The 45,899-nt window shown below is 53.5% G+C and carries 40 protein-coding genes and 1 tRNA gene; 29 read left to right on the plus strand and 12 right to left on the minus strand.

Going from position 1 to position 45,899, the window contains the following annotated elements:
- The 5 genes from BMI79_RS21305 to BMI79_RS21325 all read left to right on the plus strand — a co-directional run.
- Nucleotides 1-3,358 (plus strand): Ig-like domain-containing protein (locus tag BMI79_RS21305; RefSeq protein WP_076944162.1); only part of this gene is annotated, 3,358 nt, incomplete at its 5' end.
- A gap of 300 nt (nt 3,359-3,658) precedes the next feature.
- A complete protein-coding gene (locus tag BMI79_RS21310) occupies nt 3,659-4,588 on the plus strand; it encodes an OmpA family protein (protein ID WP_076944163.1) in 930 nt (309 codons plus the stop codon).
- Between the two features lie 327 nt (nt 4,589-4,915).
- A complete protein-coding gene (locus tag BMI79_RS21315) occupies nt 4,916-7,213 on the plus strand; it encodes a type I secretion system permease/ATPase (RefSeq protein WP_083704512.1) in 2,298 nt (765 codons plus the stop codon).
- Nucleotides 7,213-8,520 carry an HlyD family type I secretion periplasmic adaptor subunit gene (locus BMI79_RS21320; RefSeq protein ID WP_083704513.1) on the plus strand — a complete coding sequence of 436 codons (1,308 nt, stop codon included), beginning with the start codon at nt 7,213-7,215 and terminating at the stop codon, nt 8,518-8,520. Before BMI79_RS21315 ends, BMI79_RS21320 begins: the two co-directional genes overlap by 1 nt.
- Before the next feature lie 4 nt (nt 8,521-8,524).
- The gene (locus tag BMI79_RS21325) at nt 8,525-10,687 is read left to right on the plus strand and encodes a TolC family protein (RefSeq protein WP_241680056.1); all 2,163 of its coding nucleotides are present in this window, start codon (nt 8,525-8,527) and stop codon (nt 10,685-10,687) included.
- A gap of 66 nt (nt 10,688-10,753) precedes the next feature.
- On the opposite strand, the gene BMI79_RS21330 is transcribed toward BMI79_RS21325, so the two are convergent.
- Both BMI79_RS21330 and BMI79_RS21335 read right to left on the minus strand, forming a co-directional pair.
- Complete coding sequence (locus BMI79_RS21330) at nt 10,754-11,527, minus strand: amidohydrolase (protein ID WP_076944165.1); 774 nt, start codon at nt 11,525-11,527, stop codon at nt 10,754-10,756.
- The gene (locus BMI79_RS21335; RefSeq protein ID WP_076944166.1) at nt 11,515-12,675 is read right to left on the minus strand and encodes a pyridoxal phosphate-dependent aminotransferase; all 1,161 of its coding nucleotides are present in this window, start codon (nt 12,673-12,675) and stop codon (nt 11,515-11,517) included. The genes BMI79_RS21330 and BMI79_RS21335 overlap by 13 nt, the downstream gene beginning before the upstream one ends.
- Nucleotides 12,676-12,792: 117 nt before the next feature.
- On the opposite strand from BMI79_RS21335, the gene BMI79_RS21340 reads away from it, so the two are divergent.
- From BMI79_RS21340 to BMI79_RS21350, 3 genes are read left to right on the plus strand one after another with little or no spacing between them, the layout of a single operon-like run.
- Nucleotides 12,793-13,407 carry a methylthioribulose 1-phosphate dehydratase gene (locus BMI79_RS21340; protein WP_076944167.1) on the plus strand — a complete coding sequence of 205 codons (615 nt, stop codon included), beginning with the start codon at nt 12,793-12,795 and terminating at the stop codon, nt 13,405-13,407.
- Nucleotides 13,404-14,093 carry an acireductone synthase gene (mtnC, locus tag BMI79_RS21345; RefSeq protein ID WP_076944168.1) on the plus strand — a complete coding sequence of 230 codons (690 nt, stop codon included), beginning with the start codon at nt 13,404-13,406 and terminating at the stop codon, nt 14,091-14,093. The genes BMI79_RS21340 and mtnC overlap by 4 nt, the downstream gene beginning before the upstream one ends.
- Nucleotides 14,090-14,632: a 1,2-dihydroxy-3-keto-5-methylthiopentene dioxygenase gene (locus tag BMI79_RS21350; protein ID WP_076944169.1), complete on the plus strand. Its 543-nt coding sequence runs from the start codon at nt 14,090-14,092 to the stop codon at nt 14,630-14,632. The genes mtnC and BMI79_RS21350 overlap by 4 nt, the downstream gene beginning before the upstream one ends.
- 60 nt (nt 14,633-14,692) lie before the next feature.
- Here BMI79_RS21350 and BMI79_RS21355 read toward each other — a convergent pair whose 3' ends face one another.
- The 3 genes from BMI79_RS21355 to melA form a co-directional block, all read right to left on the minus strand.
- Complete coding sequence (locus BMI79_RS21355; protein WP_076944170.1) at nt 14,693-14,947, minus strand: SemiSWEET transporter; 255 nt, start codon at nt 14,945-14,947, stop codon at nt 14,693-14,695.
- 2 nt (nt 14,948-14,949) lie between these two features.
- Complete coding sequence (gene melB / locus BMI79_RS21360; RefSeq protein ID WP_076944171.1) at nt 14,950-16,371, minus strand: melibiose:sodium transporter MelB; 1,422 nt, start codon at nt 16,369-16,371, stop codon at nt 14,950-14,952.
- A gap of 83 nt (nt 16,372-16,454) precedes the next feature.
- Nucleotides 16,455-17,804 (minus strand): alpha-glucosidase/alpha-galactosidase, encoded by a 1,350-nt coding sequence (gene melA / locus BMI79_RS21365; RefSeq protein ID WP_076944172.1) that lies wholly within the window; start codon nt 17,802-17,804, stop codon nt 16,455-16,457.
- Nucleotides 17,805-18,071: 267 nt separating this feature from the next.
- On the opposite strand from melA, the gene melR reads away from it, so the two are divergent.
- Entirely contained in the window at nt 18,072-19,004 is a 933-nt protein-coding gene (gene melR / locus BMI79_RS21370; RefSeq protein WP_095996171.1) for a transcriptional regulator MelR, read from the plus strand.
- Here the strand turns inward: melR and mtnA are convergent.
- Nucleotides 19,001-20,029 carry an S-methyl-5-thioribose-1-phosphate isomerase gene (gene mtnA / locus BMI79_RS21375; protein WP_076944174.1) on the minus strand — a complete coding sequence of 343 codons (1,029 nt, stop codon included), beginning with the start codon at nt 20,027-20,029 and terminating at the stop codon, nt 19,001-19,003. The genes melR and mtnA overlap by 4 nt on opposite strands.
- A 128-nt stretch (nt 20,030-20,157) precedes the next feature.
- Here mtnA and mtnK point away from each other — a divergent pair, with 128 nt between their 5' ends.
- On the plus strand, nt 20,158-21,357 hold the full coding sequence (gene mtnK, locus BMI79_RS21380) for an S-methyl-5-thioribose kinase (RefSeq protein ID WP_076944175.1): 1,200 nt from the start codon (nt 20,158-20,160) through the stop codon (nt 21,355-21,357).
- 52 nt (nt 21,358-21,409) lie between these two features.
- Here the strand turns inward: mtnK and fadE are convergent, their stop codons facing one another.
- On the minus strand, nt 21,410-23,866 hold the full coding sequence (gene fadE, locus BMI79_RS21385) for an acyl-CoA dehydrogenase FadE (RefSeq protein ID WP_076944176.1): 2,457 nt from the start codon (nt 23,864-23,866) through the stop codon (nt 21,410-21,412).
- 252 nt (nt 23,867-24,118) lie between these two features.
- On the opposite strand from fadE, the gene lpcA reads away from it, so the two are divergent.
- Together lpcA and BMI79_RS21395 are read left to right on the plus strand one after the other, a co-directional pair.
- Nucleotides 24,119-24,700 carry a D-sedoheptulose 7-phosphate isomerase gene (gene lpcA, locus BMI79_RS21390; RefSeq protein ID WP_076944177.1) on the plus strand — a complete coding sequence of 194 codons (582 nt, stop codon included), beginning with the start codon at nt 24,119-24,121 and terminating at the stop codon, nt 24,698-24,700.
- 91 nt (nt 24,701-24,791) lie between these two features.
- Complete coding sequence (locus tag BMI79_RS21395; protein ID WP_076944178.1) at nt 24,792-25,586, plus strand: class II glutamine amidotransferase; 795 nt, start codon at nt 24,792-24,794, stop codon at nt 25,584-25,586.
- Here BMI79_RS21395 and dpaA read toward each other — a convergent pair.
- Entirely contained in the window at nt 25,530-26,288 is a 759-nt protein-coding gene (gene dpaA, locus BMI79_RS21400; RefSeq protein WP_076944179.1) for a peptidoglycan meso-diaminopimelic acid protein amidase, read from the minus strand. The two genes, BMI79_RS21395 and dpaA, sit on opposite strands and share 57 nt — an antisense overlap.
- Nucleotides 26,289-26,846: 558 nt before the next feature.
- On the opposite strand from dpaA, the gene BMI79_RS21405 reads away from it, so the two are divergent.
- The 9 genes from BMI79_RS21405 to dinB all read left to right on the plus strand — a co-directional run bounded on the left by BMI79_RS21405 (nt 26,847) and on the right by dinB (nt 35,283).
- Complete coding sequence (locus tag BMI79_RS21405; protein ID WP_076944180.1) at nt 26,847-28,196, plus strand: Na(+)-translocating NADH-quinone reductase subunit A; 1,350 nt, start codon at nt 26,847-26,849, stop codon at nt 28,194-28,196.
- 3 nt (nt 28,197-28,199) lie between these two features.
- On the plus strand, nt 28,200-29,441 hold the full coding sequence (locus BMI79_RS21410; RefSeq protein ID WP_076944181.1) for an NADH:ubiquinone reductase (Na(+)-transporting) subunit B: 1,242 nt from the start codon (nt 28,200-28,202) through the stop codon (nt 29,439-29,441).
- The gene (locus BMI79_RS21415; RefSeq protein WP_076944182.1) at nt 29,431-30,225 is read left to right on the plus strand and encodes a Na(+)-translocating NADH-quinone reductase subunit C; all 795 of its coding nucleotides are present in this window, start codon (nt 29,431-29,433) and stop codon (nt 30,223-30,225) included. Before BMI79_RS21410 ends, BMI79_RS21415 begins: the two co-directional genes overlap by 11 nt.
- Nucleotides 30,218-30,847, plus strand: coding sequence for an NADH:ubiquinone reductase (Na(+)-transporting) subunit D (locus BMI79_RS21420; RefSeq protein ID WP_076944183.1), 630 nt, complete (start codon nt 30,218-30,220; stop codon nt 30,845-30,847). Before BMI79_RS21415 ends, BMI79_RS21420 begins: the two co-directional genes overlap by 8 nt.
- A gap of 6 nt (nt 30,848-30,853) precedes the next feature.
- Nucleotides 30,854-31,450: an NADH:ubiquinone reductase (Na(+)-transporting) subunit E gene (gene nqrE / locus BMI79_RS21425; protein WP_076944184.1), complete on the plus strand. Its 597-nt coding sequence runs from the start codon at nt 30,854-30,856 to the stop codon at nt 31,448-31,450.
- Nucleotides 31,451-31,465: 15 nt separating this feature from the next.
- Entirely contained in the window at nt 31,466-32,689 is a 1,224-nt protein-coding gene (nqrF, locus tag BMI79_RS21430) for an NADH:ubiquinone reductase (Na(+)-transporting) subunit F (protein WP_076944185.1), read from the plus strand.
- A 14-nt stretch (nt 32,690-32,703) separates the two neighbouring features.
- Nucleotides 32,704-33,720, plus strand: coding sequence for an FAD:protein FMN transferase (locus tag BMI79_RS21435; RefSeq protein WP_076944186.1), 1,017 nt, complete (start codon nt 32,704-32,706; stop codon nt 33,718-33,720).
- A gap of 7 nt (nt 33,721-33,727) precedes the next feature.
- Nucleotides 33,728-33,955 carry a (Na+)-NQR maturation NqrM gene (gene nqrM, locus BMI79_RS21440; RefSeq protein WP_076944187.1) on the plus strand — a complete coding sequence of 76 codons (228 nt, stop codon included), beginning with the start codon at nt 33,728-33,730 and terminating at the stop codon, nt 33,953-33,955.
- A gap of 269 nt (nt 33,956-34,224) precedes the next feature.
- Nucleotides 34,225-35,283, plus strand: a complete 1,059-nt coding sequence (gene dinB, locus BMI79_RS21445; RefSeq protein ID WP_076944188.1) for a DNA polymerase IV — start codon at nt 34,225-34,227, stop codon at nt 35,281-35,283.
- Nucleotides 35,284-35,332: 49 nt separating this feature from the next.
- On the opposite strand, the gene pepD is transcribed toward dinB, so the two are convergent.
- Nucleotides 35,333-36,793, minus strand: coding sequence for a beta-Ala-His dipeptidase (gene pepD, locus BMI79_RS21450; RefSeq protein WP_076944189.1), 1,461 nt, complete (start codon nt 36,791-36,793; stop codon nt 35,333-35,335).
- A gap of 337 nt (nt 36,794-37,130) precedes the next feature.
- Here pepD and gpt point away from each other — a divergent pair, with 337 nt between their 5' ends.
- The 8 genes from gpt to BMI79_RS21490 all read left to right on the plus strand — a co-directional run bounded on the left by gpt (nt 37,131) and on the right by BMI79_RS21490 (nt 44,084).
- Nucleotides 37,131-37,589, plus strand: coding sequence for a xanthine phosphoribosyltransferase (gpt, locus tag BMI79_RS21455; RefSeq protein WP_076944190.1), 459 nt, complete (start codon nt 37,131-37,133; stop codon nt 37,587-37,589).
- 238 nt (nt 37,590-37,827) lie between these two features.
- On the plus strand, nt 37,828-39,075 hold the full coding sequence (gene frsA / locus BMI79_RS21460) for an esterase FrsA (RefSeq protein WP_076944191.1): 1,248 nt from the start codon (nt 37,828-37,830) through the stop codon (nt 39,073-39,075).
- Nucleotides 39,076-39,139: 64 nt separating this feature from the next.
- Nucleotides 39,140-39,541, plus strand: a complete 402-nt coding sequence (gene crl, locus BMI79_RS21465; protein WP_076944192.1) for a sigma factor-binding protein Crl — start codon at nt 39,140-39,142, stop codon at nt 39,539-39,541.
- A 112-nt stretch (nt 39,542-39,653) separates the two neighbouring features.
- Complete coding sequence (gene proB / locus BMI79_RS21470; RefSeq protein WP_076944193.1) at nt 39,654-40,757, plus strand: glutamate 5-kinase; 1,104 nt, start codon at nt 39,654-39,656, stop codon at nt 40,755-40,757.
- 9 nt (nt 40,758-40,766) lie between these two features.
- Entirely contained in the window at nt 40,767-42,020 is a 1,254-nt protein-coding gene (proA, locus tag BMI79_RS21475) for a glutamate-5-semialdehyde dehydrogenase (RefSeq protein WP_076944194.1), read from the plus strand.
- A gap of 191 nt (nt 42,021-42,211) precedes the next feature.
- Nucleotides 42,212-42,287, plus strand: a tRNA-Thr gene (locus BMI79_RS21480).
- A 154-nt stretch (nt 42,288-42,441) separates the two neighbouring features.
- Nucleotides 42,442-43,620, plus strand: coding sequence for a tyrosine-type recombinase/integrase (locus BMI79_RS21485; protein WP_076944195.1), 1,179 nt, complete (start codon nt 42,442-42,444; stop codon nt 43,618-43,620).
- Nucleotides 43,617-44,084: a hypothetical protein gene (locus BMI79_RS21490; protein ID WP_076944196.1), complete on the plus strand. Its 468-nt coding sequence runs from the start codon at nt 43,617-43,619 to the stop codon at nt 44,082-44,084. The genes BMI79_RS21485 and BMI79_RS21490 overlap by 4 nt, the downstream gene beginning before the upstream one ends.
- Before the next feature lie 59 nt (nt 44,085-44,143).
- Here BMI79_RS21490 and BMI79_RS21495 read toward each other — a convergent pair whose 3' ends face one another.
- The 3 genes from BMI79_RS21495 to BMI79_RS21505 form a co-directional block, all read right to left on the minus strand.
- The gene (locus BMI79_RS21495; protein ID WP_076944197.1) at nt 44,144-44,776 is read right to left on the minus strand and encodes a hypothetical protein; all 633 of its coding nucleotides are present in this window, start codon (nt 44,774-44,776) and stop codon (nt 44,144-44,146) included.
- A 132-nt stretch (nt 44,777-44,908) separates the two neighbouring features.
- A complete protein-coding gene (locus BMI79_RS21500) occupies nt 44,909-45,262 on the minus strand; it encodes a hypothetical protein (protein WP_076944198.1) in 354 nt (117 codons plus the stop codon).
- A gap of 3 nt (nt 45,263-45,265) precedes the next feature.
- On the minus strand, nt 45,266-45,899 hold a 634-nt coding region (locus BMI79_RS21505), incomplete at its 5' end, for a hypothetical protein (protein ID WP_208611218.1).

Consider the following 45,899-nt stretch of genomic DNA (forward strand, 5'->3'; position numbering starts at 1 on the left):
TCCGACGCCAACGCTGTCAGGCCGTGCAGAAGCCAACAGCCTGGTGATGGTCTCCGACCAGAACGGGTTGCTGGGCTCGGCGCAGACCAACGAGTTGGGCCAGTGGCGCTTTACGCCGGCCGATAAACTGGCGGAAGGCGAGCACCGCTTTACGGTGACGGCGGTGGACCAGGCGGGCAACGTCAGCGAGCCGTCGAACACCTTTACCCTGACGCTGGACTTTACGGCTCCGGATGCCAGCCTGGTGGCGATCACCGGCGTGGATGACCAATTTGGTGAGCGGAAGGGGAACGTGGTTGCCGGTGGCACTACCGACGACAACCGTCCGACCCTCAGCGGGACGGGCGCCGAAGCCGGCAACACCATTACGGTGTACAACGGCTCGACCGCGATCGGCACGGCCATCGTCCAGGCGGACGGCACCTGGTCACTGAAACCGACCCTGCCACTGGCCGACGGCCTGGTGACGTTGACGGCGAAGGAGACCGATGCGGTGGGCAACACCACGGCACCGTCACCGGCGTACAGTTTCACCATTGACCAGTCTTTACCGAATCAGAAGATAGTGATCTCAGGGATCAGCGATGATACGGGGAAATCGGGTTCTGACTTTGTCACAAGCGACAACACCTTGACGATAAGAGGGACGCTGGATGCAAAATTGAGCGCAGGGCAGGTTGCCCAGATCTCTATGGATGGCGGTAAGACCTGGTCTGCTGTTACCGTGGCTGCGGACAATACTTGGAGCTATGTGGATAGCCGAGTTCTGGCCGACGGTACCCATACTTATATGGCACGGGTGCTGAGTGCTTCTGGTGTTGCGGGCAGCAATACCCAGCAGGTTGTCACGGTAGATACCCAGGCCCCGGTCGGCAAACTGGTACTGGATCTGGTTACCACCAGTGACAACGGTGTCAGCACGTCAGATAACATCACCAGTATCACTACCCCGACCATTCAGGGTTCGGTGACCGGGATAGGGGCAAAGGATCTGGCGGATATACAGTCAGGCAAAGTGACCGTGATGTTGTTCAATGATGTCAATAATGATGGCGTTTACGGCGCAGGTGACACCCTGCTTGGCAAGGATATCCCTGTTACCGTCAATGGCGCGACAGGCAGCTTTACCTATACCCTGCCGATGCTGAAAAATGGCACCTATAACCTGAAAGCGGTGTTGGTGGATGAGGCAGGCAATCAGTCCAAGGCTGGATTACTTGACGACAATGCCAGTGCACGCCTGGTGGTAGACAATACCGTATCAACACAGGTAATAGGTACACAGGCTAATGACGTGTTGGGTTATGCGTTGACCGGTATCGGGGACTTTAATGGTGATGGCATTGAAGACTTTATGGTGTCAGCGCCGCACCTTATGGTGGGATCGATAGCAGTCAGCCAGTCGAGTATGTACATCGTCTATGGTACACCGCAAGGTCTGCCGCAACTCCCGAGTCTGGATGCACTCACGGCAGAGCAGGGTATTCGGATGGATAACCCTAAACTCTCGCTGGGTGACTTTAGTAATCAGGGGATGGTGGTAACGAAAATCGGCGATCTCAACGGTGATGGCTACGATGATGTTATCGTTTCTTCCAACCTGGCTGATAGTACATTCGTCCTGTTTGGGGGCGCAGATGGCATGGGTACGATTGATTTGGATGCTATCAAAACGGGCTCAACCAGCCGTGGTTTCCTGATTAATGGAGCAGGTGGTGCTTGGTCAGGGGTAGCTGCCTCCGGTGGTGATTACAACGGTGATGGTTATGCCGATATCGTGTTCGGTGGCTCTGATGGCAACAAGGTCTACGTTCTGTATGGTCATGCAGGCAATGCGGGTAGCGCCTCATGGTCTAATTTGACAATGACGGCAACGGGGTTAACTAACGCTGAAACCAAGGTAGCGCTGTCGGCGGATAAGTTTACCTATATTAACTCATCCAATGCCGCGAGCAGCCTGGGAGATCGCCACCAGTCAGTGGGGGATGTTAACGGTGATGGTTATGAGGATTTCATCATTACCTATCCACGCGTGTCGGTGGACGGATACTCTGAAGCGGGTATAGCGTACCTGGTCTTCGGTGATGTGCAGGGGTATGGCAGCAACCTGGATATTTACAAGGACTATGCCAAGGTGGGGATCCGACTGACCTCTACAGAAAACAACGAGGAATTGGGGGATGTTGCCCTGGATTGGGGCGGTGCTTCACATGGTGGTATGCCATATGGAACCTCCAACACCATCGCGAGCCTGGGGGATATCAACGGTGATGGGATTGGTGATTTTATCATCGGTTCACCGCTGTGGGGAGATAAAGCAGACGGTGGTCTTGCACCAGGACGTGCCTATGTCCTGTACGGCAAGAACGGAGCCTGGAGCGATCTGAGCCTGAAGAATCTGGACGGTAGCAATGGTTTCTACCTGACCTCTTCGAACAGTGGCACCGATGCGCTGTTGGGGCAGTCGGTGCGTAGCGCCGGTGATGTCAACGGCGATGGTATCGATGATTTCCTGATTGGTGCACCGGATGCCGACAGCAATGGTAAAACTAACAATGGTGCGGTTTATCTGGTCTATGGTCAGGAAGGGGGCGGTTTTGCCACTAACACTGATTTGGACGCGCTGGTAACAGCAGGCCAAGCCAAGAAGTGGGTCGGAGCTAACACGAACGATTACATGGGCACCAATATCGGCTCAGGTGACTGGAATGGCGATGGTATTCAAGACATTGCGATCCCGTCATGGGGCAGTGATCAAGGCGCCAATAACGGTGGTAAATTCGATGTTTACTACGGCAGTGTAGATAATCTGACCCAGGCCTTCACGGTGGGGGATGACGTGTTGGTTGGGCTGACTGGTCAGGTGGATCGTATCAGTGGTGGCCTTGGTAATGACCGGATCAGCAATATCGGCACGGGTGATGTTGCCTACGGTGGTGGTGGAAATGATACTGTTTCTATCGTTGGTACCGACTTTGTGCGGGTTGATGGCGGGTTGGGGATTGATACCCTCGAACTGGGTGGGCAGAACATGCACCTTAACCTGGCTGAAATGGGCCAGAAAGTGCAAGGTTTTGAACACTTTGAATTGGGTAATGGTAACAATTCCATCAGCTTACGACTCAGCGATCTGATTGACTCCGGTGAACGGGATCTGCTGGTTAACGATAGTAAGGTGCAACTGCAGATCACCGGTGATAACGGCCTGGTGGAGCTCAGTTCTGGGGCGACAGCGTCAGAAAGCTGGACTCACCAGGGGGCCACGACGTTGAATGGTGTGGCTTACAATATCTACAGTAATGTGGGTAATACCGGTGAGCTGTTTATCGAGCAGACGCTTAATGTGACTATCATGTAACCGTGACTTGATGCTTATAGCGTTCTGGAAACGTTATTGCAGAATAACCAAGTCATTGTTTAACCGGTAACAGAGCCCACGGTTTAAATACCGTGGGCTATTTCCCCACCGTGCCGTACCCCGGTGTTAACTGTTGGGTGAAAAATCGGAAAGCAGATGGGTGTTGCAATTCTGCATAGCAAAAACAGATAAGCCGTTAATGAGCGTTAGCTTGGTGACCATTACTTATCTTTGTGAAGAGGAAACGGTGACAAGACGTTTATTAATGGATGAATACGGTGTTTTTGGAGTTAGTTAATAATGAAAGTTGTTCGTCATGGATGTAAACCAGCAAATATTTCGTTGATTGCTTTGGTGATTGGGGCGTTTTCTTTTACCGCAATCGCGGAGCAGCAATACGAGCGCTCGGGGGCAGGAGTATCTTATGTTTCTGACTCATCCAGCGCTGATATCGGCCATGCTTCTGTCAACTATCGGCCAGTTGCTGATGTCGTTTCAGAACTGGCGCAAGTGGTGTTTTATTACCCACAGGGGGAACTGCCTGCCGCTATTTATGTGGATCGTGAACTGCAGTCGGCACTGAAGCCCGGTGAGTTTAGCGTATTTTGCGTTGCGCCAGGGACACATACTGTTGAGTCCTACTTCAACGATCAGCCAGGGTATCAGGGGAAACAAAAGCCGAGTCATCAGTTGGCGATGAAGGCGGGTGAAACTTATTTTCTGCAGGTTAATCCTGGTTCGAAAGGCACTACGACGGCATTGGCCGATCGTGCTATAGCCGAACCTTTGCTGAAACCTTTGAGCAAGCAGACACGCATTGTCAACCGCGCTTCACAAGTGAAGCCGTGTGAATACGTCATGGGTGCTAACGTTGCATCGATTCAGGAAAGTGTACTGTTCCAGTTTGGTCAGAGCGGCGCTAAGGCAATATTGCCTGAGTCTCAGGCTAAGCTGCGTACTGTGATTGACTTCGTCAAGCAGGGCTCTGGTACTGCGGAGATTGAACTGTACGGGTACACGGATGCGGTTGGCCACACTGAGTCTAATCAGCGTCTTTCTGAGGCGAGAGCTCAGACAGTACGCAACGTATTGATTCAGGGCGGGGTTGAACCTTCGAGCATTATGGCTACTGAAGGAAAGGGCGTTGCGCAGAATGCCGAAGGGTGTGTTGCAGGCCGGACGGCGGGTTGCAATATCAATAGCCGACGTGTTGATATCGTAGTCAGATAAAAATAGCTAAGCCGCATATAGAGTAGGTAACGTAAGATGGGCTACGGCATGTGGGTGGCCCATCTTATTTTTCGTAAAATTTAGTCAAAGCATCTTAACTTCTCCAACTATCTTTAAACTATCTGTTGAAATGTTTGAGTTTAAAAACCATGAGTGCTCGATTTAGTCGTCGATACGATGAGATTTCTCGGTATTTAACTGTTTTTACAAATGTTTATTCTAGTGGCAAGTCAGGGTTTTCTGGCGAGGTTTTATCTCCTTTGCTACGCTTTATTATAATTAACCTAACCAATAAGCGTAGGTTCTCAATGAAATCAGAGAATAGCTATGAGTGAGCAAATAACTCCTCCGCCAGTATTAGAGCCCACCGACTTTGATAATATTGAAGATCATGGCAAAGATTCATTGCTGTGGGCCGTTGAATGGTTATGCCAATATCATAATAAACTGGCCAGCAAAGAGGTTTTATACGCAGGATTACCGCGTAGCGAAAAATTGACACCGGAACTGGCCCTGCGGATGCTGGAACAGGTGGGTATTTCTGGGGGATGGATAAAACGAGATCTGGCCAAAGTTTCTTCTTATCTTTTTCCTCTGGTATTGGCTTGCAATGATGGGAGCTATTGCGTCGTTACTTCACGCACGGGTAAACGTGGCGATCTGAAGTATCAGGTGGTGGTGCCGGAAAGTGGCGGTGCTCTCCAAATGTCGGAAGACGAACTGGGGGCGAATTACAGCGGGTACGCCATGGTGGCGAACCCGAAGCCGAAACTTGACAAGCGAAGCGACGATGAAATCCTGCCGGAAGCGAACCGCGAAGGGCATTGGCTGTTCTCTACCCTGTGGCGTTATCGTCACTACTTTTACAGTGCCGCGATGGCCGCTTTGTTGGCCAATATACTGACGTTGGCCAGTACGTTTTTTACCATGAACGTTTACGATCGCGTGATCCCGACACAGGCTTACGTCACCCTATGGTCACTGGCGATAGGCGTCTTGATTGCGATCGTATTTGAATTCACCTCGCGACAAGTGCGTACCTACCTGCTTGATGTTGCCGGTAAGAAAGCCGATTTGATTCTGGGGGCCAAATTGTTCCGTCAGGTCATGGCCATGCGTATGGAGAGCAAGCCGCAGTCAACCGGCTCTTTTGCAAACCAATTGCGTGATTTTGAAGCGGTGCGTGATTTTGTGACATCAGCGACGCTGTCGACATTGTCAGACTTGCCTTTCTGTATCCTGTTTATGCTGATCATCTACCTGATTGGTGGGCAGTTGGCCATCGTCCCGTTGATTGCCATCCCCATTATTTTGCTGGTTAGCGTGTGCATTCAGTGGCCGCTCAGTCGTTATATGGGCGAAAACATTCGTGAAATTTCCCAGAAACAGGGGTTGTTGATCGAGGCCATTGAAGGGCTTGAGGCGCTGAAAGCAGCACGGGGTGAAGGTGTGATGCAAAAGCGTTGGGATGACTTCAGCGCCTTGGCTGCGGCGTCTTCCATGAAGACTCGATATCTTTCCTCCCTGACGTCTAACTTTGTCTCCTTTATGCAGCAGGTGACCACAGTGGTCATCGTGGTATTTGGTGTGTATCTCATCCATGCTGGTGAGTTGACCATGGGCTCAATGATCGGGGTAGTGATTTTGTCAGGCCGTTCTCTGGGGCCACTGGCTTCCGTCGTGGCGCTGGCTTTGCGTTATCAGCATGCTAAAACCGCGTTGAAGTCGCTGAATCAGTTGATGGAGTTACCGACGGAACGCGATGCCGCGATTAATTATCTGCCGACGCCCAGTTTCACTGGGAATCTGCAATTGAAAAAGGTGGGTTTTGCCTATCCGATACCGGGGTTGATGGTGCCTCCTCCTATCCTGGAAAACATCAATATCAATATTCGGGCCGGTGAACGGGTGGCGATCATTGGCAGCATCGGCAGTGGAAAGTCGACACTGTTACGGGTCATGGGGCGTCTGCTGCAGCCTCGTAGTGGCCAGATTACGATCGATGGTGTTGATGCTACACAGGTCGATCCGGCGGATTGGCGAGCTGCGGTGGGGTATGTCGGCCAGGATTGTCGACTGTTCCATGGAACCTTGCGCTACAACGTGACCATTGGCAACCCGGGAGCCAGCACCGAGGAGTTTTTGCGCGTTGCGCGTATGACGGGCTTGGATCGGATTGCGGCCAGACACCCATTAGGTTACGACATGCCGGTCGGTGAAATGGGTAACGCACTGTCCGGTGGGCAGAAACAGTTGGTTGCGCTGGCACGTTGCCTGTTGCTGCGGCCGAAAGTGCTGCTGATGGATGAGCCCACCAGTTCTATGGATGCGATGACGGAAACCCTGTTTATCCGTCAGTTGCAAAAAGCGATCGAGGGGCAGACGTTGGTGATTGTGACCCATCGCATGTCAGTATTGAATATTTTTGAGCGGTTGATTGTGCTTGATGATGGTCGAGTAATGGCTGATGGTCCTAAAGATCAGGTTATTGCTATGCTTAATGCCAACAGCCAGAAGAAAAGCCAGCAAAGCGCACAGGCTGAAACGGGAAGAGTGGCCCCACCGACCCCGACGTCAGATAACGTCACCGCGAAAATCGCCGAACAGAAAAGGGGAACACAGTAATGAATAAGGACGACCTCAAGGTGTCCCCACCGCAACAGGATCCGGCTAAAAATGGCTTGGCCAGCAAAAGTAAAAGTGCCAGTGATGATCCCGTGAACGGGAAAGTTGAAAACGACGATTTGACGTTTATCAATGACCTGCAAGCGGCGCTGATCTCACAAAAAACGCCGTTCAGTATGATTATGTTGTATACCATAGCGTTAGTTGTCGTTGTGGCTCTGTTGTGGGCGCATTTCGCGCGCGTTGAAGAGATCACGCGCGGTGACGGTAAAATTATCCCAGCCAGCCGTGAGCAGGTGATACAGAGCTTGGAAGGGGGGATCCTTCAAGAACTGAACGTAAGTGAGGGAGATACCGTCGAAAAGGGTCAGGTGTTGCTGAAGATGGATCCGACGCGTGCGGATTCCAGCTATGGTGAATCATTATCGAAAGTCTTGGGCCTCAAGGCATCGATAGCACGGTTGCGCGCTCAGTCTTATGGGACTCCATTGGTATTTCCGCCGGAGGTTATGGCGGTTCCCAGCCTGGTGAATGATGAAACCCAGGCCTACAATGCCCAGTTGAGAACGCTGAACGAGAGCGTGGGGGCGCTGAAGAAAAGCCTGGCTTTGGCTGAAAATGAGGTACAGCTTTCTGAGCCATTAGCCAAGAAAGGGCTGGTTTCCGATGTGGAAATTCTGCGCTTGCGCCGCCAGGCGAATGAGTTCCAACTGCAGATTGCCGAACGTACCAACCGTTTCCGCTCTGATGCCAACAGCGAACTGAACAAGTTGGAATCAGAACTGGCTCAGGCTGAGGAAATCTTGCGTGGTCGCGAAGACGTAATGCAACGTACCACCATTGTGGCCCCGGTGCGCGGAACGGTAAACAACATCCGTACTACCACACGCGGGGGCGTTATCCAGCAAGGCGCTGAGATTATGACGATCATTCCGCTGGAGGATAACTTGCTGGTTGAAGCGCAAATTAAACCGGCTGATGTGGCATTTATTCATCCTGGTTTGCCCGCCACGGTTAAGATCACCGCCTATGACTATGCTATTTATGGTGGTTTGAGTGGCGTGGTGGAGCATATCAGCTCCGATACTTTGGTTGATGAAGAGAAAGCGCGATCCGGCCGTGGCGATTCGACTTACTATCGCGTCTATATACGGACTAATCAGGCAGCATTGCACGTCAAGGACAAAACATTCCCTATTATCCCTGGGATGGTGGCGAATGTTGAGATTCGGACAGGCGAGAAAACCATCCTGTCTTACTTGCTGAAACCTGTATTAAAAGCACGAGAAGCATTCCGGGAGAGATAAGAGAATGGCATATAAACAAAATGAATTCCGTTGGCTAAAAGTGGCAGCGGCGTTGGCCGTGTCTTTGCCATTTGCTCCTTTGGCAGAAGAGATGAATCAATTGGAGCTGGATTCACCATCGCCAGCAGCGACGCAGCAGGCAGCAGATGCCGAGAGCGATGCCCCTGATTTTCTGAAAAGTCTCGCTGCTCTTGATACTTCCAATGGTGCAGTGCGAGAGTCATCGGCTCCTGTTCAGCAAGAACGTCCACAGGCCGCCGCATCTCCTTCCAGTCAGTCACAAACGTCAAGTGAGGCTCCCGATTTATTAAAAAGCCTTGTTGCCATAGGTAACAACCATGCCGCACCCGTACAGGAAAAGCCTGTTCAGGCAGCGGTGCCAGCGGTGAATAACGCCAACTCGGTGTTTACCCAGAACAATGAACCGTCTGAAACGCCACGGATATCTTCTCCAGTAGAACCCAAGGAACTGGTGCCACCGCCAATCCCCGCACCAGCAACACAAGCACCGTTATTTACCCAGCGCAGTGAGCCGTCTGAAACGCCAAGGATGTCTCCTCCGGTAGAACCGAAGGAACTGGTGCCACCACCGGTTCCCGCATCGGCAACACGAGCACCGGTGTTTACTCAGCGAAGTGAACCGACGGCGAGTGACCGTAACATGGGATCTGCAACGGCGCAGACGCTGTCACCGCCGCCTGAAGTGAAGGCAACATCTGCTCCGGTGCTGGTAAAAAGACCTTCCCGTGATACGGATAGTTCTGCGCCTGCACCAACAGAGCGTCAATCAGCATCAATGTGGAAGAGTAATCAGGAAGGCTTCCCAACGACGCAACAATCTTTCCAGCCCGATCCGGCTTACGATAAGGTGCGTTGGAATGGCGATATCAGCGGTGAAGGTGATACCAATACCAAAGAAGAGGTGTCCGCCAAAGCGTTCTATGCGGGAACCAATGACACATCGCGCGGCTTTCTCCGCAAGATGGTGACATTGGCGTTGAGCCATAGCCCGGAAGTTCGCTCTTCAGAAGCGGATGTGTTGGCCGCGGGCTATTATGTTGATCAAACCAAAGGGCAGCGTTGGCCACAGGTGCAATTAGGCCTTTCCACCCCATTAAGTGCTCAAAGCAACAGCGGTGGGAGCAACCGTAATAACAGTAGCATCAGTGATACCAGTGGTTCGGTTTCTATCACCACACCGATTTATGATTGGGGCAGGATCGGCAGCCAGATCGATAGTGCAGAAGAGGGGGTAACGGCGGCGGTTAATGCACAGGGGTATACTAAGGAACAGCTTGCCTACAGCACAATCTCTGAACTGATGAATCTTGGCCGCTATCAGGAAAGCCGAAAAGTAGCTCGTTCCTATGTTGAACGTATGCAGCAATTGACTAATATGCTGGCGCAAATCGCTGAGGCAGACCAAGGGCGTGCCAGCGAGTTTACTCAGGCGAAAGCCAAACTCCTCTCTGCGCGTGCCAGTCTGGATGATATCGAACATCAGGTTAGCAGTAGCCGTATCAAATTAGTACGCCTGTTGGGTGTCGAGCCGAATCTACCCGAGAATATTTCCTGGCAAGGGGCAATGATGCCTGCGTCCATGGCCTTGGCCGCCTTGAATAAAAACCCGAACCTGCTGAAGTTGCAGGCGCAGGCGAAGGCTGCGACCTACGAGGCTGAAAGCGTTGCCGCATCAGGTATGCCGCAGTTGAATTGGGTGGTTTCAAAAGATACGAGGAAGGACGTCAACGGTGATGAAACAGGCTGGTATACCGGCTTGAACGTCCAGTGGAATGCGTTCAGCGGTGGCTCACAGAAGGCCGCACAGATGTCGGCCTTAGCCAAGGCTAATGGGGCTCAGCAACAATATGAAGTGGCCTACCGTGATTTGGAATATCAGATTAACAGTATGATCCAGACACGTGATTCATCGTTTACGCGCGCCAATGACTTTGACCGCCTCTCGGTGGAAACAGAGCGAGTCAAAAATATGTTTTATGATCAATGGTATAACCTCGGTACGCGTACGCTGCTGGACGTGCTGACGGCAGAGAACGACCACTTCAATAATCAGCTGTCTGCTATCAATAACCGCTACGATGGATATATCTCTAACATCAACGTTATTTCCAGTGCGGCCATGTTGCTGAAATGGGTAGGGGATTAAGAGCTATCCCAATAGGCTATTTTAAAAGGGGCGCAGCAGTTTGGCTCTGCTGCGCCTCGCTTATCGTCAGTGGGTGAGTAGGAAACCATCAGCATCGCGCCAGGCCGGGAAAGTGTTACGATAGGCTTGCAGCGTCTCCAATAATAACTCCGCATCCAGCCGGGTGGCTTCACCGGGCTCCGCGCTGGCCAGCTTTTCCCCCTGCGGGCTGATGACTAGGCTGTCACCGCTGTAACTCAGGCCATTGCCGTCTTCACCCACGCGGTTGCAACCCGCAACATACACCTGATTTTCAATCGCACGAGCCGCCAGCAGCGTTTGCCAGTGAAGGCTGCGCGGCGCAGGCCAGTTGGCGACGTACAGCGCCAGATCGTAATCTTGCTGATAGCGGGACCAAACCGGGAAGCGCAGGTCGTAACAGATTTGCGGCAGAATGCGCCACCCGCGCCATTCAAATACTTCGCGCCGGGTTCCGGCCTGATAATGCAGATGTTCACCCGCCATACGGAATAAATGACGTTTATCGTAGCAATGCACCTTGCCGCCGGGCTCAACCAGCAGGAAACGGTTCACCACCCCTTCTGCGGTTTTCAGCGCTACGCTGCCGCCGATCAGCGCATTGGTTTTGGCTGCCCAGGCGTGCAGCCAGTCGATCACCTGCTGCTCAGGCAATGCGCTCTCACCGGCATCCATGGCGAAACCGGTGGTAAACATTTCAGGCAGCACAATCAGATCGCGGCCGCTAACGGCACCGAGCAAAGCATCGAACTGGCGCAGGTTGGCTTGGCCATTGCGCCAGACCAGAGGTTGCTGCAATAGGGTAATCTTCAAAGTCGACATAACCGCTCCGCGGCTGCGTCCAGCGTGGCATCCTGTTTAGCGAAGCACAGCCGGATCAATTTATAAGGAAAAGGGTCGGCACAGAAGACGGAAAGGGGGATCGCCGCCACGCCTGCGTGCTCGGTTAACCAATGGCAGAAGGCCACATCATCCAGATCGGAAATAGCGCTGTAATCAGCCAGCAGGAAGTAGGTGCCGGCGCAGGGCAGAATTTCCAGTCTGCTGCTCGCCAAAGCCTGCACAAAACGATCGCGTTTGGCAAGGTAGAACGCGGGCAACTGCTGCCAATGTGCGGGTTCGGTACGCAGCATGTCGGCCAGCGCTAATTGCGCCGGAGTATTAACCGAGAAGGTCAGATACTGGTGAACCTTGCGTACCTCGGCACTCAGCGCAGCAGGAGCCACGCAGTACCCCACTTTCCAGCCGGTCATATGGAAGGTTTTACCAAAGGAGGAAACGGCGATCGCCCGCTGGCGTAACTGCGGGTGCGCCAGCACGCTGGCATGGCCGCCTGTGGCAAAGCAGATGTGTTCGTAAACTTCGTCACTCAGCACGTAGATTTCACGTTCTGCAATTGCGGCCCACAGTTGCTGCATATCTTCTGCGTGCCAGGCGGTGGCGGAAGGGTTGTGTGGAGTATTGATGATCACCAGCCGGGTGCGCGGTGAAAGCAAAGCCGCAAACTGTTGCCAATCGGCCTTGAACGTGGGCGGTTGCAGGGCGATACGCTTCAGTTCACCACCGCAGAGCTGCACCGCCGGGGCATAGCTGTCGTAGCTGGGATCAAAGCAGATCACCTCATCACCGGGGCGCACCAGCGCGCTGATGGCGGCGAACAGGGCCTCTGTTGCGCCGGCGGTGATGGTCACTTCGCTGGTGGCGTCGGGCTGCCAGCCATAAAGCTGTGCGGTTTTTTCTGCAATCGCTTCACGCAGTGGGGCAACGCCGGTCATCGGCGCATATTGGTTAGCCCCTTGGCTGACGTGCCAGCTCAGGCGCTGTTTCAGGTAATCTGGGCCATCAAAATCCGGGAATCCTTGCGATAGGTTGATCGCCTGGTGCTGCTGCGCCAGCGCGCTCATTTGAGTAAAAATGGTGGTACCGAGAGCCGGTAACTTGCTTTCGGGGATCGGGGCTGAAGTGTTCATCTCAGGCTAATACTCCTGGGGCTTATGTTGCCAACAATATAACACGGTGTTAACCTTTAGCAATCAAGACGTTTAGATGGCCATATTCCTTTCGCTACCTTGCAGGAAACTAAGTGAATGACGGAAAACCCGCAACTTCATGCGTTATTGGCTGCTTGCCACTGGATTGGTGACAAGGGTTGGTGCCCGGCGACCGGTGGCAATATGTCGCTGCGCCTCGATGGTGAACAGTGTTGGATTACGGAGTCCGGCAAAGACAAAGGCAGCCTGAGCGAGCAGGACTTTTTGCTGGTGGAGATTGCCAGCAACCAGGCGGCGAGTGGCCGCATCCCTTCGGCCGAAACCGGCCTGCATACCCTGATCTATCGCTTATATCCGCAGGTGACAGCCGTCCTGCATACCCATTCGGTTAATGCTACCGTGCTGTCGCGCGTGGAGAAGGGCGCGGCGCTGGTGCTGCAAGGCTATGAAATGCAGAAATCCCTCAGTGGCCAGCAAAGCCATCTGAGCAGTGTCACAATCCCGATATTTGACAACGATCAGAACATTTCGGCGTTAGCGGGCCGCGTTGCGGCCTATGCAGAAACTACGCCGTTACCCTACGCTTTCCTGGTGCGCGGGCATGGGCTGTATTGTTGGGGTACACAGGTGGCAGAAGCGCGCCGCCATCTTGAGGGATTGGAATTCCTGTTCCAATGCGAACTGCAACGCCGCTTACTGGAGGCGCAATGATCCGTGCAATTGTGACCGATATTGAAGGCACCACCAGCGATATCCGTTTTGTGCATCAGGTGTTATTCCCCTATGCCCGCGAGCGGTTGGCCGAGTTCATCCGTCATCGTGCCGCCGAAGCGGAAGTGGCCGCGGCGCTGGCAGCGCTGTGCGAAGAGCTTGCTCAGCCGCAGGCGGATCATGAGCAGCTTATTGCGGCGCTTTACCGTTTTATGGATGAAGACCGCAAATCCACCGCGCTAAAAACCCTGCAGGGGATCATCTGGCGCAGCGGCTATCACAACGGGGATTTTCGCGGCCATCTTTACCCGGAGGTCGCCGGGCGGTTGGCAGCCTGGCAACAGCAGGGGGTGAGGCTGTATGTCTATTCCTCCGGTTCGGTGGAGGCGCAACGGTTGCTGTTTGGTTACAGCGAGGTGGGTGACTTACGGCCGCTGTTCAGCGGTTATTTTGATACCCGCGTTGGGGCTAAACGTGAGATCGCGTCTTATCAGAATATTGCGCGTCATATCGCACTGGCACCGGCGGAAATACTGTTCCTTTCCGATATTCATCAGGAGCTTGATGCCGCAAGGGCGGCAGGCTGGCACACTTGTCAGTTGATCCGCGATGCCGCCGATCCACTGAGCCTGCATCCGCAAGTTAACCATTTCGAACAGATTGAACTGAGGGAGTTTGTTTCATGAGTGGATTAACCATTTTCAGTGACGCAGAACCACAACGGGCGCTGTGGCAGAGCAACGACGTGCAGGCTATTCAGCAGCAACTGGCGCAGGTTGGCGTGCGTTTCGAGCGCTGGCAGGCAGATCGCGAGCTGGGGGATAATCCGCAGCCGGATACGGTGATTGCCGCTTACCAGCATGAGATCGACCGGCTGGTGGCAGAAAAAAATTATCAGAGCTGGGATGTGATCAGCATGCGCCCGGATAACCCACAGCGGCAGGAGTTGCGCGGCAAGTTTCTGGCTGAACATACCCACGGCGAAGATGAGGTGCGTTTTTTTGTGGAAGGCCAAGGGCTGTTCTGCCTGCATCTGGAAGGCAAGGTTTTCCAGATCCTGTGCGAGAAAAACGATCTGCTTTCCGTGCCTGCCAACACCCGTCATTGGTTTGATATGGGCTCGGCACCACACTTTACCGCGATCCGTCTATTTGATAACCCACAGGGCTGGATAGCACAGTTTACCGGCGACAAGATTGCCGAGGCGTTTCCGCGTTTGGCCTGATGCTCGCTGCAAAGCAGAACCTTCTCTCCTGCTCGGTGAACAGGAGAGAACGTCGGTGGCTTAACGGTTCTGGTATTTAATCACCAGAATCGGCAGGGCAAACAGCAACGTCAGCAGGTTAGCCAGGCTGACGGCCATATTGCCGATCAGCACGCCATAAATCAGCCATAGCAGTAAACCCACAATAAACATTGCGTACATCAGCAGCGAGATGCCTTGCGTGTTGCGCGTGGCGATCACCTTGATGGCCTGCGGCAGAAAAGAGAGCGTTGTCAGGCAGGCTGCCAGGTAGCCGATAAGCGAAATCCACTCCATAGTTATCCTTTTGCCTCCGCCTCGGGCAACAGGATGTGGCCTGTTTCGCGCGTAGGCCCATCCGGTGCTTGGCGATATTTATCCTGCAGGTGCGTCTGGATCTGGTGCTGGAAATCGCCGTTCAGCTTATAAAGCCTGAAATAAATAAACAGCGTGACGCAGAAGAACAGGGCAGGCAGTGCGATCATGATGAACTGCATCCCGGTAACCGTTTCAGGGGATTGGTGGACGTTGGGCACATAGCCGACAACGCCAAGCACAATGCTGATAAAAAACGCTGACAGGGCCGAACCCGCTTTCACCACCAGCGTTTGTACCGAGTAGGCAATGCTTTCGCAGCGCACGTTAAGCTTGTACTCGCCGTAATCGACGGTGTCGGCCACCATGATCACCTGCAACACCCAGAACAGCGCGGTACCGACGTTGAGTAACACCCCCGCCAGCGAGATCAGCAACAGGTTGTGATAGCCCGCCGTGGCAATGCCAAGTAACACACCGCCGCCAAGAATCGGCATGATTGATGCCCCGGCCCACAGCACGCGGCGTGAAAGCGACTTCACCAGGCGTGGAAACAGGATCAAGGTGATCAGGTTAGCTGCACCGGCGTAAGACATGTAATAAGGGAAGAGCGCCGCATCGCCAATCACGTAAGTGAAGTAGTAAATGGCAAAACCGGTAATGACGTTGGAGGCGATGTTGTAGGCCAGCGCCATGCCGAGCAGGCAGGAAAGCTGATCGTTCTTGTAGATCAGCCCGATCATGGTTCTCAGATTGATACGGTTGCTACCCTCCGCGGTGTTATCCGATGAATACACCTCTTTGACGTTACGCAGGGTGATAAACGTTGATACGACAAAGAACGCGATCAGCACCAGAGTGAACATCTGAAAGCCGAACCCGCGATCGCCACCGCCCACGTAGTTGACAAACGGCAGCGTCACCCCGGCGGTGACAAAGCCCGCCAGGCTGGCGAAGAAGCGTGGGTAGGGCACCAGTTCCTCGCGTTCGCGCTTGTCCAGCGTAATGGTCGGCACCAGCGACCAGAAAGGAATGTCCATTAGGGTATAGGTCATGCCCCAGAGAATATAGGTGACGATGACAAAGAGCAGTTGTGACGTGCCTTCAAAGTGATGGGCGCTGAACAGCAGGAACAGCACGATGGAGTTCGTCAGGGTGCCAATCAGGATCCAGGGTTTGAATTTCCCCCAGCGGGTGCGGGTGTTGTTGACGATCCAGCCCATGATCGGATCGTTGAGCGCATCCCAGATGCGCGCCACCAGGAATAACGTCCCGACGATACCCACCGATAACCCCACAACGTCGGTGTAGTAATACATCAGGTACATGTAAACAATGCCGATGGCGAAGTCTTTACCGAAAGCGCCAAAACCGTAGCTTAACTTTGTGGTTATTGAAACACTCATAGGGTACAGGGTCACCGTTGCCAGCGCCCTCCTGCTGTTTAGGGGAAGTCAGGCGCTTGGCGCCCGACGATCGCAAGGCGGTATCAGTGCAGCCAGGCTGGCAGCCAGTCGCCGTGCGCGGCGATCAGATCGTCAACCAGCGCATAGATCTCCTCAATGCCCAGTACGGCGGCGGTATGCGGATCCATCATGGCCGCATAATAAACGTACTCTTTGTTTTCGCTCAGAATGGCTTCGGTCAGCAGCGTTTGCACGTTGATGTTGGTTTGCATCAGCGCGGCTAAATGCGCAGGCAGCTTGCCCACTTTGGTGGGACGGATGCCGTTGGCATCGACCAGGCAGGCCACTTCCACGCAGCACCCCTGTGGTAGGTTATCGATCAGGCCATCGTTACGCACGTTGCCATAGATGACGTCGGGCTCACCGGTCCACAGTGCGTTCATGATGGCGCTGGCGTATTCGTTGGACTGCTTAATCTCGATGCGATCCGCCGTTTGGTACTCTTCAAGTTCCCGTTGCCAGTTGGCCAGTTGTTCCACGCAGCGTTTCGGATATTCATCTAACGGTACTTTATAGCGTTCGATCAGGTCATCACGGCCCGGCTTGATAAACCATGGTGTATATTCAGCAAAATGCTCGGAGGACTCCGTCACAAAGTAGCCCAGCTTTTTGAACATCTCATAGCGCACAATGTTCTGGCAGCGCGGGTTACCATGGATGTTCGCTTTCGGGGCCTGGCCGCTGGCATAGGCCTCCAGCAGATCTGGATAAATACTGTGGTACTGGCCATCAACCCCCTTCCTCTCCAGCTCAAGGTAGAAAGCCATATGGTTGATCCCGGCGCTGCGGTAGCGTAATTCGCTGGCGTCGATATTCAGATCGCGCGCCAGTTCTTCCGCGGTACCCTGCACGGAGTGGCAGAGCCCGACCTGCTTGATCTGCGGATAGCGGGCATACATTGCCCAGGTATTCATCGCCATCGGGTTGACGTAGTTGAGCATGGTGGCATTCGGGCAGACTTCCGTCATGTCTGCGCAAATTTGCCACAGGTGCGGAATGGTGCGCAGCGCACGCATAATGCCGCCGGGGCCCAGCGTATCGGCGATGGTTTGTTCCAGGCCGTGGCGTTTACACACCTCAAAGTCAGTGACGGTGCAGGGCTCATAACCGCCAATCTGAAAGGCGACAACCACAAAATCGGCCCCGTTGAGGGCGGCTTTCTGCTGAGTATGGCAAGTAATGCGCCCGCTAGCACCGGCAGAATCCATCAGTTTGCGCACCACAATGTGCGACTCTTCCAGGCGGGTTTCATTAATGTCCATCAGCGCGATATGGGCTGATTTAAAGGCCTGGCGATGAAACACGTCGCCAAGGATGTTTTTAACAAAAATGGTCGAGCCAGCGCCGATAAAAGTGATTTTTGGGACTGCCATAAGTGTTCTCCAGTGGCGTGTTGGGATAACGCCATGGTGGCACGACGCGCAGTGGTAACGCTTCCATATTCCCGGGTGAGCATTCCCATAAACTCAGATTCTGCGTACCAGCCTGCCGAATCTGAGTTTATGGGATAAAAAGAGGGAGAAAGCAGAGAATATGGGGGAGTTGAAGCAAGGTTTAGGGCAAGGTGTGGTCTCGATCGCACCCTGTTTTCCTCAGCCGTGCCACTATTCTGATTATTCAGGAACAGGAAGATGATCGCTATGGAAAATGCCGTGGTGCGCGCTTTAGCGCCCGATCCCGATATGTGCAGCAGTACCGACCCTGCGGCGCGCAGCCCTCTGTCGCTCTATTCCGATTATCAGCGCATGGACATTGAACTGCGCGCCCCGCTCGCGATGCCGTCCAGCCACTGGCACGGCCAGGTCGAAGTGAACGTGCCTTTTGACAGTGATGTGGAATATCTGATCAACGATGAGGTGGTGCGGATCAAACAGGGGCATATCACGCTGTTCTGGGCCTGTGTTCCGCATCAGCTGACTCGCCCTGGCGACTGCCAGAGTATGGCGATCCTGAATTTGCCGATGCATCTGTTTCTTTCATGGCCGTTGGATCGGGAACTGATCAATCACGTGACGCACGGTATGGTCGTGAAATCGCTTACAGCCCATCAAATCAGCGCGTTTGAAGTGCAGCGCTGGCAGGCAGAGCTCACCAGTAGAGATGAGCAAATCCGGCAATTGGCGATCGACGAGATCGGCCTGATGCTCAAGCGTTTTAGCCTCTCCGGCTGGCAGCCGATCCTGGTGAATAAAGCCGCGCGCACCCACAAGAACGGTGTTTCCCGGCATGCGCAGTTTTACGTCAGCCAGATGCTGGGATTTATTGCTGACAACTACGATCAGGCGCTGACCATTGACAGCGTAGCCGAGCACGTCAAGCTCAACCCCAACTATGCGATGGGGATTTTCCAGCGCGTGATGCAGCTGACCATGAAGCAGTACATCACGGCGATGCGCATCAACCATGTCAGGGCGCTGCTGAGCGATACCGATAAAACCATTCTGGATATCGCTCTGACGGCGGGGTTTCGCTCAAGCAGCCGGTTTTACAGCACTTTCCACAAGTATGTGGGCATGTCACCACAGAAATACAGAAAACTCAGCCAGCTCCGCAGACAAAGCTTTTTTGTTTAACGTAATGCCTGCTGAAAAACCCCTGCGGCCACCTGCTGCGGGGTGATCACTCCGCAGTCCAACACCCAGCCGCTGATCAGCGCCGCAGGCGTGACGTCGAACGCCGGGTTATACACCGCGGCATCCGCCGGTGCCCATTGGCAGGCGCCAAAACTGCCCGCTACGCCGGTGACTTCTGCGGCAGCACGCTGTTCAATGGGGATCGCCGCACCGTTCGGGCAATGCGGATCGTGAGTGGTGTGCGGTGCGGCCACATAAAACGGAATGCGGTGAAAATGGGCCAGCACCGCCAGGCTGTAGGTGCCGATCTTATTGGCGACATCGCCATTGGCGGCGATGCGGTCAGCCCCGACCCAGACGGCATCGACTTGGCCTGCGGCCATCAGGCTGGCGGCCATTGAGTCGCAAATCAGCTGGTAAGGGATACCAAGCTCGCCTAACTCCCAGGCGGTGAGGCGGCCGCCTTGCAGCAACGGGCGGGTTTCATCCACCCAAACCTGCGCGATCTTGCCCTGTTGGTGGGCACGCAACAGCACACCGATGGCGGTGCCGATGCCAGCGGTTGCCAGCCCGCCGGTATTACAGTGGGTTAACAGGCGGCTGCCCGGTTGTACCCGTTCAGCACCGTGATCGGCAATGCGATCGCACAGCGCCCGATCTTCTTCTACCAAACGCAGCGCTTCTGCGGCCATCGCCGTGGCCCAATCGGGCTGTGCCAGCGCCTGCTTCATGCGATCCAGGTTGTTCATCAGGTTAACTGCCGTGGGCCGCGAGGCGCGCAGAGTCTGTAACGCCTGTTCCAGCTCCGAGGGGGATAAACCACGTTCGGCCAGCAGGGCCAACAGCAGGCTGGCCGACAGGCCAATCAGCGGTGCACCGCGCACCCGTAAGGAGCGGATATGTTCCACCAACTCATCCACGCTGTCGCAGGGCAACCAGCGCTTTTCCTGCGGCAATGCCTGCTGATCGAGGATCCAAAGTCGGTTTTCCTTCAGCTGTAAACTGGTGGTGTTAAGCGCTTGCATTGATGGTTAAATCCTTGTTGTGCGTTTATTGCATCTGTCGCACTATTCTGCCAACATGACTTTCAGATGTATAGATGGCTAAATGTTTTTACGTCTAAAAAGTAAAATCATCGTGAGAGGAGTTGGGGATGTCGCTTTATCGTACGTTTACTGCTGCCGATGCTGTTGCCTATGCCCGCCAATACGGGCAGGTTGCCGATCCACAGAGCCTGGTGAGCGCCGAGGAGATTGGCGACGGCAATCTGAACCTGGTGTTTAAGATCCGCGATCCGCAGGGCGTGAGCCGAGCGATCGTCAAGCAGGCACTGCCCTATGTGCGCTGCGTGGGGGAATCCTGGCCGTTGACGCTGGATCGGGCGCGCATTGAAGCACAAACCTTGCTGGTTCATGGCGCTTTGTGCCCGCGCCACACGGTGCAGGTGCTGCATCACGATCCTGAGTTGGCGGTGATGGTGCAGGAAGATCTCTCTGATCACCATATCTGGCGCAGCGAACTGGTGAAGGGGCGCTATTATCCGCTGGCGGCTGGGCAACTGGCGGAATACCTGGCGCAAACCCTGTTTCATACCTCTGACTTTTACCAGAATGCACAAGAGAAGAAGGCAGAAGTCAGCCGTTTTGCCAACCCGGAGCTGTGCCAGATCACCGAAGATCTGTTTTTCACCGATCCCTATATCGATCACGAACGTAATCAGTTTGATGAGGCACTGCTGCCGCAGGTGCAGGAGCTGCGTAATGATGCAGCCTTGAGGCTGGCGGTAGCTGGCCTCAAGCATCGCTTTCTGAGCAAGGCAGAAGCGTTGCTGCATGGCGATATTCACAGCGGTTCGGTTTTTGTGGCGGAAGGCAGGCTTAAAGCCATCGACGCAGAGTTTGGTTTCTATGGGCCTATAGGGTTTGATCTGGGGACCGCGCTGGGCAATCTGCTGCTGAATTATTGCGGTTTACCGGGGCTGCTTAGCCCACGGGATGCCGCTGCCGGGCGTGAACAGCGCTTGCAGGACGTTCGTGAACTGTGGCTGATCTTCGCCGATCGTTTCCTGACCTTGTGCCATCAGCATACCCGTGATGCTGCCTTGGCGGTGCCGGGCTATGCTGAGCAGTTCCTGGATCAGGTGTGGCAGGATGCGGTGGGATATGCGGGTACCGAACTGATTCGTCGCACGATCGGGCTGGCGCACGTCGCCGATCTGGACAGCATCAGCGAACCTGAAATGCGTGCCGAATGCCATCGCAATGCGCTCAGCCTGGGGCGTACTTTGATCGTCAATGCGGCGCAAATCGAACATATCGACGCATTATTGGCACGTATCCGCCAAAACGGTTAAAAAGAAAAAGGGGCGATTCGCATCGCCCCTGGTGGTTGATTATGGCTGAAGATTATGCCACTTCAGCCTGCTGTTGGCGCTTCTCCTTCGTTACCGGCTTTCCCGCTTTCTGTGCTGCCAGCAGTTCAGGGGCAAAGTCATCAACGTTGATGGAGCGCAGGCGGCTTTCTTCGGCTTTCACCAAGATTTTCGCTTCATCCGCATTAATTTTACCTTCTTCTAACGCGCGTTGTGCCAGGCGATCCAACCGGGTGAACGGCAGGCTTTTACCCATTTGCTTGCAGAGACGTTCATGAATCGGCTCTGCGGCAATCACATCGGCCAGCGCGCTTTCCATCAACCCAACCGGGTTATGTTCACTCGGCGTCAGGTACTGCCCACGCCCCAAGCGGCTGCGGGTTGCGGAAGGTTGTTGGATGATCTTCGCCAGTTGATGATCGAGGCGATCCGAAGGCGCTGAGTGGACGCGGCCGAATGGGAAAACCACCACACGCAGGGCACCGGCGATAAAGCGGTTCGGGAAGTTACGCAGTAAATCATCCAGCGCTTGTTCCGCCTGATTCAGGCTGTCCTGCACGCCCCAATGTACCAGCGGCAGATCTTCTTTCTGACGGCCTTCATCTTCAAAACGTTTCAACGTTGCCGAGGCCAAGTACATCTGGCTGAGTACGTCCCCCAGGCGCGCAGAGATGCGCTCGCGGCGTTTCAGGCTACCGCCCAGCACGCCCATGGAAACGTCAGACAGCAGGGCCAGGTTGGCGCTCAGACGGTTCAACTGCTGATAGTAACGGCGCGTTGAGTCTTTGGTCGGGCTACTGCTGGTGCGGCCATTGGTCAACCCCAGCCACAGGCTGCGCATTTTACTGCTGCCGACGTGGCCCAGATGGCCAAACAGGGCTTTATCGAACGCCTGCAGATCGTTATCCTGCGCCGCCGCCATTTCAGTCAGCACATAAGGATGGCAGCGAATGGCCCCTTGACCGAAGATCATCATGGTTCGGGTCAGAATGTTGGCCCCTTCCACGGTGATGGCGATAGGTGCCCCTTGGTAAGCGCGCGCCAGGAAGTTAGATTCCCCGAGCATGATGCCTTTACCGCCGGTGATATCCATTGCATCAATGATGGCCTGCTGACCACGGTGGGTACAATGGTATTTGACGATGGCAGACAATACCGCCGGTTTCTCGCCCTGCATCAGCGCATAGGTGATCAGCGAAGCGGCAGCATCCATCACATAGGTGTTACCCGCAATGCGTGCCAGTGGTTCTTCGATCCCTTCCATCTTGCCGATAGAGATTTTGAACTGGCGGCGGATGTGGGCATAAGCCCCGGTTGCCAGCGCAATGGATTTCAGGCTGCCGGTGGAATTGGAAGGCAGTGTGATACCGCGCCCGACGGACAGACATTCAACCAGCATACGCCAGCCCTGACCGGCCATTTTTGGCCCGCCGATGATGTAGTCGATCGGGACGAACACGTCGTTACCGCAGGTTGGGCCATTCTGGAACGGCACGTTCAGTGGGAAATGGCGGTTGCCGATTTCTACCCCTGGGGTGTTGGTTGGGATCAACGCGCAGGTAATGCCTGGAGAGGCGTTATCGCTCAGCAGGTGATCCGGGTCATGCAGTTTGAATGCCAAGCCCAGTACGGTGGCGATGGGGGCCAGGGTAATGTAGCGTTTGTTCCAGGTCAGTCGCATACCCAGCACCTGTTTGCCTTGCCATTCGCCCATACAGACGATACCGGTGTCCGGAATCGCTCCGGCGTCGGAGCCCGCTTCCGGGCTGGTCAGTGCGAAACAAGGGATTTCGTCGCCGCGCGCCAGGCCTGGCAGATAGTGATTTTTCTGCTCTTCGGTGCCGTAATGTTGCAGCAACTCTCCTGGGCCGAGGGAGTTAGGCACGCCAACGGTGATCGCCAGAATACCGGAGACGCCGGCCAGCTTCTGCAGCACCAGGGCTTGCGCATACGGAGAAAACTCCAGGCCACCGTACTCTTTCTTGATGATCATGGCGAAGAAGCGATGTTCTTTCAGATAGGCCCACAGTTCTGGCGGCAGGTCGGCCAGTTCATGGGTGATCTGGAAGTCGTTTGCCATGCGGCAGGCTTCTTCAACCGGGCCATCGAGAAATGCCTGCTCTTCTGCCGTCAACTTGGGTTGCGGATAGTTGTGCAGTTTGTTCCAGTCTGGCTGGCCACGGAACAGGTCACCTTCCCACCAGGTGGTTCCTGCCTCAATGGCTTCTTTTTCCGTGGTGGACATTGGTGGCATCACCTTACGGAAGGCGCGCAGAGCGGGGGCGGAAAGCAACGAACGGCGCAGCGAGGTGACGTTCAGCGGCAGCAGAACGATCGCCAGCGGCAGCAGCATCCCATAGCTCCACAGGCCGATAGCGCCCATGGCCACCGTATAGGCCAGCAGCAGCAGGCTGCTGAACGCTAGATTCACTCGGTGATAAAACACCACACCAATGAGTGCGAGTAAAACAACGATGCTAAGAACCATCATAAGAAGCTCCGAAGTAGTAAGAGGTCCGACCTGTTATCTCTATTTGTTGTAGTCCATACCCAGAAATTTATCAATGCATTTACACTTCAATTACAACTTAAGTCACAAACTGGCGGCACCCTTGCGCCAAAAACCTCAGCTATAGCTCAACACATGCGTTGTTTCATTCACAGTACTTCTCGGTGTTTCTGCGATCCGTTACACTGCACAGCGAAAGATTGACGATGCGAAAGCAAAAAAGAGGCGACCTCCATGTACCACGATTTAATTCGCAGTGAACTTAACGAAGCGGCTGATACTCTGGCGAAATTCCTCAGCGATGATGCCAATATTGACGCTATCCAGCGTGCGGCGGTCTTACTGGCCGACGCCTTTAAAGCGGGAGGGAAAGTCATTTCCTGCGGCAACGGGGGGTCTCACTGTGACGCGATGCACTTCGCAGAAGAGCTGACAGGGCGTTATCGTGAAAACCGTCCTGGTTACCCCGCTATTGCGATTTCTGACGTCAGCCACTTGTCCTGCGTCGGCAACGATTTTGGCTACGATTATGTCTTCTCTCGCTATGTGGAAGCGGTTGGTCGTGCAGGTGATGTGCTGTTGGGGATTTCCACCTCCGGTAACTCCGGCAACGTGATCAAGGCTATCGAAGCCGCTCGCGCCAAAGGGATGAAAGTGATCACCCTGACCGGTAAAGACGGCGGTAAAATGGCTGGTTCTGCCGACGTGGAAATCCGCGTTCCGCACTTTGGCTATGCCGACCGTATTCAGGAGATCCATATCAAAGCGATCCATATCCTGATTCAACTGATTGAAAAAGAGATGGTCAAGGATTGATGACGCCAGACCGCCGATGGTGAATGGCAGCAGGGCGCAGCAGGTCGCGCCCATCGCGTAATGAATCAGTGTGGTTAAGGAGTGGCTTTCGATGTGTGAATTGCTCGGGATGAGCGCAAATGTGCCAACCGATATTTGCTTTAGCTTCAGTGGTTTGGTTCAGCGCGGTGGCCGCACCGGGCCACATAAAGATGGTTGGGGCATTACTTTCTATGAAGGTAATGGCTGCCGCACCTTTAAAGATCCACAACCGAGTTTCAATTCACCGATCGCCCGCTTGGTGCAGGAGTACCCGATCAAATCCTGCGCGGTGGTTTCCCATATTCGCCAGGCTAACCGTGGTGAAGTGGCGCTGGAAAACACGCATCCGTTCACGCGTGAACTGTGGGGCCGCAACTGGACCTACGCGCACAATGGCCAGCTCAAGGGCTATCGAAAACTACCTACCGGCAATTTCCGCCCGGTGGGGCAGACCGACAGTGAATATGCTTTTTGCTGGTTGCTGAATCAGTTGGCGCTGAAATACCCACGGACGCCCAGCAATTGGCCAGCGGTGTTCCGCTATATTGCCCAACTTGCCGATCAACTGCGGCAGAAGGGAGTATTCAATATGCTGCTGTCGGATGGGCGTTTTGTGATGGCCTACTGTTCTACCAATCTTTACTGGATCACACGGCGTGCCCCCTTTGGCAAAGCCACCTTGCTCGATCAGGATGTAGAGATTGATTTTCAGCAACAGACCACGCCTGACGACGTGGTGACGGTAATTGCCACTCAGCCGCTGACGGGCAATGAAACCTGGCACAAAATTGCGCCAGGTGAGTTTGCTTTATTTTACTACGGTGAACGGCTTGCTTTGAGAGAGCGGATTAACATCCACCGTTGAAGCATACTGCGCTGGCTGACCACTGCTGTTGACCGGATGGGCCAGCACATATTGGCCATTACTCACGTTGATCATCGGCGGCTGGCGGTTTTTCACGAAGTACTCATAGCCTGGTTTTAACTGGCGCCAGAAGTTTATATTGCTGGAGTTACGGTGGCGTTGCAGGTTCTGTTCGGTCATGCGGAACGGATAAATGCTGATATTCACCTGGGCCTGACCATAGGCAAATGCCGCCTCCACATAGCGATAAATCTCATCCATGTAGGTGTTGGTCATCGCATAGCAACCGACAGATTTGCATTCACCGTGGATCATCAGATAGGCCCCGGAATATCCCTGTGCCTTATCATAATCATTCGGGAAGCCGATGTTGATTGCCCGATAATATTTGCTGTTGGGTTTTAGATTGCGAACATCGACGCTATAAAAACCCTCTGGGCTCTTAAAGTCACCTTCACGGCGTTTGGGGCCTAAACCCCCAGAGAAATTGCAGATAGGAAAGGTATTCACCAAACGGAATTCATTGCCCATTTTGGCATAAAGTTCCAGCTTGCGTTCTTCTTTGAATATCTGGATATAGACGGGTGAACCCAATAATTGCTGTTTAACTACCGGTGCTTCGGGGGCCTGCTCGCTGGCGCTGCAGGCCGTGATCATCGGCATACAAAATAGCATCGCAAAAAACAGCGCGATTCTGCTCATTATTATTCCTGCTTATATTAACTGTTGGCTTGGTGAAAACGTTGCCAACATGCCACTGACTGATGTGATTGCATTAAATGCCACACCAGATTACCAGTGTGGTTTTTTTGTAGCAATACACGAAGTGTATAAAAAAACCACAAACCTCGTTAAAAGTGAATTGACTGGCAGATTTTAACGATGAATGCTTAAAAATAGCGGCTATTTAATTGTGTTTGCTTGACTCAGGTCACTAGATAGCACGGAAAAATGTTACCAAAAATGTTAATATTCACCCCTTATTTTACTATGATCTAGTGGTGAATAGATGGGGTGATTTTGAACAAAATAGAATCCATTCCATCTTCGTGTTAATAACATTTATTTAACACGCCGTATTGCTGTTTGGGCCGTAATTTTGAGATAGAGAAAACGGTTCTGTGTGAAAGTTTCATGTTGGGTACGATCCTGTTGTGCCTATCCTGAGGTTGTTATGGCAATCTCATCATCCTGGCATCGTCCGTGCCAGCCTGCGGGCCGGTAAGACGTGTGGACATTTTTAAACATCGTGTACATCCTATGATCAGAATCAGAAAAGGGTTAGATCTGCCGATATCCGGGATACCGTCTCAGGTGATTCAGGACGGCCCCGTTATCACGCGTGTAGCACTGTTTGGCCAAGACTATGTCGGTATGCGTCCTTCCATGCTGGTGGAGGAAGGCGATCGCGTTAAAAAAGGCCAGGCGCTGTTCGAAGACAAAAAGAATCCTGGCGTTTTCTTCACTGCACCGGCCAGCGGGCGTGTTGCCGCTATCCATCGTGGTGAACGCCGTGTACTGCAAGCGGTGGTGATTGAGATCGAAAACGATGGTGATGAGCAGGTTGAGTTCGCTTATTACCAGTTGGCCGATCTGCCTGCGCTGGAGCGGGAACAGGTTGAAAGCGACCTGTTGGCCAGTGGCCTTTGGGCCGCGTTGCGTACCCGTCCGTTCAGCAAGGCACCGCGTCCAGGCTCTGTACCGCGCGCAATTTTTGTCAGCGCCATGGATACCCAGCCGCTGGCGGCCGATCCGCAGGTGATCATTGCCGAACAGCAGGCGGCATTTAATGCCGGGTTGACGGTGCTGACTCGCCTCACAGAGGGGAAGGTGCATGTTTGCCACGCTGCGGGCTCGCGTATGGTGGAGCAGAGTGGGGCGCAGATCAGCTATAGCGAGTTCGCTGGCCCGCATCCTGCTGGGTTGGTGGGCACCCACATTCACTTTCTGGAGCCGGTTAGCCTGAAAAAAACCGTCTGGCATATCGGCTATCAGGACGTCATCGCCATCGGCACGCTGTTTACCACCGGTAAACTCGACACCCGCCGTATCGTGGCGCTAGCCGGGCCACAGGTGGAGCAACCGACTCTGTTGCGTACCCGTTTAGGGGCCAGCCTGGATGAGTTGACCGCTGGCCGCCTGAAGGTTGGGGAAAACCGTGTGATTTCGGGTTCGGTGCTGAGTGGCACCCGGGCCAGCGGGCCGAGTGCCTGGCTTGGTCGTTTCCACAACCAGGTTTCCGTGCTGCTGGAAGGGCGCGAGAAAGAGCTGTTTGGTTGGATCACACCTGCGCCTGATAAATTCTCCATCACTCGCACCACGCTGGGGCATTTCCTGAAGAATAAGCTGTTCGCTTTTTCGACCACCACCAACGGCGGTGAGCGTGCGATGGTGCCGATCGGCAATTATGAGCGCGTGATGCCGCTGGACATTCTGCCTACCCACTTATTGCGCGATCTGTTGTCTGGCGATACCGACAGCGCTCAGGCGTTGGGCTGTCTGGAGCTGGATGAAGAAGATCTGGCGTTATGCACCTTCGTGTGCCCCGGCAAGTATGAATACGGCCCGGTGCTGCGTGACGTGCTGACCAAGATTGAGCAGGAAGGATAACTCATGGGCCTGAAGAACTTTTTTGACAAGATTGAGCACCACTTCACGCCGGGCGGCAAGCTGGAAAAGTGGTATCCACTGTTTGAAGCGACCGCTACGGTGTTCTACACCCCAGGTACGGTGACGCATGGCGCTTCGCACGTGCGTGATGCTATCGATCTGAAACGCATGATGATCCTGGTGTGGCTGGCGGTATTCCCGGCGATGTTCTGGGGGATGTACAACGTCGGCCAGCAGGCGATTCCTGCATTGCACCATCTTTATAGTGGTGAACAACTGCAACAGGTGCTGGCGGGTGACTGGCATTACCGCCTGGCGCAGTGGCTGGGGGCATCGTTAAACGCCGATGCGGGCTGGATCAGCAAAATGGTGCTCGGTGCGACCTATTTTGTGCCGATCTACGCCGTTGCCTTCCTGGTCGGAGGTTTCTGGGAAGTGCTGTTTGCCATGGTGCGCAAACACGAGATCAACGAAGGTTTCTTCGTAACCTCGATTCTGTTCGCGCTGATCTTACCGCCAACGATACCTTTGTGGCAGGTGGCGTTAGGGATCACCTTTGGTGTGGTGATTGCCAAAGAGATCTTTGGCGGCACTGGGCGTAACTTCCTTAACCCGGCGCTGGCGGGGCGCGCTTTCTTGTTCTTCGCTTATCCTGCGCAGATTTCTGGCGATCTGGTCTGGACTTCCGCCGACGGTTTCTCTGGCGCTACGCCGTTGTCGCAGTGGGGTTCTGGCGGTATGCACAGCTTGAACAACGTTGCCACTGGGCAGCCCATTACCTGGATGGATGCTTTTATCGGCAACATCCCTGGCTCGATCGGTGAAGTGTCCACATTGATGATCCTGATTGGCGGTGCGATCATTCTGTTTGGCCGCGTCGCCTCCTGGCGCATTGTCGCTGGGGTGATGATCGGTATGATAGCCACCGCTTATCTGTTTAACGCCATTGGTTCTGCCACCAATCCACTGTTCGCTATGCCATGGTACTGGCATTTGGTGCTCGGGGGGTTTGCCTTCGGCATGATCTTTATGGCTACCGACCCGGTTTCAGCCTCGTTTACCAACAAGGGGAAATGGTGGTACGGCATTTTGATTGGCGTGATGTGTGTACTGATCCGTGTGGTCAACCCAGCCTATCCGGAAGGCATGATGCTGGCGATCCTGTTCGCCAACCTGTTCGCACCACTGTTCGATTATCTGGTGGTGCAGGCCAACATCAAGCGGAGAAAAGCCCGTGGCGAATGAATCTAAAAATGACAGCATCGGCAAAACGCTGCTGGTAGTGCTGATGCTATGCCTGGTGTGTTCTGTGGTCGTGGCGGGTTCTGCCGTCGGTTTGAAACCCCGACAGCAGGAACAACGGTTGCTGGACAAACAGCGTAACATCCTTGACGTCGCTGGGCTGTTTGCACGTGGCATGTCCAGTGAGCAGGTCAGGGCAACCTTTGACAAACGCGTTGAAACACGCCTGCTGGATCTGAACAGCGGTGAGTTTGTGCCGGGTAAGCACAGCGATTTTGATCTGGCTGCCGCGTTGCGCAGCAATGCCGACAGCATCGCCTTACCGGCCAGTAAAGATCTGGCTGGGATTCGCCGCCGTAGCAATCAGGCAGAAATCTATCTGGTGCGTGATGATGCAGGGGCGATCGGTAAAATCATTCTGCCGGTGTACGGTACTGGGCTGTGGTCGATGATGTATGCCTTTGTGGCAATCGATGCCGACGGCAATACTGTCCGCGGCCTCAGTTTCTACCAGCATGGTGAAACCCCAGGGCTGGGGGGCGAAATCCAAAACCCTAACTGGCGTGCGCAGTGGGTCGGTAGGCAGCTGTTTGATGAAAACGGCAACCCGGCGATCAGCATTGTGAAAGGCGGCGCACGTTCAGGGGATATTCATGCGGTGGATGGTTTGTCCGGTGCGACGCTCACCTCCAATGGTGTGCAGAATATCTTTAATTTCTGGTTGGGCGAGCACGGTTTTGGCCCATTCCTGCAAAGAGTCCGTGAAGGAGCGCTGAAAAATGGCTGATTCCAAAGAGATTAAGCGGGTTCTACTCGGGCCGCTGTTTGATAATAACCCGATTGCCTTGCAGATCCTCGGGGTGTGTTCGGCGTTGGCTGTGACCACTAAGCTGGAAACGGCGGTGGTGATGACCATTGCGGTGACGTTGGTCACTGCGTTTTCCAGCTTCTTTATTTCGCTGATTCGCCATCATATTCCCAACAGCGTGCGCATTATCGTACAGATGACCATTATTGCATCACTGGTGATCGTGGTTGACCAACTGTTGCGTGCCTATGCATTTGAAATTTCGAAACAACTGTCGGTGTTTGTGGGCCTGATTATCACCAACTGTATCGTGATGGGCCGTGCGGAGGCCTACGCGATGAAGTCACCACCGATCGAAAGCTTTATGGATGGCATAGGCAATGGCTTGGGGTACGGCGTGATCCTGATCCTGGTCGGGTTCCTGCGTGAGCTGGTTGGTTCGGGCAATCTGTTCGATATACCGGTGTTAGTGACGGTGCAGAACGGGGGCTGGTATCAGCCAAACGGCCTGTTCCTGCTGGCACCCAGCGCGTTCTTTATCATCGGCCTGATGATTTGGGGGTTACGTACCCTGAAACCAGCCCAAAGAGAAGAGGAGTAACCGCTGATGGAACATTACCTTAACCTGTTTGTTCGCGCGGTGTTTGTCGAGAACATGGCGTTGGCATTCTTCCTCGGCATGTGTACCTTCCTGGCGGTATCAAAGAAGGTGGCGACCTCTTTTGGCCTGGGTATCGCAGTCACCCTGGTGCTCGGCATTTCCGTGCCGGTGAACAACCTGGTCTATAACCTGCTGCTGCGTGATAACGCCTTGATCGAAGGGGTTGACCTGAGTTTCCTCAACTTTATCACCTTTATCGGCGTGATCGCCGCATTGGTGCAGATTCTGGAGATGATCCTCGATCGCTTCTTCCCGGCATTGTACAACGCGCTCGGCATCTTCCTGCCGCTGATCACGGTGAACTGCGCCATCTTTGGTGGCGTGTCGTTTATGGTACAGCGCGATTATAACTTTGCTGAATCCGTGGTGTATGGCTTTAGTTCAGGTATCGGTTGGATGCTGGCCATTGTGGCTTTGGCGGGGATCCGCGAAAAACTGAAGTATGCCAATGTGCCAGCCGGGTTACGCGGTTTGGGCATTACCTTTATTACCACCGGGTTGATGGCATTGGGTTTTATGTCATTTTCCGGCATCCAGTTGTAAAGGCAGGAAGCATTTATGGAAATTATTTTAGGCGTGGTCATGTTTACCGGCATCGTGATGCTGCTGGCGTTAATGATCCTGTTTGCCAAATCCAAGCTGGTGAATACCGGTGATATCGCCGTTGAGGTCAATGGCGATCGGGATAAAAGCTTTACCGCACCGGCGGGGGATAAACTGCTCAATATGCTCTCCAGCCAGGGGATCTTTGTCTCCTCGGCCTGTGGCGGCGGCGGCTCTTGCGGCCAGTGTCGGGTGGTGATCAAAGAGGGCGGCGGCGATATTCTGCCCACTGAGCTTTCCCATATCAGCAAGCGTGAGGCGAAAGAGGGTTGCCGCCTGGCGTGCCAGGTGAATGTGAAGCAGAACCTTAAGATCGAGCTGCCGGAAGAGATCTTTGGCGTGAAGAAATGGGAATGTGAAGTTATCTCTAACGATAATAAAGCGACCTTTATCAAAGAACTGGTGCTGAAGATCCCGGATGGCGAAGATGTGCCGTTCCGTGCCGGGGGCTTTATTCAGATCGAAGCTCCGGCGCACGAAGTGAGCTATGCGGATTTTGACGTTCCGCAGGAGTATCGTGGTGATTGGGACAAGTTCAACCTGTTCCGCTTCCGCTCCGTGGTGAACGAGACAACGGTGCGTGCCTATTCAATGGCCAACTACCCGGATGAAAAGGGCATCATCATGCTCAACGTGCGTATCGCCACGCCGCCACCGAATAACCCTGAAGCGCCGCCGGGGATCATGTCTTCCTATATCTGGTCGCTGAAAGCGGGTGACAAGGTGACGATTTCCGGGCCGTTCGGTGAGTTTTTTGCCAAAGATACTCAGGCCGAAATGGTGTTTATCGGCGGTGGGGCCGGTATGGCACCAATGCGTTCACACATTTTCGATCAGTTAAAGCGCCTTAAATCCAAGCGCAAAATCACCTTCTGGTACGGTGCTCGTTCTCTACGTGAGATGTTCTATGAAGATGATTTCAATCATCTGCAGGAAGAAAATGAAAACTTTACCTGGCATGTGGCGCTTTCCGATCCGCAGCCGGAAGATAATTGGACTGGCTATACCGGCTTTATTCATAATGTCCTGCTGGAAAATTATCTGAAGAACCACCCGGCACCGGAAGACTGTGAGTTTTACATGTGTGGGCCACCGATGATGAACGCGGCGGTGATCAAGATGCTGAAGGATCTCGGCGTTGAAGACGATAACATCATGCTCGATGACTTTGGTGGTTGAACAGGCGGCTGTGAATGAAGTTTTGGATGACAATAGTGGCGCTTGGCGCCACTTTGCTGTTGGCGGGATGTGAGCCAAAGCAGGAAAATCTTGATGGCAAAACGATGGGAACCTATTACTCGATCCGTTTTGTCCCTGGGGAAAATACGCCGGCAGTAGAAACGTTGCGTGCCGAGATCGATAAACGCCTGGAGCAGGTTAACGATCAGATGTCGACCTATCGGCCAGATTCTGAGCTGAGCCGTTTCAACGCCAGCCGCGAAGTGAATAAACCTTTCCCGGTTTCTGCTGCTACGACGGAAGTGGTGCTGGAGGCGCTGCGTATCAACCGGGTTACCGACGGTGCGCTCGATGTTACCGTGGGGCCACTGGTGAATCTGTGGGGCTTTGGCCCTGAGGGCCGCCCGAATAAAGTGCCGACCGTTGCCGAACTGGAGCTGCGCCGTAGTTGGACCGGGAGCGATAAGCTGTCGGTTGAAGGCCATGCGTTGGTGAAAAGCATTCCGGAACTGTATGTCGATCTTTCTTCTATCGCCAAAGGCTATGGTGTGGATGTGATAGCCGAATATCTGCAATCACAGGACGTCAAAAACTATATGGTCGATATCGGTGGCGAAGTGCGAACTCGCGGCCATAACGGTGAGAAGAAGCCGTGGCGTATTGCCATTGAGCGCCCGATAGCGGGTGGGGAACAACAGGCTTATCGGGTGATTGAGCCGGGTGAAATGTCTATTGCCACCTCCGGTGATTATCGTAACTACTTCGAATACGACGGAGTGCGCTATTCTCATACCATCGATCCCTCTACCGGTAAGCCGATCAATCATAACCTGGTGTCGATTACCGTGATCAGCCCACAGTGTATGACCGCCGACGGTCTTTCCACCGGTTTGAACGTCATGGGGCCGGAGCGTGGCATGGCGCTGGCAAACCTGCTGGGGATTCCGGTATTTATGATCGTGAAAACCGCCAATGGTTTTGAAGAACGTTACTCAGAGGCGTTCAAACCCTATCTGAAGAAAAGTGAGTGAGGCGGTTATGCTGACGGTATTCGTTGCATCCTTTGTGCTGTTTCTGCTGGTGGTTATCGGAATGTCGCTTGGTTATCTGCTGCGGCGTAAAACTCTGCAAGGCAGTTGCGGTGGTATCAGCGCATTGGGGATGGAAAAAGTCTGCGATTGCCCTGAGCCTTGCGATGCACGTAAAAAGCGCCTGGCAAAAGAGGCGTTGCGGCGTGAACAACTGGAAAAACGTCGCATCTTATAACCGCTGAATATCAAGGGGTTCGGCACACAGAACCCTCAGACTGCTGACAAACCCCGTTATTAGGGAGAGCGTGCCGAAGGGGTCGTAGCGGCGTAAGCCGCCGGAGCGCCCCTCGGTGCGCTAGGCCCGAGTATCTCGGGTTCAAAAGCGACTTTGTCATCAACCTCGGGGTTCTGTACACAGGACCCTTTTTTTGTCCCTTCTGTTCATTTCCACATTTGAGTTCTTTCTATTTTACTGTATATTTAAACAGTGTTATGGGAGGCGAAATGCGTAAAATCATTCATGTTGATATGGATTGCTTCTTCGCGGCGGTGGAAATGCGCGACGACCCGAGCCTGCGCGATATTCCATTGGCGATTGGGGCCAGTGCCGATCGCCGTGGTGTGATCAGCACCGCCAATTACCCGGCACGCCGTTATGGGGTGCATAGCGCCATGTCTACCGCCATGGCGCTCAAGCTTTGCCCGCACCTGAAGCTGTTACCGGGGCGGATGGCGGCCTATAAAGAAGCCTCGCAGCATATCCGCGCTATTTTTGCCCGCTACACTTCACTGATTGAACCGCTTTCGTTGGATGAAGCCTACCTGGATGTGAGCGACAGCACGCAGTGCAGCGGTTCGGCAACGCTGATCGCCCAAGAGATCCGCCAGGCGATCTCCGATGAGTTGCATCTCACCGCCTCGGCCGGTGTCGCACCAATCAAATTTCTCGCCAAGATTGCCTCGGAATTGAATAAGCCCAACGGGCAATACGTGATTACGCCCGCGCAGGTGCCGGGGTTTTTGCAGCAACTGCCGCTCGGTAAAATTCCTGGCGTGGGTAAAGTCACCGCCAAGCGCCTGGAAGATCTGGGGTTGTTCACCTGTGCCGATGTGCAAAAATACGATTTGGCAGCCTTGCTGAAAAGCTTCGGCAAATTTGGCCGGGTGTTGTGGGAGCGCAGCCAGGGTATTGATGAACGCGAGGTGTCCCCCGATCGCCTGCGTAAGTCGGTGGGCGTTGAGCGCACGCTGGCGCAAGATATTCACCGCTGGGAAGAGTGTGAGACGCTGATTATCGATAAACTCTATCCCGAGCTGGAGATGCGGCTGCGCAAGGTGAAACCGGATCTGCACATCGCCCGGCAAGGGGTGAAGCTGAAGTTTCAGGATTTTCAGCAGACCACCCAAGAGCATATCTGGCCGGTACTGAATAAAGAGGATTTGATCAACGTAGCCCATAAAGTGTGGCAAGAGCGGCGCGATGGGCGCGGGGTGCGCTTGGTTGGGCTGCATGTCACCTTGCTGGATCCGCAGCTTGAGCGGCAACTGGTGCTGACGTGGTAATCACCGGGGAACCGCAAGGGCACAAGATTGCACCCTTGCAGCACGGCGCTTATTTGCGCTCAGGAATCGCTTTCAGCAGTGCGGTCAGCAACTGCCAGTATTGCCCGACGCTGGCAATATGCACCTGTTCATCCGGCGAATGCGGCCCGGTGATGGTTGGCCCAATCGAGACCATATCCATATGTGGATAAGGTTTTTTGAACAAACCGCACTCCAGCCCAGCGTGGATCACCATAATGTTCGGCGTGCTGTTGAACAGTTTCTGGTAAGTTTCACGCACTAACTGCATTACCGGTGAATTAGCATCGGGTTGCCAGCCTGGGTAAGCTCCCTTGGCTTCAGTCTGTGCGTTAGCCAATTGCCCCAGCGCGTTCAGCATCCCCACCACATAATCTTTCCCGCTGTCGATCAGCGAACGGATCAGGCAAATGATCTCCGCTTCTTTTTCGCTGGTGGTCACTACGCCAACGTTCAGCGAGGTTTCTACCACGCCTTTTACCTCATCACTCATGCGGATCACACCGTTAGGCGTGCCGTTCAGCAGGGCGATAAAACGCGCTTGGCAGTTGGCAGTCATAGCCTGCGATGGGCTGGTGACAGGATCCAGCAGAATGGTGATGTTTTTCTCTTTTGCGACCAGCTCGTTTTTCAGGATAGCCAGGTAGTGCTGGGTCAACGCTTTCAGCGCATCGGCTTTCGCTGCTGGCACGGCAACCACCGCCGAGGCTTCACGTGGGATCGCATTACGCAGCGTGCCGCCGTTCAGATCCAGCAGGCGCAGATCCAGTTCTTGCGCATGGGCAAACAGGAAACGCGCCAGCAGTTTGTTGGCATTGCCTAAGCCCTGATGGATTTCTGCGCCTGAGTGGCCGCCCTTCAAGCCTTTGATGGTCAGCTTCAGGGTTTGGTAGCCGGCTGGCAGTGCTTCACGTTGCAGTGGCAGCGTGGTGATAAAATCAATACCGCCAGCGCAACCCATGTAGATTTCGCCTTCCGTTTCGGAGTCGGTGTTGATCAGGATATCGGCCTGCAGCCAGTTGGGCTGTAAGCCAAAAGCGCCATCCATACCGGCTTCTTCGGTCATAGTCAGCAGCACTTCCAGTGGGCCGTGTTCAACGCGATCGTCGGCCAGCACCGCCAGCGCAGAGGCCATGCCAATGCCGTTATCCGCACCCAGCGTGGTGCCGCGGGCTTTCACCCATTCGCCATCAACGTAGGCTTGGATCGGATCTTTGGCGAAGTCGTGGACGGTGTCGTTATTTTTTTGTGGCACCATATCGAGGTGGGCCTGTAGCGCCACCGGCTTGCGGTTTTCCATGCCTTTGGTGGCTGGCTTGCGAAGCAGAATGTTGCCCACCTGATCGCGCTCGGCGTGCAGGTGCTTTTCTTTTGCCCAATCGAGAATGTGTTGCGCCAGCGCTTCTTCGTGGTAGGAAGGGTGGGGAATCGAGCAAATCTTGGCAAAAATATCCCACAGCGGCTGTGGCGAAAGTTGAGACAATTCAGACACTCTAGGTCTCCTGTAACAGCATGCCTTGCAAAGGGGAATGCTGTGCGGTTAGGGTTAGTTGATATCTGTGCTTGGTGGCACGATGCTCTGAGAATATCACTTTATTCCAGGGCGCGCGCGCACCGTATTGGCGGTTTGGCCAGAGCCATACGGCGCTTTACCTGGCCGCAGATGATTTAATCAGCGCTAATCCTCCCGCAGGCAACCAGACAAAATACGGATGAATTCCTCAGTTCAACTGGTATTCAGCGCGGCCAGTCTCTATAATCTCGCGCAACCTTTTTTCCCCTGATTACTCAATAAGCCACATCAACTGCTGGCCGGGACCACACATTCTATGAGCGAAAAATACGTTGTTACTTGGGACATGTTGCAAATGCAGGCGCGCAAACTGGCTCATCGCCTGCTGCCTGCCGATCAATGGAAAGGCATCATTGCCGTCAGCCGCGGTGGCCTGGTTCCAGCCTCTTTGCTGGCGCGTGAACTGAGCATCCGCTACGTGGATACCGTGTGCATTTCCAGCTATGACCATGACAGCCAGCGCGAAATGAAAGTGCTGAAACGTGCCGAAGGTGATGGTGAAGGCTTTATCGTGGTTGACGATCTGGTGGATACCGGCGGCACTGCAAAAGCGATCCGTGAAATGTATCCGAAAGCCCACTTCGTCACCATTTTTGCCAAACCGGCTGGCCGTCCGCTGGTTGACGACTACGTGGTTGATATCCCTCAGGATACCTGGATCGAGCAGCCGTGGGACATGGGCGTTGCCTTTGTGCCACCGATCGGCGGCCGCTGAGTCAAGCCAAAACGCCCGGTTCTGCCGGGCGTTGGTATTTATAAGCCCAGGCAGCCTGATTTCGTCACCTTCTGTAAATTCCCCGCATTCTGCCCGTAGAGCTTTGGTGTCTGTCGCCAGAGTTAGGTACACTGTCTTCAGACATTCCGGCTGTTTTATCCCCGTGGCGGTTTAAGCTGCAGCTTAAAAGCCATTGGGTATCAGCCTTGAAGCAAGATCCTCGGAGGCTGTTGTTACCATGGCACAAGCCAACCTTTCTGAAGTACTGTTCAAACCTTCGTTTAAACATGCCGAAACCTCGACGCTGGTATCGCGCGCTCATCACGTGGTGGGAGCGGATATGCACTCTGCGTTGGAGGGGGATACCGGCAACAACTGGTATCGCATGCTTAACCACCTGCTGTGGACCTGGCGCGGTATTGATCCGCTGGAAATCAGCGAAGTCTTGGCGCGAATTGCCAATTCGAACGCCGAACACAGCGACGAGCACCTGCTGGATACCGTGGTCGGTTACCGCAACGGTAACTGGATTTATGAATGGGTACGCCAGGGCATGAAATGGCAACAGCGGGCCTTGGAACAGGATGACCCGCTGTTGGGCGGGCAGTATTGGCTAAATGCTGCCAATCTCTACAGCATTGCCGGTTATCCGCATCTAAAAGGGGATGAACTGGCTGAGCAGGCGGAGGTGCTGTCCAACCGTGCGTATGAAGAAGCCGCCTTGCTGTTACCCTATCAGCTCAAGGAATTGGAATTCGCCATTGAGGGCGGCAGTGCGATCACCGGTTTCCTGCATATGCCGGAAAGCGGGCAGGCACCGTACCCAACGGTGCTGATGTGCGGCAGCCTGGATACGTTGCAGACCGATTACCACCGCCTGTTCCGCGATTATCTGGCACCGTTGGGCATTGCGATGCTGACCATCGATATGCCTTCCATTGGCTCATCCTATAAATGGAAACTGACGCAGGACTCCAGCTTCCTGCACCAGCAGGTGTTGAAGCAATTGCCCTCGGTGCCATGGATCGATCATCAACGCGTTGCTGCCTTCGGCTTTCGTTTTGGTGCCAATGTGGCAGTACGCTTGGCCTATCTCGAGGCTCACCGGTTGCGTGGCGTGGCGTGCGTGGGGGCTTTGGTGCATAGCCTGCTGTGTGAAGCCCAGTGCCAAGAGCATGTTCCCGATATGTATATGGATGTCTTGGCCAGCCGTATGGGCATGTCTAATGCTTCCGACAGCGTGCTGAAAACCGAGCTGAACCGTTATTCGCTGAAAACCCAGGGGTTGCTTGGCCGCCGTTGCCCAACGCCGATGCTGGCCGCGTACTGGGATAGCGATCCGCTCAGCCCGAAAGCCGAAGCCCAACTGATCGCCTCATCCTCGGTGGATGGCAAGCTGATCGCCATCCCCCGCTCGCCGGTATATGAAAACTTCCACAAGTCATTACTGCAGATTTGTAACTGGTTGAAAGATAAAATGCGTTAACCAGTTGCTAATTTTCAACAGTTTGCTAAAAAGGATGGTCTACCTACATTGAGGAGGTTAAAGAATGACGTTACCAAGTGGCCATCCTAAGAGCCGGTTAATGAAACGCTTTGCCAGCCTGGGGCCTTATCTGCGCGAAAGCAAATGTGAGAATGACCATTTTTTCTTTGATTGTTTAGCGGTTTGCGTCAATATCAAGCCTGCGCCGGAAAAGCGTGAGTTCTGGGGATGGTGGCTTGATCTGCAGGCCGACCAATCTCGCTTTACCTACGCTTATCACTTTGGCTTGTTCAACAAAGATGGGCAATGGAAGGCTGAAAAGATTAAAGATGGTGAAGTACAGGAAAAGTTGGAAACCACACTGCGCGATTTCCATCATCGCCTGGGGGAACTGATGACCAGCCTGGAGTTGGTGCTGGAGCCTGCCGATGATTTTAATGAGAAACCGTTAAAACTTTCCGCCTAGATCATTTTCATTTCATAATTGCGCTGAAATCGCGTTGTGCCTGTTGGCATAACGCGTGTCTCCTGTTACAAAGTTCTTTGCATTCCCTTCTTATTTCAATGGCAGAGATATTATGAGCAGCAGCCAGACATTGGTTGTGAAATTGGGCACCAGCGTGTTGACCGGCGGATCGCTGCGTCTGAACCGTGCCCATATTGTTGAGCTGGTGCGCCAGTGCGCGCAGCAGCATGCCGCGGGCCATCGCATTGTGATTGTTACCTCCGGGGCGATTGCTGCCGGGCGTGAACACCTGGGGTACCCCGAACTGCCCGCCACTATTGCTTCCAAACAGTTATTGGCGGCGGTGGGGCAAAGCCGCCTGATCCAACTGTGGGAACAGCTATTTTCCATTTACGGCATTCATATTGGGCAGATGCTGCTGACGCGAGCCGATCTGGAAGATCGCGAACGGTTCCTCAACGCGCGTGACACTATGAGCGCGCTGCTGGATAACCGTATCGTGCCGGTGATCAATGAAAATGACGCAGTGGCGACGGCAGAAATCAAAGTTGGCGATAACGACAACCTTTCGGCCCTGGCGGCGATTCTGGCCGGCGCCGATAAACTGCTGCTGCTGACCGATCAGCAGGGCTTGTACACCGCCGATCCACGCAACAACCCTACGGCGGAGCTGATCCGTGAAGTGCATGGCATTGATGATGCACTGCGTGCTATTGCTGGCGACAGCGTATCTGGCCTGGGGACCGGCGGCATGGGCACCAAGTTGCAGGCCGCCGACGTGGCTTGCCGTGCGGGTATTGATGTGATTATCGCTGCGGGCAGCAGGCCAGGCGTGGTGGCCGATGTGATCGCAGGCAACCCAGTGGGCACCCGTTTCCACGCGCTGGAAACCCCGCTGGAGAACCGTAAACGTTGGATCTTTGGTGCACCACCTGCGGGTGAGATCACCGTAGATGACGGTGCGATAGAAGCGATGATGGCGCGCGGCAGTTCACTGTTGCCAAAAGGCATACGTGACGTTAAAGGCGATTTTTCCCGTGGTGAAGTGATCCGCATCTGCAATCTGGCGGGCCGCGATCTGGCTCATGGCGTCAGCCGCTATAACAGCGATGCGATGCGCATGATTGCCGGGCATCATTCGCAAGAAATCAACGAAATTTTGGGTTATGAATATGGCCCGGTGGCAGTCCACCGCGACGATATGATTGTCAGCTAAGGAGTAAGCATGCTTGAGCAGATGGGGAAGGCCGCGAAGCAGGCTTCCTGGCAACTGGCGGTGCTGAGCACGGCAAAGAAAAACCAGGTGCTGGCGGTAATGGCCGATCGGTTAGAAGCCAACAGCGAAGTGATTCTGCAGGCCAACGAGCGGGATATGGCACAAGCGCGTGAGGCGGGGATGAGTGAGGCCCTGTTGGATCGCCTGTTGCTGACGCCTGCCCGCCTGGCCGCGATCGCTAACGATGTGCGTCAGGTATGCCGCCTTAGCGATCCGGTGGGCCGGGTGTTGGACGGCAACCTGTTGGACAGCGGCCTGAAGCTGGAACGCCGCCGCGTGCCGCTCGGTGTGATCGGCGTGATCTATGAAGCGCGCCCCAATGTGACTATCGACGTTGCCAGTCTGTGCCTGAAAACCGGCAATGCGGTGATTTTGCGCGGTGGCAAAGAGACGCACCATACCAATCAGGCAACGGTGAAAGTGATCCAGCAAGCGCTCGAACAATGTGGCCTGCCAGCCGCAGCGGTGCAGGCGATCGAAAGCCCGGATCGCGAACTGGTAAACGAGTTGCTGCGTATGGATCGTTATGTCGACATGCTGATCCCGCGTGGCGGTGCCGGTTTACATAAACTGTGCCGCGAGCAGTCAACGATTCCGGTGATCACCGGTGGCATTGGCGTGTGCCATATCTACGTTGATGACTGCGTCGATTATGACAAAGCGCTGACGGTGATTGAAAACGCCAAGATCCAGCGGCCAAGCGCCTGTAACTCGTTAGAAACGTTGTTAGTAAACCGCACTATTGCCAACAGTTTCTTGCCTGCGCTGAGTGCGCGCATGGCGGCCGTTGGGGTGACTTTGCACGCCAGCGATAACGCTATGCCTTTGCTGCATGAAGGCCCTGCACGGGCAGTTGCGGTAGAAGCGAAAGACTACGACGATGAATGGCTGTCGCTGGATATGAATGTGACGCTGGTAGACGATATCGATCAGGCGATCGAACATATCCGCACCCACGGCACCAGTCATTCGGATGCGATTCTGACGCGTTCGCTGAGTAACGCCGAATATTTTGTGCGCGCGGTGGATTCTGCGGCCGTGTACGTCAACGCCAGCACCCGTTTTACCGACGGCGGACAGTTTGGTCTAGGGGCCGAGGTCGCGGTGAGCACCCAGAAGCTGCACGCTCGCGGCCCGATGGGGTTGGATGCGCTCACCACCTATAAATGGATTGGTTACGGCGACGATCTGGTTCGCAGTTAATGCTGTTGCTGGGGTAGAAAGGGGGGACGCTGTGCCCCTGGAACCGCTGGCAATCGGCGTTGCATTTAAGCCACAGTAAGCATAGGGTTGATGTGAAATGCAGCAGATGAGCAGCGGCCTATTGACTCATCCCGTGCTTTTGCATAATTTGTTCAGCGTATTCCGGCATGCATCTGTATGCCCGGCCCAAAGCCGATATAGCTCAGTTGGTAGAGCAGCGCATTCGTAATGCGAAGGTCGTAGGTTCGACTCCTATTATCGGCACCACTAACCCCTCCAAAGCATTCCAAGAAAATCCATTTTGCGTTGATTTTATTGGTTTTCATGATTTTCATTGTCCAATGCGGTCTACACTAACCCATTGCAATCTGGCGCGTTAACGGGTACAAAATCGGGTATCCAGGTTTGATGGCGGGTACCAATGAAACTCAACGCGCGACAGGTAGAAACGGCGAAGCCTAGTGACAAAGATTATAAGCTACCAGATGGTAACGGGCTGTTCCTGCTGGTGAAAAGCAACGGAGCCAAGTATTGGCGTTATCGTTACACGTTTGCTGGCAAGGAAAAGCTACTCGCTATAGGTGTTTACCCTGCGGTATCTTTGGCCACCGCCAGATTAAAGCGCGATGAGGCACGGCAGAACGTTGCCGCCGGTGTAGATCCTGTTAAAGCTAAAAACTACGGTGTCGCTGCATTAGCCGCAAAGTCTATAACCTTTCGTGAAATGGCGGAAGAATGGCACGCGTTTAAATCGCCACGCTGGAGTACTGGTTATGCTGCCGACATTTTGGAAGCCTTCAAAAAAGATATTTATCCCGCGGTGGGTGCCTTGGCAGTGATCGACATTGAGCCTGTGATGATGCTAAAAGCGCTGCGCAAAATAGAGGCACGCGGCGCAACTGAGAAAGCAGCAAAAACCCGGCGTTGGTGTGGGGAAGTATTCCGGTATGCGGTTGCGACCGGGCGGGCAAAGTACAACCCGGTTAGCGAACTCAATAGCGCAATGGAAGGCCACGAGGGAGAATCCTTTCCGTTCCTGACTGCGGCGGAAATACCCGATTTTTTGACTGCGGTAGAGAACTACGGCGGTAGCTCTTTACCAAAGTTAGGCGTTCAAATAATGATGCTTGGGGGGTTACGCACACATGAGTTGCGCCACTCTCAGTGGGAGTGGGTCGATTTTGATAACAGGTTGTGGGAGTTCCCCGCAACTGTAATGAAGATGGACCGGCCACACCTTGTGCCGTTGTCGGACCAGCTAATTATTTTATTACGGGATTTGCAGAAATTGACAGGCCGTTTTGCGAATATGTTTCCGGGGAGAAACGATCCGTCAAGCGTGATGAGCGCAGGAACTATTAATAGAATGATCCACGCTATCGGCTATAAAGATAGGGTAGTAGGGCATGGTTTTCGGCACACGTTCAGCACTATTTTAAACGATGAGGGTTTTAACTCCGATTGGGTGGAGTTACAGATCGCTCATGTAGATAAAAATAGAATTCGCGGGACGTATAACCATGCCCTCTATTTGGAAGGGCGTAGGAATATGGTACAGTGGTATGCGGACTATATTGATGGGTTGAGGCTAATTTGGTGAGTAACTACAGCATTTGGATATCTGGTGTAGCTTTGGTCATTTCGGCATTTAGCTTTATTAACGCCTGGCTAGCCCGTAAGCAATCTAAAAATGATGCTTTCATAAAACTAAAATTAAATGTACTAAAAGAGCTACGCGAGATGGATATTGCATATGCAGCTATGCTTCGTGAAATTAATGAATTAATAAAAGAAATTAAAACTAATGCAAAAGTGGCTACAGCTGCAAAGGAATTGCTAGACGGGCTTGAGAGTAACGCTGATTTCTATAGACAATGCCAAAGTGATACTCGAGACCACATTGCTAAAGTATTTGATGATAGAGGTAAATTGACGGAAAAGAATTTACATGAATATTCGGTTATTCTGGCATCTGAACTGGCTCGTTTAAACAAGAATAGCCAAATCATGCAGGAAAACTTTAAGACTATGCGAGATAAATTTGCGAGCCTTCCAAAGGTTTAATTAGAAGACTCAGGATAGCTGCCATCTGTTGCCCAGCCCGCAACGACCTGAATTGATCATCAACATTTTGGCCACTTTGCATTGGTCTGTCGCTTCCTGTATTTGGTTTGTGCAAACTCCACTGATTTCAGGCTCCGTTCAGGAAACAATGTACATAGCTGTGCTATTGGTAGCGAGTGATTTTGAGCAAGCAGAAGCAATTCATCTTCGCTCCATTTGCGGTAGTTTTTATTACCCTGATAGATTATGCCTAGTCTTGCTGCTTTTAATATTACCGAATGGTTGGATCTGCCTGATAACCTGGCTACAACTTTCTTCCCCTCGGACGGATAATATCTCCTGAGAATCTTAAGTTCACGTTGCTGCCAAAATGGTTCGGGTCTGGTTAAGCCCAATTTTCTGGCTTTAATAACAACAGACACAGCCGACCTAGCGGGGAGCATTGCGCATATTTCGTCAACCTCCAGGTCTGTCCCATAGGTTGCACGTAGAATATCCGTCTCCCCGTCAGACCAATCAGGTGTTTTCTGCGGAGCGTATCCCAGTTTCTGGGCTATGGCCCGAACCGCATTTGCCGATCGACCCAGGCTCTCACCAATATCGGCACAAGACATCTTACTGTAGTGTTTTTCGACATACTCCAACTCTTGGAGAGTCCAGGGCGAACCATGGTTTCTTTTCGTCGTCTTCATTTCAGTTGTCCAAAGTACGTCTGATACTCAGCATTACAGCCACGCCCGGTGTTCTCCGGTTGCAGCGGCGGGAAGCGAAGGTTTTTAGGGCGTAAAAGCAAAAAACCCGACCAGTTGGCCGGGTTTTTTATCTTAACTTTGTTGTTGATAGCGTTCATCTTGTTGAATAAGTGGCTCTATTTCTTCTTCCCATACACGCTTTTGGTATAACTGCCCTTCGCTTGTTTCCTTTCGAGCTGCTAAGCATTCCCTAATAACCTTAATAGCTGTATTGAACTCAGACTCATTCAACTCATTGAAATTTATCTGGTCAAGAACCTGCATTTCCATGATTTTTTCATGTATTACAGGATAATTATCCTGTAATACTTCATCAAGTAACGCCTCCAATACATCGGATGCTTGACGATTTAGCACTACGCTTAAATTTCGCTCACCATGGTTATTATTTAAAGCTCTATAACCAATACCAAAATAAGCTCCCATGACTCACCTCATAATAATGATTTTATCTTGTTGCTCTTTAGGCAATGTCTTTATGAAATCCATAAAGATAGCTTGGTTTTTTTGAGTCAGTATGCTGAAGTCTACAGGGACTAAATCTGCTTTCTTCAGGTGTTGTAAGATCTGATCCTGCCCATGAGGTATATCTCCTGGTGATTTCGATGTTGTCATATTCTTTTCATAAAACTTATTGATCCCATCAATTTCTTTTTGAGATAAGTTTTTAGTTGTATACATTAAGTCTACTGTTTTTCCTGCATACGGCCCGCTTGTAATAATGAAATCAGCATTCTTATCAGTCGAAGATGTCGTTATCCTCTCTAGTTTACCCAAAGCGGTCTCCAACCTTGCAGCCGCCGCCGCTTCTGCAGGATTATACTTCCCATTACCCAGTAAGTCTGGCGTATTCAGGCGGTCATGGCCTTCCAGAGGCGTTGAGTTTATTTTTACTTCATAAATCCCATCTGCGTTCTTAACAAGTGAACTTGCTGCCCCTGAAGCCGAACCTTTATTGTTGAGCGCAACATCCTTCCCGAACTGCTTCGTCAGTGCACCTGATGCGACTACAGCACTCACACCACCCGCGATGTACATTGAACCCACATAGGCTCCTGCTCTC

It is taken from the genome of Serratia oryzae (assembly GCF_001976145.1).
In the GTDB taxonomy this organism is placed as follows: domain Bacteria; phylum Pseudomonadota; class Gammaproteobacteria; order Enterobacterales; family Enterobacteriaceae; genus Chania; species Chania oryzae.

What these genes read in the sequence shown, in the direction of transcription:
- BMI79_RS21310 (WP_076944163.1), top strand. Translation starts at nt 3,659, where the DNA reads ATGAAAGTTGTTCGTCATGGATGTAAACCAGCAAATATTTCGTTGATT.
- BMI79_RS21315 (WP_083704512.1), top strand. Translation starts at nt 4,916, where the DNA reads ATGAGTGAGCAAATAACTCCTCCGCCAGTATTAGAGCCCACCGACTTT.
- BMI79_RS21320 (WP_083704513.1), top strand. Translation starts at nt 7,213, where the DNA reads ATGAATAAGGACGACCTCAAGGTGTCCCCACCGCAACAGGATCCGGCT.
- BMI79_RS21325 (WP_241680056.1), top strand. Translation starts at nt 8,525, where the DNA reads ATGGCATATAAACAAAATGAATTCCGTTGGCTAAAAGTGGCAGCGGCG.
- BMI79_RS21330 (WP_076944165.1), bottom strand. Translation starts at nt 11,527, where the DNA reads ATGTCGACTTTGAAGATTACCCTATTGCAGCAACCTCTGGTCTGGCGC.
- BMI79_RS21335 (WP_076944166.1), bottom strand. Translation starts at nt 12,675, where the DNA reads ATGAACACTTCAGCCCCGATCCCCGAAAGCAAGTTACCGGCTCTCGGT.
- BMI79_RS21340 (WP_076944167.1), top strand. Translation starts at nt 12,793, where the DNA reads ATGACGGAAAACCCGCAACTTCATGCGTTATTGGCTGCTTGCCACTGG.
- mtnC (WP_076944168.1), top strand. Translation starts at nt 13,404, where the DNA reads ATGATCCGTGCAATTGTGACCGATATTGAAGGCACCACCAGCGATATC.
- BMI79_RS21350 (WP_076944169.1), top strand. Translation starts at nt 14,090, where the DNA reads ATGAGTGGATTAACCATTTTCAGTGACGCAGAACCACAACGGGCGCTG.
- BMI79_RS21355 (WP_076944170.1), bottom strand. Translation starts at nt 14,947, where the DNA reads ATGGAGTGGATTTCGCTTATCGGCTACCTGGCAGCCTGCCTGACAACG.
- melB (WP_076944171.1), bottom strand. Translation starts at nt 16,371, where the DNA reads ATGAGTGTTTCAATAACCACAAAGTTAAGCTACGGTTTTGGCGCTTTC.
- melA (WP_076944172.1), bottom strand. Translation starts at nt 17,804, where the DNA reads ATGGCAGTCCCAAAAATCACTTTTATCGGCGCTGGCTCGACCATTTTT.
- melR (WP_095996171.1), top strand. Translation starts at nt 18,072, where the DNA reads ATGGAAAATGCCGTGGTGCGCGCTTTAGCGCCCGATCCCGATATGTGC.
- mtnA (WP_076944174.1), bottom strand. Translation starts at nt 20,029, where the DNA reads ATGCAAGCGCTTAACACCACCAGTTTACAGCTGAAGGAAAACCGACTT.
- mtnK (WP_076944175.1), top strand. Translation starts at nt 20,158, where the DNA reads ATGTCGCTTTATCGTACGTTTACTGCTGCCGATGCTGTTGCCTATGCC.
- fadE (WP_076944176.1), bottom strand. Translation starts at nt 23,866, where the DNA reads ATGATGGTTCTTAGCATCGTTGTTTTACTCGCACTCATTGGTGTGGTG.
- lpcA (WP_076944177.1), top strand. Translation starts at nt 24,119, where the DNA reads ATGTACCACGATTTAATTCGCAGTGAACTTAACGAAGCGGCTGATACT.
- BMI79_RS21395 (WP_076944178.1), top strand. Translation starts at nt 24,792, where the DNA reads ATGTGTGAATTGCTCGGGATGAGCGCAAATGTGCCAACCGATATTTGC.
- dpaA (WP_076944179.1), bottom strand. Translation starts at nt 26,288, where the DNA reads ATGAGCAGAATCGCGCTGTTTTTTGCGATGCTATTTTGTATGCCGATG.
- BMI79_RS21405 (WP_076944180.1), top strand. Translation starts at nt 26,847, where the DNA reads ATGATCAGAATCAGAAAAGGGTTAGATCTGCCGATATCCGGGATACCG.
- BMI79_RS21410 (WP_076944181.1), top strand. Translation starts at nt 28,200, where the DNA reads ATGGGCCTGAAGAACTTTTTTGACAAGATTGAGCACCACTTCACGCCG.
- BMI79_RS21420 (WP_076944183.1), top strand. Translation starts at nt 30,218, where the DNA reads ATGGCTGATTCCAAAGAGATTAAGCGGGTTCTACTCGGGCCGCTGTTT.
- nqrE (WP_076944184.1), top strand. Translation starts at nt 30,854, where the DNA reads ATGGAACATTACCTTAACCTGTTTGTTCGCGCGGTGTTTGTCGAGAAC.
- nqrF (WP_076944185.1), top strand. Translation starts at nt 31,466, where the DNA reads ATGGAAATTATTTTAGGCGTGGTCATGTTTACCGGCATCGTGATGCTG.
- BMI79_RS21435 (WP_076944186.1), top strand. Translation starts at nt 32,704, where the DNA reads ATGAAGTTTTGGATGACAATAGTGGCGCTTGGCGCCACTTTGCTGTTG.
- nqrM (WP_076944187.1), top strand. Translation starts at nt 33,728, where the DNA reads ATGCTGACGGTATTCGTTGCATCCTTTGTGCTGTTTCTGCTGGTGGTT.
- dinB (WP_076944188.1), top strand. Translation starts at nt 34,225, where the DNA reads ATGCGTAAAATCATTCATGTTGATATGGATTGCTTCTTCGCGGCGGTG.
- gpt (WP_076944190.1), top strand. Translation starts at nt 37,131, where the DNA reads ATGAGCGAAAAATACGTTGTTACTTGGGACATGTTGCAAATGCAGGCG.
- frsA (WP_076944191.1), top strand. Translation starts at nt 37,828, where the DNA reads ATGGCACAAGCCAACCTTTCTGAAGTACTGTTCAAACCTTCGTTTAAA.
- crl (WP_076944192.1), top strand. Translation starts at nt 39,140, where the DNA reads ATGACGTTACCAAGTGGCCATCCTAAGAGCCGGTTAATGAAACGCTTT.
- proB (WP_076944193.1), top strand. Translation starts at nt 39,654, where the DNA reads ATGAGCAGCAGCCAGACATTGGTTGTGAAATTGGGCACCAGCGTGTTG.
- proA (WP_076944194.1), top strand. Translation starts at nt 40,767, where the DNA reads ATGCTTGAGCAGATGGGGAAGGCCGCGAAGCAGGCTTCCTGGCAACTG.
- BMI79_RS21485 (WP_076944195.1), top strand. Translation starts at nt 42,442, where the DNA reads ATGAAACTCAACGCGCGACAGGTAGAAACGGCGAAGCCTAGTGACAAA.
- BMI79_RS21495 (WP_076944197.1), bottom strand. Translation starts at nt 44,776, where the DNA reads ATGAAGACGACGAAAAGAAACCATGGTTCGCCCTGGACTCTCCAAGAG.
- BMI79_RS21500 (WP_076944198.1), bottom strand. Translation starts at nt 45,262, where the DNA reads ATGGGAGCTTATTTTGGTATTGGTTATAGAGCTTTAAATAATAACCAT.